Annotated in this window: 58 protein-coding genes and 1 pseudogene; 34 read left to right on the forward strand and 25 right to left on the reverse strand. The window is 54.4% G+C overall.

Annotated features, from left to right (window positions below; all coding sequences use genetic code 11):
• Positions 1–127: 127 nt before the first annotated feature.
• The 24 genes from ACYQ3S_RS12625 to ACYQ3S_RS12740 form a co-directional block, all read right to left on the reverse strand.
• Positions 128–973 (reverse strand): tyrosine-type recombinase/integrase, encoded by an 846-nt coding sequence (locus tag ACYQ3S_RS12625; protein ID WP_459689564.1) that lies wholly within the window; start codon positions 971–973, stop codon positions 128–130.
• Positions 974–1,251: 278 nt separating this feature from the next.
• On the reverse strand, positions 1,252–3,063 hold the full coding sequence (locus ACYQ3S_RS12630) for an S-layer homology domain-containing protein (protein ID WP_459689566.1): 1,812 nt from the start codon (positions 3,061–3,063) through the stop codon (positions 1,252–1,254).
• Between the two features lie 306 nt (positions 3,064–3,369).
• Complete coding sequence (locus tag ACYQ3S_RS12635; protein ID WP_459689568.1) at positions 3,370–4,338, reverse strand: DUF6744 family protein; 969 nt, start codon at positions 4,336–4,338, stop codon at positions 3,370–3,372.
• Between the two features lie 14 nt (positions 4,339–4,352).
• A complete protein-coding gene (locus ACYQ3S_RS12640) occupies positions 4,353–5,378 on the reverse strand; it encodes a DUF3854 domain-containing protein (protein ID WP_459689569.1) in 1,026 nt (341 codons plus the stop codon).
• Between the two features lie 4 nt (positions 5,379–5,382).
• Positions 5,383–7,170, reverse strand: a complete 1,788-nt coding sequence (locus tag ACYQ3S_RS12645) for an AAA family ATPase (RefSeq protein WP_459689571.1) — start codon at positions 7,168–7,170, stop codon at positions 5,383–5,385.
• Complete coding sequence (locus tag ACYQ3S_RS12650; protein ID WP_459689653.1) at positions 7,170–7,394, reverse strand: hypothetical protein; 225 nt, start codon at positions 7,392–7,394, stop codon at positions 7,170–7,172. Before ACYQ3S_RS12650 ends, ACYQ3S_RS12645 begins: the two co-directional genes overlap by 1 nt.
• On the reverse strand, positions 7,363–8,145 hold the full coding sequence (locus ACYQ3S_RS12655; protein WP_459689572.1) for a Rad52/Rad22 family DNA repair protein: 783 nt from the start codon (positions 8,143–8,145) through the stop codon (positions 7,363–7,365). The genes ACYQ3S_RS12650 and ACYQ3S_RS12655 overlap by 32 nt, the downstream gene beginning before the upstream one ends.
• Positions 8,146–8,148: 3 nt before the next feature.
• A complete protein-coding gene (locus ACYQ3S_RS12660; RefSeq protein ID WP_459689573.1) occupies positions 8,149–8,814 on the reverse strand; it encodes a hypothetical protein in 666 nt (221 codons plus the stop codon).
• Positions 8,814–9,395: a hypothetical protein gene (locus ACYQ3S_RS12665; RefSeq protein WP_459689575.1), complete on the reverse strand. Its 582-nt coding sequence runs from the start codon at positions 9,393–9,395 to the stop codon at positions 8,814–8,816. Before ACYQ3S_RS12665 ends, ACYQ3S_RS12660 begins: the two co-directional genes overlap by 1 nt.
• 13 nt (positions 9,396–9,408) lie before the next feature.
• Positions 9,409–9,705, reverse strand: a complete 297-nt coding sequence (locus ACYQ3S_RS12670; protein ID WP_459689576.1) for a hypothetical protein — start codon at positions 9,703–9,705, stop codon at positions 9,409–9,411.
• Positions 9,706–9,723: 18 nt separating this feature from the next.
• Positions 9,724–10,005, reverse strand: a complete 282-nt coding sequence (locus tag ACYQ3S_RS12675; protein ID WP_459689577.1) for a hypothetical protein — start codon at positions 10,003–10,005, stop codon at positions 9,724–9,726.
• A 13-nt stretch (positions 10,006–10,018) separates the two neighbouring features.
• The gene (locus tag ACYQ3S_RS12680; protein WP_459689578.1) at positions 10,019–11,380 is read right to left on the reverse strand and encodes a DUF6094 domain-containing protein; all 1,362 of its coding nucleotides are present in this window, start codon (positions 11,378–11,380) and stop codon (positions 10,019–10,021) included.
• Positions 11,377–12,102: a ThiF family adenylyltransferase gene (locus tag ACYQ3S_RS12685; protein ID WP_459689579.1), complete on the reverse strand. Its 726-nt coding sequence runs from the start codon at positions 12,100–12,102 to the stop codon at positions 11,377–11,379. The genes ACYQ3S_RS12680 and ACYQ3S_RS12685 overlap by 4 nt, the downstream gene beginning before the upstream one ends.
• The gene (locus ACYQ3S_RS12690; protein ID WP_459689581.1) at positions 12,103–13,521 is read right to left on the reverse strand and encodes a Mov34/MPN/PAD-1 family protein; all 1,419 of its coding nucleotides are present in this window, start codon (positions 13,519–13,521) and stop codon (positions 12,103–12,105) included.
• Positions 13,522–13,949: 428 nt separating this feature from the next.
• On the reverse strand, positions 13,950–14,504 hold the full coding sequence (locus ACYQ3S_RS12695; RefSeq protein ID WP_459689583.1) for a hypothetical protein: 555 nt from the start codon (positions 14,502–14,504) through the stop codon (positions 13,950–13,952).
• 25 nt (positions 14,505–14,529) lie between these two features.
• Positions 14,530–14,829, reverse strand: coding sequence for a carbon-nitrogen hydrolase family protein (locus tag ACYQ3S_RS12700; RefSeq protein ID WP_459689584.1), 300 nt, complete (start codon positions 14,827–14,829; stop codon positions 14,530–14,532).
• Positions 14,826–14,969: a hypothetical protein gene (locus ACYQ3S_RS12705; protein WP_459689586.1), complete on the reverse strand. Its 144-nt coding sequence runs from the start codon at positions 14,967–14,969 to the stop codon at positions 14,826–14,828. Before ACYQ3S_RS12705 ends, ACYQ3S_RS12700 begins: the two co-directional genes overlap by 4 nt.
• Positions 14,970–14,982: 13 nt before the next feature.
• Positions 14,983–15,918 carry an MFS transporter gene (locus ACYQ3S_RS12710; RefSeq protein ID WP_459689652.1) on the reverse strand — a complete coding sequence of 312 codons (936 nt, stop codon included), beginning with the start codon at positions 15,916–15,918 and terminating at the stop codon, positions 14,983–14,985.
• A gap of 442 nt (positions 15,919–16,360) precedes the next feature.
• Positions 16,361–17,224, reverse strand: coding sequence for an arginase family protein (locus ACYQ3S_RS12715; protein WP_459689588.1), 864 nt, complete (start codon positions 17,222–17,224; stop codon positions 16,361–16,363).
• An 18-nt stretch (positions 17,225–17,242) separates the two neighbouring features.
• The gene (locus tag ACYQ3S_RS12720) at positions 17,243–19,189 is read right to left on the reverse strand and encodes an oxidoreductase (RefSeq protein WP_459689590.1); all 1,947 of its coding nucleotides are present in this window, start codon (positions 19,187–19,189) and stop codon (positions 17,243–17,245) included.
• Positions 19,190–19,317: 128 nt separating this feature from the next.
• Positions 19,318–20,349: a TRAP transporter substrate-binding protein gene (locus tag ACYQ3S_RS12725; RefSeq protein ID WP_459689591.1), complete on the reverse strand. Its 1,032-nt coding sequence runs from the start codon at positions 20,347–20,349 to the stop codon at positions 19,318–19,320.
• Positions 20,350–20,373: 24 nt separating this feature from the next.
• Positions 20,374–21,669: a TRAP transporter large permease gene (locus ACYQ3S_RS12730; protein ID WP_459689593.1), complete on the reverse strand. Its 1,296-nt coding sequence runs from the start codon at positions 21,667–21,669 to the stop codon at positions 20,374–20,376.
• Positions 21,663–22,160 carry a TRAP transporter small permease gene (locus tag ACYQ3S_RS12735; RefSeq protein ID WP_459689594.1) on the reverse strand — a complete coding sequence of 166 codons (498 nt, stop codon included), beginning with the start codon at positions 22,158–22,160 and terminating at the stop codon, positions 21,663–21,665. The genes ACYQ3S_RS12730 and ACYQ3S_RS12735 overlap by 7 nt, the downstream gene beginning before the upstream one ends.
• Positions 22,161–22,454: 294 nt before the next feature.
• Positions 22,455–23,165: a Crp/Fnr family transcriptional regulator gene (locus ACYQ3S_RS12740; protein ID WP_459689595.1), complete on the reverse strand. Its 711-nt coding sequence runs from the start codon at positions 23,163–23,165 to the stop codon at positions 22,455–22,457.
• A gap of 356 nt (positions 23,166–23,521) precedes the next feature.
• On the opposite strand from ACYQ3S_RS12740, the gene ACYQ3S_RS12745 reads away from it, so the two are divergent.
• The 32 genes from ACYQ3S_RS12745 to ACYQ3S_RS12900 all read left to right on the forward strand — a co-directional run bounded on the left by ACYQ3S_RS12745 (position 23,522) and on the right by ACYQ3S_RS12900 (position 51,706).
• Positions 23,522–24,481, forward strand: coding sequence for an NAD-dependent epimerase/dehydratase family protein (locus ACYQ3S_RS12745; RefSeq protein ID WP_459689597.1), 960 nt, complete (start codon positions 23,522–23,524; stop codon positions 24,479–24,481).
• Positions 24,482–24,521: 40 nt separating this feature from the next.
• Positions 24,522–25,685, forward strand: a complete 1,164-nt coding sequence (locus tag ACYQ3S_RS12750) for an acyl-CoA dehydrogenase family protein (RefSeq protein ID WP_459689598.1) — start codon at positions 24,522–24,524, stop codon at positions 25,683–25,685.
• Positions 25,686–25,694: 9 nt separating this feature from the next.
• On the forward strand, positions 25,695–26,897 hold the full coding sequence (locus ACYQ3S_RS12755; protein WP_459689600.1) for a CaiB/BaiF CoA transferase family protein: 1,203 nt from the start codon (positions 25,695–25,697) through the stop codon (positions 26,895–26,897).
• An 18-nt stretch (positions 26,898–26,915) separates the two neighbouring features.
• Complete coding sequence (locus tag ACYQ3S_RS12760) at positions 26,916–27,464, forward strand: FAS1-like dehydratase domain-containing protein (RefSeq protein WP_459689602.1); 549 nt, start codon at positions 26,916–26,918, stop codon at positions 27,462–27,464.
• Positions 27,461–27,898, forward strand: coding sequence for a MaoC/PaaZ C-terminal domain-containing protein (locus tag ACYQ3S_RS12765; protein WP_459689603.1), 438 nt, complete (start codon positions 27,461–27,463; stop codon positions 27,896–27,898). The genes ACYQ3S_RS12760 and ACYQ3S_RS12765 overlap by 4 nt, the downstream gene beginning before the upstream one ends.
• Positions 27,899–27,950: 52 nt before the next feature.
• Complete coding sequence (locus ACYQ3S_RS12770) at positions 27,951–29,315, forward strand: acyclic terpene utilization AtuA family protein (protein WP_459689604.1); 1,365 nt, start codon at positions 27,951–27,953, stop codon at positions 29,313–29,315.
• A gap of 4 nt (positions 29,316–29,319) precedes the next feature.
• Complete coding sequence (locus tag ACYQ3S_RS12775) at positions 29,320–29,652, forward strand: AtuA-related protein (protein ID WP_459689606.1); 333 nt, start codon at positions 29,320–29,322, stop codon at positions 29,650–29,652.
• A gap of 90 nt (positions 29,653–29,742) precedes the next feature.
• Entirely contained in the window at positions 29,743–30,567 is an 825-nt protein-coding gene (locus ACYQ3S_RS12780) for a sugar phosphate isomerase/epimerase family protein (RefSeq protein ID WP_459689607.1), read from the forward strand.
• A gap of 653 nt (positions 30,568–31,220) precedes the next feature.
• Positions 31,221–31,895: a YczE/YyaS/YitT family protein gene (locus ACYQ3S_RS12785; protein ID WP_459689609.1), complete on the forward strand. Its 675-nt coding sequence runs from the start codon at positions 31,221–31,223 to the stop codon at positions 31,893–31,895.
• A 31-nt stretch (positions 31,896–31,926) separates the two neighbouring features.
• On the forward strand, positions 31,927–32,925 hold the full coding sequence (locus tag ACYQ3S_RS12790) for a carbon-nitrogen hydrolase family protein (RefSeq protein ID WP_459689611.1): 999 nt from the start codon (positions 31,927–31,929) through the stop codon (positions 32,923–32,925).
• 33 nt (positions 32,926–32,958) lie between these two features.
• Positions 32,959–34,017, forward strand: coding sequence for a zinc-dependent alcohol dehydrogenase (locus tag ACYQ3S_RS12795; RefSeq protein ID WP_459689613.1), 1,059 nt, complete (start codon positions 32,959–32,961; stop codon positions 34,015–34,017).
• Between the two features lie 41 nt (positions 34,018–34,058).
• Positions 34,059–35,195: an ethanolamine utilization protein EutH gene (locus ACYQ3S_RS12800; RefSeq protein ID WP_459689614.1), complete on the forward strand. Its 1,137-nt coding sequence runs from the start codon at positions 34,059–34,061 to the stop codon at positions 35,193–35,195.
• 613 nt (positions 35,196–35,808) lie between these two features.
• Positions 35,809–36,480 carry a YczE/YyaS/YitT family protein gene (locus ACYQ3S_RS12805; protein ID WP_459689615.1) on the forward strand — a complete coding sequence of 224 codons (672 nt, stop codon included), beginning with the start codon at positions 35,809–35,811 and terminating at the stop codon, positions 36,478–36,480.
• A 15-nt stretch (positions 36,481–36,495) separates the two neighbouring features.
• A complete protein-coding gene (locus tag ACYQ3S_RS12810; RefSeq protein WP_459689617.1) occupies positions 36,496–37,890 on the forward strand; it encodes a cytosine permease in 1,395 nt (464 codons plus the stop codon).
• A gap of 38 nt (positions 37,891–37,928) precedes the next feature.
• The gene (locus ACYQ3S_RS12815; protein WP_459689618.1) at positions 37,929–38,615 is read left to right on the forward strand and encodes a cyclase family protein; all 687 of its coding nucleotides are present in this window, start codon (positions 37,929–37,931) and stop codon (positions 38,613–38,615) included.
• A gap of 118 nt (positions 38,616–38,733) precedes the next feature.
• The gene (locus ACYQ3S_RS12820; RefSeq protein ID WP_459689620.1) at positions 38,734–39,537 is read left to right on the forward strand and encodes an N-acyl homoserine lactonase family protein; all 804 of its coding nucleotides are present in this window, start codon (positions 38,734–38,736) and stop codon (positions 39,535–39,537) included.
• 486 nt (positions 39,538–40,023) lie between these two features.
• A complete protein-coding gene (locus ACYQ3S_RS12825) occupies positions 40,024–42,633 on the forward strand; it encodes a helicase-related protein (protein ID WP_459689622.1) in 2,610 nt (869 codons plus the stop codon).
• Positions 42,634–42,657: 24 nt separating this feature from the next.
• Positions 42,658–43,797, forward strand: a complete 1,140-nt coding sequence (locus tag ACYQ3S_RS12830; protein ID WP_459689623.1) for a hypothetical protein — start codon at positions 42,658–42,660, stop codon at positions 43,795–43,797.
• Between the two features lie 16 nt (positions 43,798–43,813).
• Positions 43,814–44,224: a hypothetical protein gene (locus ACYQ3S_RS12835; RefSeq protein ID WP_459689624.1), complete on the forward strand. Its 411-nt coding sequence runs from the start codon at positions 43,814–43,816 to the stop codon at positions 44,222–44,224.
• A gap of 1 nt (position 44,225) precedes the next feature.
• On the forward strand, positions 44,226–44,693 hold the full coding sequence (locus tag ACYQ3S_RS12840; RefSeq protein ID WP_459689626.1) for a sigma-70 RNA polymerase sigma factor region 4 domain-containing protein: 468 nt from the start codon (positions 44,226–44,228) through the stop codon (positions 44,691–44,693).
• Positions 44,690–44,983, forward strand: a complete 294-nt coding sequence (locus tag ACYQ3S_RS12845; RefSeq protein ID WP_459689627.1) for a hypothetical protein — start codon at positions 44,690–44,692, stop codon at positions 44,981–44,983. Before ACYQ3S_RS12840 ends, ACYQ3S_RS12845 begins: the two co-directional genes overlap by 4 nt.
• A 2-nt stretch (positions 44,984–44,985) precedes the next feature.
• Positions 44,986–45,621, forward strand: a complete 636-nt coding sequence (locus ACYQ3S_RS12850) for a hypothetical protein (RefSeq protein WP_459689629.1) — start codon at positions 44,986–44,988, stop codon at positions 45,619–45,621.
• Positions 45,614–46,141: a hypothetical protein gene (locus ACYQ3S_RS12855; RefSeq protein WP_459689630.1), complete on the forward strand. Its 528-nt coding sequence runs from the start codon at positions 45,614–45,616 to the stop codon at positions 46,139–46,141. Before ACYQ3S_RS12850 ends, ACYQ3S_RS12855 begins: the two co-directional genes overlap by 8 nt.
• Complete coding sequence (locus ACYQ3S_RS12860) at positions 46,141–46,380, forward strand: hypothetical protein (protein WP_459689632.1); 240 nt, start codon at positions 46,141–46,143, stop codon at positions 46,378–46,380. Before ACYQ3S_RS12855 ends, ACYQ3S_RS12860 begins: the two co-directional genes overlap by 1 nt.
• Positions 46,377–46,511, forward strand: coding sequence for a hypothetical protein (locus ACYQ3S_RS12865; RefSeq protein WP_459689633.1), 135 nt, complete (start codon positions 46,377–46,379; stop codon positions 46,509–46,511). Before ACYQ3S_RS12860 ends, ACYQ3S_RS12865 begins: the two co-directional genes overlap by 4 nt.
• On the forward strand, positions 46,505–47,044 hold the full coding sequence (locus tag ACYQ3S_RS12870; protein ID WP_459689634.1) for an AAA family ATPase: 540 nt from the start codon (positions 46,505–46,507) through the stop codon (positions 47,042–47,044). Before ACYQ3S_RS12865 ends, ACYQ3S_RS12870 begins: the two co-directional genes overlap by 7 nt.
• A 640-nt stretch (positions 47,045–47,684) precedes the next feature.
• Positions 47,685–48,209 (forward strand): reverse transcriptase domain-containing protein, encoded by a 525-nt coding sequence (locus ACYQ3S_RS12875; RefSeq protein WP_459689636.1) that lies wholly within the window; start codon positions 47,685–47,687, stop codon positions 48,207–48,209.
• A gap of 4 nt (positions 48,210–48,213) precedes the next feature.
• Complete coding sequence (locus ACYQ3S_RS12880) at positions 48,214–48,408, forward strand: HNH endonuclease (RefSeq protein ID WP_459689638.1); 195 nt, start codon at positions 48,214–48,216, stop codon at positions 48,406–48,408.
• Between the two features lie 78 nt (positions 48,409–48,486).
• Positions 48,487–49,368 (forward strand): hypothetical protein, encoded by an 882-nt coding sequence (locus ACYQ3S_RS12885; protein ID WP_459689640.1) that lies wholly within the window; start codon positions 48,487–48,489, stop codon positions 49,366–49,368.
• Between the two features lie 19 nt (positions 49,369–49,387).
• Positions 49,388–50,083 carry a single-stranded DNA-binding protein gene (locus ACYQ3S_RS12890; RefSeq protein ID WP_459689642.1) on the forward strand — a complete coding sequence of 232 codons (696 nt, stop codon included), beginning with the start codon at positions 49,388–49,390 and terminating at the stop codon, positions 50,081–50,083.
• Positions 50,084–50,176: 93 nt separating this feature from the next.
• Entirely contained in the window at positions 50,177–51,307 is a 1,131-nt protein-coding gene (locus ACYQ3S_RS12895; RefSeq protein WP_459689644.1) for a hypothetical protein, read from the forward strand.
• Positions 51,308–51,451: 144 nt separating this feature from the next.
• Positions 51,452–51,706, forward strand: a complete 255-nt coding sequence (locus ACYQ3S_RS12900; protein WP_459689646.1) for a hypothetical protein — start codon at positions 51,452–51,454, stop codon at positions 51,704–51,706.
• Between the two features lie 121 nt (positions 51,707–51,827).
• Here ACYQ3S_RS12900 and ACYQ3S_RS12905 read toward each other — a convergent pair whose 3' ends face one another.
• A complete protein-coding gene (locus ACYQ3S_RS12905; RefSeq protein ID WP_459689648.1) occupies positions 51,828–53,006 on the reverse strand; it encodes an IS110 family RNA-guided transposase in 1,179 nt (392 codons plus the stop codon).
• A 555-nt stretch (positions 53,007–53,561) separates the two neighbouring features.
• Between ACYQ3S_RS12905 and ACYQ3S_RS12910 the strand changes: the two genes are divergently transcribed.
• Both ACYQ3S_RS12910 and ACYQ3S_RS12915 read left to right on the forward strand, forming a co-directional pair.
• Entirely contained in the window at positions 53,562–53,930 is a 369-nt protein-coding gene (locus ACYQ3S_RS12910; protein ID WP_459689650.1) for a hypothetical protein, read from the forward strand.
• A 104-nt stretch (positions 53,931–54,034) separates the two neighbouring features.
• Positions 54,035–54,161 (forward strand): annotated as a pseudogene (locus ACYQ3S_RS12915) (iron-sulfur cluster-binding protein); the annotation flags it as partial.

Here is a 54,161-nt window from a genome sequence, read left to right on the forward strand (position 1 = left end):
TTGTTTCGCCATGCCCATAACCAGCTTATCTCTTGCACTCCCAGGATTTTCATGCTAAAATATCTTCGTAAATATGTACTCTGCCGGTTGCTTTTCTGCCGGTCTGGGACAATCTGTGAAGTTTGTCCTATCCTACCAAACCCAGCCGTTCCAACTGCTTTTCATGCTCCGCGCCGGTGGAAATGAGGTAGATGCGGGTGGTTTCGATGGAGCTGTGACCCAGCACGTCGGCCAGCTTGGCCACGTCCCGACAGACCTGATAGAAGGTCCGCGCAAAGAGGTGGCGCAGGTTGTGGGGGAACACCTTGGAGGGAGCCACCCCCGCCGCTTTGCACAGGGCTTTCATCTCCGCCCAAATCTGCTTTCTTGACATCCCTTTTCCGTTTCTGGTGAGAAAGATCTCGCCGGAGGCGGTTTTGTTTTTTCGGGCGAATTTGAGCAGCTTTTTCCGCAGCTTGCCGGGGATGAGGATGGTGCGGATCTTCCCCTTGAGGGCGATCTCCGCCCTGCCCTTCTGCACAGCCTCCACAGTGAGGCAGCGCACCTCGCTCACGCGGATGCCGGTGGCGCAGATGGTTTCCATGAGCAGCGCCAGCCGCTCCCGTCCCTGGGCGCGGGCGGTATTCAGCAGGCGGTCGTACTCCGCGCGGGTCAGCTCCCGACTGTCGTCCCGAAACAGCCGCCGCTGGAGCCGCAGGGCTTTGACCTGGCAGTCCCGCCAGCCTGCAAGGGCGAGGAAGCGGTTCAGACTGCCCAGCATGGCGTTGATGGTGGCAGGGGCGTAGCCCGCGGACACGAGATGCGCTTTCCATGCGGCTGCCGCGGCTTTGGTCACGTCCCTGCCGTCCAGCCAGCGGGAAAAGGCGCGGATGTGGCGAACGTAGTTCTCTATGGTGCCGGAACTGCGCTCAGCTTGCCGCAGATACTTGACAAAAGTCATGATTTGCTCCGTCAAGATTTTTCTTTCCGCCATTTTAAGACCTCCATTCTGATTGATACAGATATTGTACCTGAATGTGAAGTCCTTATGCGGAAAGCCAAAACACGATTATCTTTACTGGAGCGGAATCGGGACTCAATAAAAGATATAGATTGTACTATTTTTCATTTGAATCTTTTGTATTGTCTATTTGCTCCAGAAGGTCTTTCAACTTTGCTGGAACAGGCAACCCTAATTTAAACTGTATTTTGAAGACGCATAATTAAAAGCCAAGCGCTATCTGCTTTACGCAGATAGCGCTTGGCTTTTAATTATTTTAGTGCGACTCCGCTTGTAGAGTAATAGCGGATATCTTTGTCTGGATATGAAATACGAACTATGCCATCTTGAAAACTTATAGATTCTGCGTTAGATACCCGAAATAATTCCTGGCCATTCTCGTCAGCAACGATAGCATATTTAATATAATGGTTTTTGTCAGAAGGGTCAGGTTCGAAGCTTATCCAAGCAATACAGTTTCCTCCATCGCTTATAACCCCCTGCAAATTCTTTCTTAAGATGTTTCCGTCCTTATCACAAAGGCAACTGATATAGCTATTGCCTTCTAATATGTCCATGATATAGCGGCCATACAATACTTCACCTTCACTATCGTCTAAAAATGGCTTGGATACCGCGTTGCCCGAAAAATCAAATAGATGCCGCTCGCCTCTGGTAGTGTTATTTAAACGCCCGCTTATTAGACCTTCCTGCATGAATTCAATGTTAGGGGATTCAAGTTGTCCCCAGTCAAAAACAGCAGTACCATCATAATGGAATATAGATATTTGCCCGAGCGTATTCTGCAATACAAGATAAGGGCCAAATCCATTTAGATAATAAGACTGTTCTAAGCTTTCTATTCCGCTGGTGCGGGATAATAATTTACCGTTTGAATCATACAGGGCAGGAGAGGTGAACATATCAGTAATGGCCACAAAACAATCTTGATACACATTACTAAAATATTTATAAATAGGATCGACTATCATTTCGCCAGCATCATTGATGATACCGCACTTTGAGGACTTATCATCACCGAAGTTGATAGACCACAGTTCATCTGAAAGGGGGGAAACATACAAAACATTTTCATATAGAACTTTCCCTGAGGGCAGTGATATTATTGCACTCGTATCATTGGTATAAAAAATCCATGCACATTTATCCGAAATAAATGTTACATCCTCTAATTCTGTAACAGTATTCACAAATTGGCCGTCTATACTCATAATTTTAACCCCCATATCAGATGAGAGCTTAATATATTTGCCATGTGGAATTGACGGATCCCAAACAAAGTCCGTTGTAGAGGTTTGAGGGATCGGAAGGATTTTTGGCACCAACACTTCCCCACATAATGTAGTATAACCGTATGTTTGAGTGTTCGCATCTGTGTCGATCAGAATGGTTTGTGAAGCCTTGTTGTTTTTGCCATCAGACTCAGCCCATCGGAATAAGCGTAGAAAGGTAATTGCAGATTGCTCAATAGTATAGTAATCGTTTGGACCGAATTTATTGTTTGGCAATCCAACCATGACGCCTGAATTGTAACAAAAAGCTATGCCGTCTAATGCCCAGGAATAAAAATGAGATTTCTCCACTCCATCAGACAAATATTCCGGTGAGCTGTTTCTGTCAGACCAGGTGTGCGAAGCCAGAAGGCTGGCATCGACATCTGGAATAACTGCTGTTTGGGTTAATCGATATAGCATGGTAGCAGCTTCTTGACGTGTGATCAATTTCTTTGGGGCGAATAAAGAAGTTGTTCCGGTGCCACCGACACCTTTTACTATTCCCAAAGCTGTTGCCTGTAGAACATATTTAGAGTTGGTATCAGCATAATGACAATGCGATGTATCTATAGATGAAAGATCTAATCCACATACGTTTAACAGAGAGATTGCCATTTCACAAAATTCTTCGCGTGTGATAGGTTGTTGATATGAATTCTGCAAATGATCAGGAACTAATCCGAGTTTAACGGCTTCATCGCAATCGTTTTCTGCCCATGAAGATGGTGCGGCAAATGTACATGTAAAAGTTAGTAAAAAAGCTAAACTAATTACAATAAATTTTTTCATAGTGTCCCCCTCCGCTTCCTTATAGCAGTTTTGCTTATTTTATCACTTCTACTTGGTTGTTTCAAGTTAGGTATGAAACACAACCGTTATCGTTAAGTACATCCACACTTAGTAATGCATTCATACGAATTATAACGCTGCTTGATTGCTTGGGTTGAAAATAATCGGGCATGCCTATCCAGTTACAAGCAACCTTTTAAAGCCGGTTTAGCTAAATCACCAAAAATACAAATAGCACATATATTTAGGAAAGGCGTGCATAAGCACGCCTTTCCTTTCGGTATATGCGCTATAAATGAGTGTATTTTAAGCAACTTTCAAAGCCCGTATTCCCTCAGCCCGCATCTGCAATTCCTGCTGGTAAAGCTGCAGGGAATCAAATTCTTCGTCGGTTTCCGTCAGCTCCTTCCGGAACAGCGCTTCATAGCGCTGCTTTTTCGCCTTCAGTTCCTCAATGCGGGAGATCCAGCGTTCCATGATGGCCGCGCTCTGGCAGCCGCTGTCTATCAGATAGGCCGCCCGTTCCTGGTACTCCTGCGCTTCTCGCCGCGCGAGCGCGTAGAACTCAGACGCCATCTTTTCGCGCTGCCTGGCGTCGTCCGCCACAAAGAAGCTGTTCACCACCAGCGCTTTGTCGTTCCGGTTGGCGCGGTCCAGCTGTCCTATCAGGTCCTCGAACAGATCCACCTTGTGCATCTTGTCCCGCGGGATGAAATACAGCTTGCCATAGACCGAGATCGGCAGCGCGTCCAATGACTTCAGATAGTGCTGCAGCACCGTGTCTATCTGGCTGCGGCCCAGGCAGTTGCGGAACACGCCGAACTTGCGCTCCATATCCTCGCAGAGCTGATCCACATCCAATAACGGGTCGCCCTGCACGATATCGTGATACATCATGTCGGCGCTGCTGTCATAGCAGACGTTGGCCAGCTTCTCATACCGGTTCGTGCGCAGGCCAACGGTCTCGCGCACGAGCTCGCGCGAATAGACGCCGCCGTCGCGCATGTTGTCGCGGCAGTAGATGCGGAAGATCTCCTGCGCGCCGCCGCTGCCCGCCACGGTGCGCCGCGTCACGCGGCCGGTCGCATTCCGGAACGCGTCCACCTCGGAGATGCGCCGCCCGGCATACGGGAAGTTCAGCGCTGCGCAGACGCGTTCAAAGTCCGCTTTCTCCACCAGCACATCGGCCAGCGAGTAATACAGGAACTTGCCCAGCAGCCGGCTCTCGTCCGTGCTGTTCTGTACTACCATAAAGCTGTTCGGATTGGTTGTCATAATGCAATTCCTCCCTATGCACTTCGCTTCATCGCCAGAAAATCGTCTATGCCCTTGCAGGCCGGGTCCCATGCCATCGTGCGGCAGGGGACGCCGGCTTTTTTCAGTTCCAGCCGCAGGCGGGAGACCGCCGCCTGCACCTGTGGGTTGCAGCGTTTATCCATGTCGAACGCCTCCCAGACGCTGCACACGCCAAGCGTGCGCAGCGTATCCGTCAGGAACGAGACCGCATTCACGCCGGGAACGCAGACGAAAAGCGTCCCTTCCGTCAGGAAGCTGGACACATCGCCCTTTATCGGCCCCTCTGTGATCACCGCTTCTTTCCGGCTGCGGTCGCCTGCGACATGTACCCAGCTCCGCGCGCCTGTCCCGTACGGTTTGCCCGCGCTGGACATCCACGCGTACTTCATGTGTTCCGCATCGTCGCGCCGGATCTGGATACCCTGCACACGGCCGTCCGCCGCGCGCACCGGCACCAGCAGGCCGCTGTACGCGCACGTCCGCCACGCGCCCTGCGCATAGAAAAAGCCGGGGATGCCGTTCAGGTCAAAGCGGGCGGAAAGCTGCGCGGCGATGTGGTCGCGCAGCTCTTTCCCGCTCCCCAGTGTGCGGTAGCCGTTCTGCCGGATGGCGGCGTCGGTCAGGCCGCGGGCGAGCAGGCCGTCCCGGTGCGCCGCGGACAGGGGCAGCAGCCCCAGCATGGCGCGGTACACCGCGTCCCGCCGCTCGAGCGGTGCCGGTCCGCGCTCGGGCGGGCGCTGCGCCGCCGGACGGGGGAAGTGGATCACGCTGTCCTCCAGCAGCTCATGGTAGGCGTCCTTGTAGGACAGCCCGGTGCGCCTTGCGTACAGCGAAACGGCATTGCCGTGCGCCCGGCAGTGGAAGCAGTGGTACTGGTCCGTGTCCGCGTACAGGTACAGCCGCCGCTTGCGGTCCCCGCAGAACGGGCAGTCGATATGCACCTGCCGCTGCCCGCTGTCCTCCACCGGCAGGCCGCTTTTGCGCGCCGTGGGCAGGATGGGAAAGGTCTTGTAGCCCATCCTGTCACCCGGCCTTCCGCTGCGGCTCGTCCAGCGCTTTCACCTGCAGCGTCTGCCGCGGCATGACGCGGGCCAGTATCATCTGCCCGCTATGCTGCGCGGCGCCGAGGTCGCACAGGCTCTCCGTGTTGTCCACGAACAGCGGATAGCTTTTGCCGGACAGACGGGACAGCAGCTCCACGACCTCCAGCCCGCAGCGGACGCGTTCGGAAAGGGAGAGCCGGACATAGTCGCGGCCATCCCAGGTCAGCTTGAACACGTCCCGCAGCTCGCCGCTCTCCTTGCGCGCCTCGCACAGCCTGAGGCCGGCCCTGTGCATCTGCACCGGTGCGAACAGCAGCGCCGCCCGTTCGGACTGGTAGGCTTTCGCCGCCGCTATCTTGTCGTTTACTGCGCGAATTTCATCGTCCAGCTTGTCCAGAGCCTCCTTCTGCCCCTTGGGCAGGCTGTCCAGCAGCTTCTGGATCTGCTCTATTTCGCTCTCCAGTTTGTCCTGCTCATGGGACAGGGTCTGGTATTGCTGCGCATCTTTGCCCGTCAAGCCACCCAATAAAAGGGTTGCGGACAGTTCCTTGATCTTCGCCTTGATGCTGTCCCGCTGCTGCGCGGCGGTGCCTGCGGGCAGTGCCTGGAGCGCTGCGGCAAGACGGGAGGTTTCGGCGGCTTTCTGCGCTTCAAACTGCAGACGGCTTTGCGTTTCCTGCACGGCAAGCGTTTCACTCTGCTGCCGCAGGGCAGTGCCGTCCGTCTGGATCTTCTGCAGGCGGTCTGTAAATGCTGCCTGTATCTCAGGGAAACCGGCCGCGTCGATACGGCGCAGACAGGTCGGACAGACACCTTGCTGCTGCAAATACTGGAACCGTCCGGCTTCGTCGTGATACCTGCCGTACAATGTCTGCAGCTGACTTTGAATCTGGCGCAGCTGTGCCGCATTGGGGAAAGCATACTGCCGCTCCCGTACCGCATTTAGCTCTGCCTGCAGGGCGGCGCGGCGGTCTTCCGCCTGCCCGTCCTGCACCGCGTCATACTGCGCGCGGAGCTGCGCGATCTCTGCATCCACCGCGGAGCAGTCCTGCGCTTCCTGCTTGCTGGCCAAGGGCGCGAGCGCCGCGGCCGTGTGGGCGAGCAGGGCTTTCTTTTCGTCCAGCTCCTTTTGCAGCTTTGCCCGCTGGCTGTCCGTCTGCTGCATCTGGCCATCCAGTACGAGACGGTCTTTTTCCAGCTCCTTCAGCTCGTTTCGGCGGTTTTTGAGATAGACCTCCGGCATTTCCAGACGGTCTTCACCCAAAATGCCGCGCATGTGTTCGCTCAGCTTATCCAGCACCGCCTCATGCGGCACGGCGGGCAGGTACTGCTCGATCAGCTTCCGCCCGTCCCCGCCAAGCACCTCTGCAAAGTACAGGGGGGCCAAAAGGGAGAGGATGAGGTCGCGGCTGCCGAACCGCTCCGCGAAGCGTTCCTGCGTCATCAGGACGCCGTCCACGGATACGTAGGTCTTCCCCTCGTGCCGCCCGCGGCGGATGGTATGCGTCTGGCCGTCCTCCGTGCGGACAAGCATCTCCACGCGCATACCGGGGGACGAACCGTTCTGCAGCCGGTCCAGATCGCGGCCGCCGAAGTACGGCGCGCCGGTGAGCGCATAGGCGATCGCGTCCGCGATCGTGCTTTTGCCCTGGTAGTTGTGGCCCGTGACGGCCGTCCTGCGGCCGAACGTCCAGCTGTGCTCGTCTGCAAAGCAGCCGAAGCCGCAGACCGTGAGCCGCTCTATCTGCAAAGATGAGACCTGCGCCATCAGCACACGCTCCTTTGCGCATGGCTGTCCATCCAGCCCTGCAGGACGGAAACGGCTTCCTTGTGTTCAAGCTCTGGAAATTCGCGTTCCAGATACTTGGCGGCGCCGAACATGTCGATCAGCCCGCTGTCCCGCAGCTCGTCCAGATATTCATAATAGGTATCCTGCTTCATCATCTTTTCCTCCGTTCCCTCACGCCGCAGGCTGGTAGTCCTGCAACTCATAGTACGTCCCGCCGGCGGCGTTGCGCTGCACGATCTTCGCGCCGCGGATGCGCACGCCGTTTGCCAGACCGGGCTTTGTCCCAAGGCTGAACACCTTGAGCGCCCGATTATCCGGCGTCACCAGATCGACCCACGCCGCAGCCGGATAGCCCTGCACGGGTGCGGGCTGCAGGCCGCGCACGGCGTAGATATCCGCCGGCGCGTTGCCCGCATGGGGCAAGGACGCAGAGGCCAGCCCCAGCTTTTGCAGCTGCTCCGTGTAGTACGCATCCAACTCCGCCGGGCGGGCGATCTGCTTGTACTTGTCCAGGGACGCCCACTTGGCCGGGATCTCATACAGGTACCGGCCGATGCTCCACAATACAGCCGCGCGCTTGAAGCTGTCCGAGATACCGCCCTTGATGGCCTCGATATCCGTGTTCTCCGCGCCGTCCACCTTTTCCACCCACTCTTTGCGCTCCGCATCATAGATGGAGAGCCCGCAGAGCTGGGAGGAGACAGGGGCTTTCTGCGCCCCGTTCGGGTCCTCATACTTGCCGGGCTTGGGGATGTACTGGTGCCACGGGATGAACCGCGTGCGCCAGAAAAACGGCCCCACCACATTGTCCAGCCGGTTCTGGATCGCGCGGCTGTCTATGAACGGCACGGCCAGACCCTCGCTGTTCGAGTTTCGCGTTTTGGTCACGCGCCACTCCACGTCCGCGGCCGCGAACGGCTCGCTGAGGCGTTTGTGCAGCTCTTCTCCGGTCATTCTTCAAACACCCCCGATGAAATCCGTAAGCGTTTTCCCGTTCGGGAGCAGCACGTCGCTGTAATAGTAGGCAGGCTCCTTGTCTTGCAGGTGCTCGAACAAGTCGCGGGCAGACAAATTCAGCTTTGTGCAGTCCGGCTTGTAGTAGTCGTCCCCAAAGGGCAGGGAGAGCACGCGGTGCATCAGCCCGCGCAGCTTCCACAGCGTATCATAGCCGGTGAACGGGTTGCTCCCCACGCAGAGCGAAAAACCGTTGACGTTTGGGAACGGGCATTGGTACAGCTTTGTGTCCGGAGAAAGGCTGCCCGCCTCGCAGACCGTCATCTGGAAATCGCTCAGCCTTCCGCCTTTCATCCTGCACCGCAGCAAAAGGCGCGGCAGCGGGAAGTCCGTGTATACGGTCTTATGATAATAGACCGTGCAGCGGTCCGTGGCGTTTTGGAGCGTCACGTCCCAGCCGTCCGGATACGCAGTGAGCGAGACGACGCCCGGCGGGAGCAGGCCGCTCCGCACAGGGGCCATCCGGATATGCGCTTTGAACTCGTCTGCCAGCGCGTCCCCGGGGATATGCCTGACCTCATGCGTGCCGTCTTTCCGGATCAGTTCGGTCTTCACCACGCTTTTCAGCGGGTCCAGATGCAGCACGGCTTCGCGGATGGTTCCGTCCATCATGCCGCCTCCTTTTTCTGTGCGGGATGCGAAAAGCTTATGACCTGTCCCGTCTTATCGTCCGATGCCAACAGCTCCATGCTGGAGCGAAAATACGCCATCACGTCCAGCAGGCCTGCCAGCAGGGGCTCCCAGTCTGTAAACTGCTCTTCATCCACCCATACGGATAAACCATACCCATACTCATGGTGCGTCTGCGTGACCAGACGGAACCAGCAGCTGTATGGGCAGTAATCCAGCATGGTGTGATTGAAATACGAGAGCGCGTCCAGATAGTAGACGTCCTGCTTGAGCGGGATACCGGCTTGTTCCGCGTGCCTTTGCGCAAAGCGGAAATAGTCCCGTATCACGGCGTCCGAAAAGTACATCCGGCAGGTCATCATATCCTCGTCTCCGCGGACATCCACGAAGTCCGCCAGCGCATCGAGCAGCTCATACCAGTGGGTATAGAGGAAGTCCTCGCCGCCAACGAGCAGACTGCCGGTGTTCCGGATAAACTTGTCCAGCTTGCCGGCCTCCTGGTACCGGGCTGCGAGCTCCAGCTGCAGGAATGCGTACTGCAAGTCCTCATAGCTCCACATGAGCGTCACCCCCTCAGACATAAAAGATTTGCGGCTGCGGCGCCGGCTTTGTATAAACTGCGGGCTGGTACAGATGGAGGACCGGACCGCCAAGGCCGTCTGCCTGTTCGCATAGGAAGTACATGCCGCGGGCGTCTTCCGGGTCAAATGCGTCCCAGTCCATGTCCCGCAGGGAGATATCTTCCCCAAACAGGAACGGCAGGGCAACGTGTTCCGTAAGATAGCCTGTGCCGAACAGCAGTGTGCCGGCTTCCTGCTCCGGTAACTGTTCCAACGTGCCTACAAAGGCGGCCATATCTAATTTCAGCATCGTGTTCCCTCTTTCCGTTCAATATTCGTCTGCGAACAGGATGGTGGTCACGGAGCGGTCACACTCGGTGATGATGAACACCTTCTGTCCGGCTGCCTGATACGAGGAGAGCAGGCGTTCGCCGTTCCGCACAGCGGCGTCGTTCATCTTCCAGTCCTCCTCGCACAGTTCGCCCCAGTCACAGTGCAGGTGGCGCGTGAGCAGGCAGCTGATCGTCATACCGTCCAGCTCCTCCGTGATACGCCGCGTTGCGACAAGCTTTCCATATGGGAAGCGGACATGGGTCACTTTTCGTTTCATAATAGCATCTCCTTCATGCCAGCAGCTTCACGCCTTGGGGCGTGAGCACATTGAACACCATCTGATTGCTTGTCGTCTCGATGAGCTCTGTCGTGGTAGAGCCGTCTGTCTCGTCGTACTGCTCGCCGGTGCGCCTGCGGACCGCCTTTACGACGCGGCCCTTGAGGACATGCGGCGCGTCGCACGCGATCAGCCCGTTGATGAGGCCGGAGCCGCCCGCCAGCCCGATCTGGCCGATGGTGAGCGGCAGGGGCGGGCGCTTTTCCTGCCCGTCCAGCGCAGATCGCTGCGGCAGCATACTGCCCATGCGGCGCATCTGTTCCTGAAGCTCGCGGACATTGAACCGCGCGCCTTGGAACAGGGATACCGCCTTTTCCGCCTCCGGCAGCGGATAACTGCCCGGTGGGATTTGATCCAACGTGGGCAGCTTATCCGGTAAAAGCGACGCCAGCTCCAACAGCCGCGCCACCCGCGGGACTTCCGCGCGCGGCTTGCGCACGCCGAGCACCGCGATCTGGCGGAACTTCTGGAACTCCTCCCCGCAGAAGCGGTACGCCATCAGCCGGGCAAAGTGGGCGGCAAGGAAGCGGCACACGTCCTCGGTGAGGCGGTGGTACGGGATGATGTAGACCAGCACCCCGCCCATCATCAGGTGGTCATAGCTCTCGCCGAGGAAGCGTTTCTCGCTCCGCGCGCCGCCGTACACCTGCAGGTATGGCGGGTTGAGGAACAGCAGATGGTACGCGCTGCGCGAGATGCGGGAGAAGTAGTAGCTCCCCATCGCGACGTGATCCAGCTTTTCCTGAGCCGCTTCCGCGCGGCTGTCATCCAGCTCCGCGCCATAGGTCACGGCATTTTCCCCTGTGCCCAGCTGGGAGAGGGCGTTGCCCTCTCCGCAGCAGGGGTCCAGCAGGTTCACGGTTTTCCCTGCTGGGAATATGAGCGCGCGGCGGATATACGCGACATGCGCCGGGTCTGTGGGATAGTACCCAAGACGGACGTGGTTCATCTGCCGGCCGATCGCGGCGGCGGACACGGTCTTTGTCTCCGCATCCGGCAGCAGCGGCTGGATGTAGGCCAGCCAGTCCAGAAAGGCCGATACCAGTTTGGTATAGTCCGGCGTCTGGATATGGAAACCGGATACCGCCGCGCTGAGCTGCGCCGTATAGGCCGAGACCTTGGGTAAGTCCAGCTCTTCGAGCAGCAATACGGACTCGCTGAGGGCGGATACCAGCTTCTGTATCTGCTGCGCGATCTGCCGCAGGTCCGCCGCGCCGTCGGCCTCCCGCAGGGCAGGGAGCTGGCCGGCACGCCAGCGGATATCCTGCGCGAGCTCGCCCAGACGGCCGCAGGCATACGGGATCTGCTCCATCATGCCGCCCTCCGTTTCGGGAGCAGCGGCCGGACGTTCACTGTCTTGCTGGAGAAGGTCGTCATGCGGGTGTCCAGCTCGCCGCCGGCAATGATGTTGTACAGCATACACAGCACGAGCGTTGCCGCCATGAGGTTGGCCGTCATGGCCTGCGGCGAGGAGACGGAAGCCTCTGCGCAGGACAATTCCGACGGGAATTTGTCCGTTGGATCGAGAATGTCCGGATAAAACCCCGCAACAGGTTTGCGCAGCGTGCGCCCGCCTTTGCGGACGCCGCACACGACCTGCCCGTTCACCAGCCCGTTGCCGGAGTCGATGTAGACCAGGTTTTTTGCCTGATAGAACACCTCGTTGCACATCCTCCGGCTGCGGTTGTTGTCCACGCAGCCGAGCAGGATCACGAGCGCGTCTTTCTGTTCCGGTTGGAGTAGCCGCCGAAGCTCGTCTTCGCTTTCGATGTAGCGCGGCATATAGCGGCACGCCATGCCGAACGCGGCCGAATACCGCTCCGCGAGCACTTCGGCCTTGTTGCGGCCGAGGTCGCAGGAGACGAAGTTCTGCCGGACGAGGTTGTTCTTTTCGACGATATCCCCGTCACAGAGGATGACCGTGGAAGGGCGGAACACCGCATACAGCAGGCGGTACAGGTGCGGGGCGATATGCCCGCCCGTGCCGCCGCAGCCGAGCATGACGACATGGATGGGACAGGAGATAGGGAAGCGCATTTATGCCGCCTCCTTCAGCCCGTTTTCCTGAACGGCTTCCAGCCATTCGGGGGAGAAAGGGACGTCTGTCCGCTCGCAGACCTGCTCCGCCGGTATCTCCACATGACGGCCGCCGCACGCAAAGCGGCAGCGGATCTCTGGATAGTACCGGTCCAGACGGCCGACGACCATGTACAGGCGCGTGGCCTGCTCGTCTGCATCGTCTGTATGGGAGAACCGTGCGGCCATGGTGTTATGCGAGTGTACGTCCATGACGTGCAGGTACCGTTCCGGGTCCGGCTGCTGCGAGAGGTCTGTCTCCACGCTGGCCTGATCGATGCGCTGCGGCGGGACGTGCAGGACGTATCTGCGTTCCTGCTGGTCCCACAGCACATTGACCAGCGCCTCCAGATCGCGGCCGTAGTCCACGCACACGCGACGGAAAAAGGCAATGATCTGCGCGAGCAGCGCCGCCGGGAGGCGGGGCAGGCTCATTTGAAAGCCTGCCCGGATATCCTCCAGCTCTGCGATATGTTGGGACGGCGCGACGAACGTACCGATCTCGTTGCGGCGCAGCTCGTACACCTTTCCGTCCCGCGCGGGGACATAGGCGATCGCCTTGCCCGACCGCGCCGCCTGCGCTGTGCTGCAGAACAGCCCCTTGTAGCCGGGGAAGCGCAGCACGCCCTTTTTCTGGGCCGTGACTGTGGGCTTGACGGTGCATACAGGGTCTCTGTCCTTTTCCTTCAGCTTCTTCAGGGCGTCCTTGAATTTCTTGCTTTTCTCAATTTTGGCCTTGGTCTCGAAAATGCCTGTTTCCGCGCTGGATACCCGCTCCGTGATACCGGCGTAGCTCATGGTCCAGGACACATGGGCGCGCGCTTCGAGTTCCGGGCAGTCCGCGGACATTTTGACGCGGAGCTGCTCAAAGGTCATGGCGGGGTCTGTGATATCCTCCCGGATTGAGCCGTACTCGAATACAGGGGCGGTGTTGGCCAGCCGCGAAAGACGCGCCTCCGCGCCGTCCTCTGCGACCGCGCCGAACAGGTCTATGACCTGACCGGCCGCGGGCTGCGGGGCGGGCGCCTGTTGCTGATCTGTCGCTGGTTGCTCGGGCTGTGCCGTGGGCGCTTGCAGTGCCGGCTGCGGCGCTGGTGCGGGCGCAGCCTGCGGGATGGCGGGCTGCTGTACCTGCTCTGCCATTTGCTGTGACGGCTGCACTGCATCTGCCTGTGGTGACTGCTGCGGCTGCATCTGTTGGACTTCCGAGGCTGCGGCAGGCTGGCTTCCGACCGGTGTCGGCTGGGGCTGCATTGTCTGCGCTGATACGGGTATCTGGTCCCCAAGGTCTACCGGCGGAAGCGCTGAACCGAAAAGCTCCTCCAAGCTGCTGCCCATTCCCAGATTCATTTCATTCCCGTTGTTTTGCTGTTCACTCATTGTCTTTTCCCTCCATTCTTTGTTTTGACGCAAAAAAAGACCATACAGCATCCGTAAAGGGATATCTGTATGATCCATGTGCTTGTTCAGGTTCCGAAGTTCTGGTTACGGTCCGGATAGGCAGACAGCCTCCCGGGCGGGTTACTTGGACGACACATGACTTTGACCTGAATACATGTTAATAGTAATACTACTTCTCCACCTTGAACAGTTGAACTTTTTTCAATATGTGGACGGGACGCTCCAATCGGTCGCTGCGGTGGAAGCATGGGTCTGTATGTATATTTTAAAAGATGTGCAGCGAAAATCTTCATTCCTGAATATCATTTCATGCAAGACTATCGGCAACTGCTATTACAGCATGTGCTAACCAGATAATAAATGAAAATACAAACGGTGATAGGCTGAACGATATCATGCTCAACTTATCACCGTTTTGAAGTATCGTGACTTACAGTTACATAAATATGCTTATTATCGTAGATTTTCCAAGCTACATTATTTTGAGGGGGATTCATGCTGCGCCAACGCCTGGTTTTAGCGACCGAATTGAACATTTCAGCGTAGATAGAGGGGAGCAGGTCGGGGGTACCGGTGTTGGGATTGGGTTTGAAGATGGGCAGCACACCGTCATCGGCATAACTTAGGTCGATCGCGGCTGTGTGCATCAGCATGGCCTGTCCTTTCGGCGCAAAGTAGGGATGGCCAGCATAGTAATATACGCCTGTACCCGCAGCAGAAGGACCAAGGATGCTGCTGCCACCAATGAAATAATCGTGATGGTCGGTGCCACATAGGCAGGCGGTCGCGATATAACACCAGTTTTGCAGTACGAGCCCCTCAAGTTCTGTGCAGATCAGCGGGCGGCCTGTTTCGGCATCAAGCGGATTGGCAAGCGCTGAGTTTGCAGTACAGCTGATATGTAAGCGAGCACCCATGGCGCGCACATAACGAATAAGCTCAGGATAATTTAAAGGTGTCATAGCAGATGGAGATACCGAATGGCCCCTACGGAGTGTCTATCAGACCGGGTTTCGTACCGTGAGTAGCCCAGTTGTTTTCGTCACCAAAACAGTGCATTTTGCGATAAGATCGGATTGAGCCGTCCGGCGAGAGAATGGCGGCGGCGTTATAAATTAAGTCGGACTGCACAGGATCGCGCTCGGGCATACCAAAGATGATGAACATGTTGTGCCGCACCGCATACGCGGAAGGCTCCTCGGTCGAAGGGCCGGGAATTGTTTCCGCCTGAGCGACCTGCACCTTTTCCGGTTTTGCAATGTTGGTCAGATCGTCGTATCCGGTCAAAGCAAGTTCGGGAAAACGAGCAGATCAACGCCCTCGCAGGAAGCGATCTCAATGTAGTCCTTGATCTTTTGCAGATTGACCTCTTTGTTGCCGTACGAAGTGTGGAAATTGACGACCGATATTTTGATGATATGTTTCATGTGCTTGCTCCTTTCAGCGATCACGTTTGAACTTGGGCATGATTATGCCAATGATCACACCGGCGACCGCTCCCAGTGCAGTGATGAATATGCCGGCAGTCCAGCCGTAAGCTTCGACTGCGGCGGTCACGATAAGGGGGGCTATGATACCGCCGCTCAGACCGAGCAGGCAGGTCATACCAAACATTTTATCAGCCAGCACAGGGTCGCCCAACAGGTCGAGGGGTAATGCGCCGATCGAGGCGTTGGAAACCGGGGCGCCCAAACCATGCAACAAGGAAATGACCATGACTAAGCTGAAGCTGATCCCGGCAACGAAAGGGAAGATAAACAGCGAAACCGCAGTGAACAGGAAGCCAACAAAAGCCATGCAGTAGGCACGGGCTTTGAGAGGGGAAACACCGCGGCGGATGAAAGTGTCGGACAGTGCGCCGCCGACAGGTGTCATAATAAGGCCGATGAGACCGTTCCATAGCAAAGCAGCTCCGGACTGGTCGGTCGTATAACCGAGTTCGGTCATATAAGACGGAAGTGTGGTCTGGAAGCCACAGGCCATCCAGCATACACAGAACAATGCCATGGTACACAGCCATGCGCCCGGTAGTGTCCACACATTGACGCGCGGCGTTTCATAGAAGACTTGCTCCGCAGCTGTATCTTCCGGATACAGACCGCGCGGAGCATCTTTGGCAAAAACCAGATACAGCACGATAAAAATTAACCATAGGATGCCGCCCCGCACGATACAGTCGCGCCATTGACCATACCAGTCCCACAACAGATTGGCATAATAGCCGCCGAAACCAGTGCCGAGCGTCAGGCCGGCGCCCACTAAGCCGGATGTCAGGCCGCGGTTCTTCTGGGGGAACCACGCGGCAGTCATACCGACATTGATGCCCCAGATGATGCTCCCTCTCTGTAAAAGCGAAGGAATAAAACGACGACGAATGAACCAGCAAACTGCATGCCAAACGTGCCGATTAGAAACAGGATCAGACCAAGCGACCCAGTTTTTTCAGCCCGAAGCGTGGGGAGGCAAAGCCAGCTAACACATAGCTGCCGATTGCATAACCGGCCAGCAGGAAGTAATTTCCGAGTTGAGCCTGCGTTGAGGAAATATTGAAATTTGAGCAGACTGAGGGGATAACCATGGACCAGATGCCCATGTTGGCATAGCCAACGATTAAGGTCAGAAAACAGACGGCAAAAATGACCCAGCGGTAGCTGATGCGGAGTTCATATCAAAAACACTCCCATCTTTGCAAAGAGGATGGGGATTAATGTGTTATTTGTTTTGTGGAAAAAGGCTCGGCCGGAGAACATCACCAGATTGCTGACTTCGCGAGGGTGTTTTCCGGCAGAGCGAGAGAGGATTGTGCTACTGCATACAATCAATCTCGAAAAATACTTAGTTCGCGGAGGCCTTGTTGCAAGCGCATCATATCCCACGGAAGGAACTCTGTAATGCCAAGTGCAACGACATCTACTACTTGAGAGATATCTTTAATAATGCGGATAATCTGCTCCAGGCGCATCCTACCGACAGCATAGGTCGGAGGCGGCAGATATGGCTCAGCACAGAGAAGGGAGCGAAAATCATCCGGGGAGAGTACATCCAGATCCCAGTGGATCAGCACTTGCTGATAGTCGCCAGCGCGCAGCCAGTCGATCAGTGCAGAACTGTTGTCGCACAGTTGCTCTGGGGTGAGAAAGTTCATTTGGTAGGATTTTTGATACGCTTTCTCCCAAGGCTCCAGATGATCGGCTATGATGCCAGCATATATGATATCCTTTTTGTCGAATGGATGCGCAACCATTGCAGCGAAATCAGGCGCACCGTCACCGATCAGATTGCCCAGCACCATTGCGTGTTCGTGTGAAAAATCTTTGGGTCGGGAAAAATCCGGGTGTGCATCGATCCAGACGATAGCCGTGTGTTCTGGGTACTTACCGTGTAGATAATCGAAAGGGGCTTGCTCGACCGAGCAGTCGCCGCCTAGCACGATGATTCGATCTGGATCGTGCTGCGCGCAGATTTCGTATGCGCGCTTTTGCTGCTCCATTAATTCATTTTTCCAGCTCACCCCCTCGGTGACCGGTATATCTTTTGAGAAAGTTGTGCTGACCGGCACCTGTGCGCAAATCATGCGGTCGGTTTTGGGAGCCAGCCAATCCAATATTTTACACCCGGCATAGTAGGACGGTTCAATCCCGCCTTGCCATTCAGGGAATGTCAAGCGTAAGGTCCTTTTCATTGTGTGTCCTCCCTAAAATTACTCTAATGTATAGGCACGTTCAAAGCCGGTATGCACCGCATTGGCAATGCGACCGACCTGCAAAGTATCTCCGATTGCATATACTTTCTTACAAACCTGCTTGAGTTTGTCATACAGAGTGCGGTCGGAGCGGTTGCCAAGTGACAGGATGACTACATCGGCCGGAAGATCCTTGTTTTGCTCATGGGCAATGTCGCAAACCGTGACCATGTTAGGTTGCAGCCGAATCAACTTGTGCGACAGCAAGATCTGTGCATTTCTCTCCTGCAGGTGCTGAAGCACGGTCACCAGATTGTCCGGGCTGACTTCGGGGGCAAGCTTGTGCTGCATTTCGACCAAAGTTACCTGATTGCCCATCATAGCGAAGTGTTCCGCTGTTTCGCAACCGGTCATGCCGCCGCCAATGACGACTACGCGCTGGCCGCTAATTCGGTAATCGGGGGAAAGTGCTTGTGGTATGGTCAGGTAAGGGGTGTCTTTGATACCTTCAACCGCGGGGATGATGGGGGTGGCGCCTACGCCGACAAAAATCGCGTATGGGTCGTATGACTGGATCAATTCGGGCGTGGCTTCTGTGCCGAAACGGATGTCCAGCTCGGCTTTTTTGGCCTGTACTTCGTAGTATTCGATCAGTGCATGCAGGGCCTCTTTATCCGGCGTGCGCGTACCAAGAAGAGCAGCACCGCCAATGCAGTTGGACTTCTCAAACACGATTATATTTGCGCCACGCTGCTTGCAGACCAGTGCAGCCTCCATCCCAGAGGGGCCTGCGCCCACGATGACGACTGTTTTACCTGCCAGATCGGTATGCAGAGGCGGGAACTCGCGCTCACGCGCCGAGGTACCGTTGACTGCGCAGGTGCTGCTGCGGAAAAATGCCGTCTGATCGAGACAGTACAAACAACCAATACAAGGTTTGATGTCTTCTGCGCGGCCTTCGTAAGCCTTGCGCGCCCAGTCACCATCCGCAAACATGCCGCGGCCGACAGCAGCAAAGTCCATGATGCCATCTGCAAGAAACTGTTCGGCCTGCTCAGGCTTTTTGATAACATTAGTCGAGATGACAGGGATACTTACAGCCTCTTTGATTGCTTTTGTAATATAGGATTTCCAGCCGGTCTTGAATGTAGTTGGTTCGATAATGGTGTAGCGGCATTCCTGATTGCCGTTGTTGACATTCAGGCAGTCTACGCCTGCCGCTTCACAGGCCATAGCGATACGCACACCCTCGTCGAGACCATAGCCGCCCTCTGTGAATTCGTCCGCGCTAAAGCGAACACTGATCGGGAAGTGCGGGCCGCAGACCCGGCGCACCTCGGCAATCACTTCAAGCAGGAAACGCATCCGATTTTCAAACGAACCGCCATAATCATCCGTTCGCTGGTTGGAATAAGGGCTGAGGAACTGGTTGATCATGTAGCCGCCGGCAGCGAGGATCTCTACGCCGTCGATCATAGCGTCCTGCAAGATCTTAGCCGCTTTACCGAATTTTTGCACTGCTTTTTTGATCTCATCGCGGGTCATTTCCTCGGGGATCTGGTCGTGCAGCGAGTAACCGATGGGGCTGGGTGCGATCATGCGTTTGCCAGTGATCGAGGAGGGTACTGCCTGGCGACCAGCCATGTAGATCTGCACCATGATTTTCGTTTCGTATTTATGGATCGTACGGGCAAGACGCGACATGGCGGAGGTATGCTTGGGGTGTGTCAACTTAAGCTGTGCGCCCTCAAAGGATTGGCAGTATTCGTCGTCGACGCTGGCATAAGCAGTGATGATCAGGCCAACACCTGCCTTGGCGCGCTTTTCATAAAAAGCAATCAGATCGTCGGAAATTTCGCCATTGAATCCGCCGGCCAGCACTTCCAGCGCAGGCATGACCAGACGGTTTTTCAACGTAAGTCTACCGATTTTTCCCTCTTGAAACAGATTCGGATAACAGTTCATAAGTGGCTCCTTTCAATCGATGTTACGAGAACGAGAATAATAATGAGTGTGGTGGACATAAAAGTAGGAATAAAGCCGAGGTCTGCGGAAAAGAGCAGACCTCAACTTGACAAATAATATTACAATGATCACTGGAGTTTAGGAATGTTTGCAAAAATGGTTTCGCCGAGCGGGCCTTGCTCGCTAGCGTATTTTTTTGCGGTATCTTTGACAGCCTCTCGCCATACATCCCGATCCTCAATTTGTATGAATTCGATACCAGCTTCCTTGAGAAATTCGATGGATTCATTTAGGTTCTTTTCTGAAAGCTCGTTCTGGTAGGAAACACTCTGCTCAACGGCATCGGCAATCAGTACCTGCGTATTTTCGGACAGATTGTTCCAGGCATCCAAATTGTAGGTGACATACAGAGCGGGGAAAACATGCTCGGTTTCAATGTAATACTTAGCTTGTTCGAAAAATTTTTGGTTGCGTACGATGTCGATCGTGCCTTCCATGGCAGCAATGGCGTTAGTTTGAAGTGACGTGTAGACATCGCCGAGAGGCATGGTCACAGATTGCATACCTAAGGCGGTTATGCATTCTATGTAAATTGGGGAGCTAGGGGTGCGCATCTTGAGGCCGGAAGCATCTTCGAAAGAATTGATCGGCGTGGAAGACAGGATTTGACGGGTCGATGCGTCGTTAAAAACGCCGAGCAGCTTGAAGCCTTCATCCTGCATCGCCTGGTCAATATCCGTCCAGACAGAATCGAGCGTTGCGTTAAGTTCATCGTTGGAGTCGAAGGCAAAGAAGGATTCCAGTACGGCGAGTTCGGGAACATATAAGCCGATGCCGGCAGTGCCAGAAAACAACATTTCGATCGAACCGTCTTTCTGGGCCTGAATATGGTTCTGCTCGCTGCCGAGTGTGCCGCCGTGGAAGATGTCAACGGTGATATTACCACCGCTGCCTTCCTCTACCAGCTCCTTGAAATAGTTGAGCGCCTGACCCTGTGAGGTTTCTTCGTTGTAGGGGTTGCCATAGCGGATGGTGATCTTTTCAAAGCCATTGTCGCCAACTTCGGCAGAGGGACTATTTCCACCGTCACATGCCGTGAAAACTGAAATAATGAGCGATAAGCAGAGCAGAACAGAAACCTTTTTTAGCATTCTTTTCATAGTAATTCTCCTTCATTTTCATATTTAGGCTGCGCCAAGCAACAGATTTGGCAGCGAAGTCACAAGGGGCGGGAAAAGGATGACTAATATTGTCACGATCAGCAGTGTGATAAGGAAGGGGATCAACTGCGGGATGATCTTTGTCATAGATATCTTGCCGATTGTCGTCGTGACAAATAGGATGCCGCCAACCGGAGGGGTGACTGCACCGATCATACAGATGATAACGAAAATCAGACCGAAGTGAACAGGATCGATTCCGACATTCGCAGCTACTGCAGTAAATGTGGCAGAGAACATAATAACCATCGGGGTGACATCAACGAACATGCCCAGAATAAAGATGAAAGCGATGATGATCAACATGGTGGCAAGCTGCGTTGAGGCAATGCTTGCCATGATGTCGACGACCAGTTCCTGAAAGTGTGCGCGTACAAGCACATTAGAGAAGATGCCGGAGATGGCAAGAAGAGTGAAGATCGTGCAGGTGGAGTGCGCAGCATTGCGGGCAACCTCCAGAATATCGCCGACCGAACGGATTGTGCGATAGGCAAAGCCGAGGATGAGCGAAAGCAGGCAGAGCAGCGCACCAGCCTCCGAAGCAGTACTCCAGCCAAGCACGATAGCAATAAAGGTAAATGCGGGCAGCAGTAGAGCGGTCCAACCGTGCTTCAACGCTGACAGTAGTTTATTCCAAGAAAATGGTTCAGTTTCCTGACGGAACCCTTTCTTGATACAGATGAAACGGCCGACAACCATCAGCGCCAGACCAATGATGATGCCGGGTACGACACCGCCGATGAATAGGCGGGATACCGAGGTGTTGGTGTAATAGCCAAACAGGATCAGCAGCGTGCTGGGAGGAATGATCGGTCCAACCACATTAGCGCAGGAAGTCAGCGAAATCGCGTACTCCTTGCTGTAGCCGCGTTTTTCCATATCGGGAATCAGACTGACACCCAGTGCAGCGGCACAGGCTGTGCCGGAGCCCGAGATACTTGCCATCATCATCGCGGCAAGCACGTTGACATAGGTCAGACCGCCTTTAAGCGAACCCACGATCGCTTCAGCAAGATCGAGAATACGCTTGGTGATGCCGGCTTTGTTCATCAGTTCACCGGCAAAGATAAAGAACGGGATCGCCATCAGCGGGAACGAGTCTACGCCGGAAAAGGTCTGGGATGGCAGCAACGTAAGCGGCACGCCGAGATCGAAAATAAAAATACAGGATAAACTGGCCAGACCGATACTGACCGCAACAGGAACGCCAATAATAATCAGCAGAAGCAGGATCGCAAAAATCGAAAGGCAAATCACCATGCCGATTCACCTCCGTTGCCGCTTTTGTTTAGCAATAATTCAAATATCACGCTGACACATTCCAGAATGACAAAAAAAGATCCGACAGGAATTGCCATATAAGGGTAGAATACGCTGATCTGCAGTACGCCGGTGACCTGACTGCGATTAATAATTGCAGAACGAAGACCATACCAGAATAAAAGAGCAAAAAACAGGGTGATGAGAACAAGAATCAAAATGGAAAGTGCCTTGCGGCCATTTCCCGGCAGCTTATCGGAAAGCAGAGTCAAACGGGTCTGCAATCCTTTACGCATGCCAATACCGATTAGCAGCATGGTGGCCCAAATCATGGTATACCGTGTGACTTCCTCAGCCCAGACTACCTGCAAGTTCAGACTGAAGGTGCGGTCAATGACACTGATACAGGTTGATAATGTGGACACAATGAATAGGATAGCTGCGATTGTGGATAGCACAAAGTCAGTGTGTTTTCGTATGGTTTTGAGCATAGACAGTCCTCCATTTTTGTTATGGCGAAATGATGGATACCTATAATTGGTATTCTTGAACAGAAAGAATAAAAACACTCGGTATACCATAAAATGCACAAATATCCGAAAACTCCATGACATTAATCTTAATATCACATGATCGGGGTAACTGTCAATAAAAAGCATAGAAAAAATCTTTGCTTTGTGAAGATTGTAAAAATACACTTAAAAAATACTGTGAAAAAAGACAAGTAAAAGCTGTACAGATAAAAAACAAGCGCCGCAGCACTGCCGCGGCGCTTGTTTTGGCTATCAGTCGTGGCCATCGCTGGTCAGCGAGGCGGGAACAGATAGGATGCATGAGCAGGATTGAAAAAGCCTATCCTTATCCAGAATGCGAATGGAATGGCGGGTAGTGGAAATGATTTTTTCGGATCGCAGTTCGCTGAGGATACGCGAGACATTGGCGCGTGTTACACCGACCGCTCGACCAATCTCCTCATGCGTCAGCGTGATAGGCAAGCCTGCTGAATGCTGGTCAGAAAAAGCAGTTGTCCACAAAAAACTGCAAATTTTAACCTTGACAGAGTCAAAAACTTGACTTGCAATGTCGTAATTCAGCAGTGCAGTATATCTGGCATAAGCGTCGATCATGGCAAATGGAATAGCCGGATATTCTTCCATCAGAGCACGGAACGCAACCTTGGGGATTTGCAGCAGTTCGATGTCAGTCACAGCGGTTACTTCAAGGAAATAATCCATATTGGTGGACTCAAACGAGAAGTACAAAGGGAAAATTGTACCCTTGCCACGAAAGGTAGAGAGCTTTTCATCGCCGTTAGAATGCCGCAAAGTATAAGCAGCGGAACCTTGCAAGATATAGTAGCAATATTTGCTGCGATCGTTGAACAAATCAAGGATTAGATCCTTGGCAGCATATCGTATGTGAGTATGAAATCGCTCGAGCAAAAGCGGCTCAAAACGCAAAAAATCCCCTGACAGAAGAAACTTGGGCGTAAACATATCGGCTACCTCCTTTTTTGTTATTTTACGGTTCCATAATTTTGTTGTCAAGCTGAGAAGATATGAAGATATACAATAAAATACCAAATATTATAATAAACGATTCTGCTTGATTAAAAATTATTGTGAAATCAGCACAAAAAGTGGAAGGGAAAATTTACTGTTTAATGTGTTCTGGAGTACAGAGGTTTGAAAGCGCGGTGTCTATAATGAGAGGCAAGAACAGAACAGATTAAAAACACTGCACAAATATTCGGAACGGTTCACTGCCATAAAAATTTGGTATCAGCAGCATTGAGTAACTCCATGGATGTACTAAACAAAATCATGGATGGAAAGAAAGGAAGTTGACAAGAATGAACTATTTGATCACAGGCGGACGCGGATTTATTGGCTGCCATATTATGCGGCAGCTTAAACAGCAGGGACATAACGTGATCTGCATTGCGCACAATCTCGAGAAGACCTCGATGCACGAGGTGCTGACACCGGAAGAGATCGCGCAGATTACGATTATTGAAGGCCAGTTGAATGATCTCGACTTCTTGATCAAGACCATTCAGGATCATAAGATCGAAAAGATCATCCACGAAGGTGCAATGCTTGGGGACGCCTGTGAAAAAGATCCGATCGCAGGCGCGCAGATCAATATTGTCGGCACAATGAAGGTGTTTGAAGCGGCGCGGCTGACCGGCGTCAAACGTGTGGTCTGGGCGAGTTCGCAGTCGATTTTCGGCACACCGGATTACTACAAGGAACTGTATGGTGTCGATTTGATTCCGAATGACGTTGCGCTCAACCCTAAACTGGTCTACGGCGGCACGAAGACGTTCTGCGAATTCATCGCAAAGTGGTATTACGAAAATTACGGTCTGGAAACAATCGGCCTGCGGTACTGCATGGTGTTTGGCGTAGGTCGTCAGCGTGGCGCAGGACAGTTCGCAACCGAACTGATCAACAAGCCGGCTATGGGGCTGCCGGGCGTGGTAGAAAACGGTGATACAGCACCCTGCTGGATCTATGCAGATGACGCGGCGCGCGCAACCATCATTGCCAGCCAGTGTCCCAATCCGAAAACGCGTAATTTCACGATTGGCGGTGATATTACATCGTTGGCAGATATCAGGGATTACATTTTGACGCTGCTTCCGGATGCACAAATTGAACTGAAACCAGGTGTGTTCCCCTCTGCATATAATTTGGATGTATCTCAGGCGGAGAAGGAACTGGGCTTTAAGTGTGAATATTCGGTATTCGAGGGTGTGCGGAAGACAATCAACATCATCCGTGAAAAGCGCGGTCTGGAGCCGGTTTGATCCCCGTCCGCGGGTACAGTGCAGAAAGGATAATGGCGACATGAATAAATACTTTTTAACCGAGGAACAGGAAAATTTCCGCAACAAGGTACGCGACTTTGCGCTGACCGAATTGGCGCCCCATGTGTCCGAGCTTGACCAGAACGATCGCCCGTTCCCAGCCGAACTGATGCGTAAGGCGGCTGAAATCGGTTTGCTCGGCATCACAATGCCTAAGGAGTATGGCGGTCTTGGCGCGGACACGATCTCCCAGATGATCGCTATTGAGGAGCTGCACCGTGTCAGCCCGGGTTTTGCACAGTGTATTCAGGGACATGCAGGCCTGGCCTCCATCCTGCTGCATCTGGCAGGTACGGACGAGCAGAAGAAAAAGTGGTTAATTCCGGCGGTCAAGGGCGAAAATTTCTGTTCGTTCGCCTTGACGGAAAAGGACGCGGGTTCGGATTCGGCGGCCATCCAGACAACGGCAGTGCTCGATGGCGATGAGTGGGTCCTTAACGGCTCCAAACGATGGATTGCAAACTTTAATGCGGGCGGCTTCTTTGTAGTCGCTGCGAAAACCGATATGCAGGCCAAGGCCAGCCGCAGCATCAGCATGTTCTGCGTGGACGCTTCAGCCCCTGGACTGAAGCTCAGCGAGGCATACCGGAAGCTGGGCTGTCGGGCCTCGCCCTGCGGAACGCTGGAGTTCGAAAACTGCCGCATCCCGCGCGATTGCCTGATCGGTGAACAGAACAGGGGTTTCCCGATGATGATGCAGGGTATTGACATCGGCCGGCTGGGGATTGCGGCGGCGGCTATCGGCATCGCGCAGGAGGCTTATACACGCTCGGTTGCATATGCCAAGCAGCGCGTGCAGTTCGGAAAGCCCATTTGCGAGCAGCAGGTCATCGCATTCTATCTGGCTGAAATGGCTATGGAGATTGATATTGCGCGCACCATGCTGTACCGTGCCAGCCGTCTGCGTGATATGGGTATGGATTATTCGTCCGAGGCGGCGGCGGTCAAGGTGTTTGCCACTGAAATGGGGGTGCGCACCGCCGAGAAAGCCATCCAGATTCACGGCGGCAACGGATACAGCGAGGAATATGTGGTGGAAATGCTGTGGCGCGATGCCAAGCTGATGACGCTTGGTGAAGGCACGACGGAAATCTGTAAGCTGGTTCTTTCCCGCCAGTGCCTAAAAGGGAATTACGGAGAATAAGAGGTGAAGATGATGCATGCATTGGAAGGAATGACGGTCCTCGACCTGACACGGTTTATCGCGGGGCCGTTTGCAACCATGACGCTGGCCGACTTTGGCGCCCGTGTCATTAAAATTGAAAATCCCAACGAGCCGGATGGCAACCGCGCCCAGGGGCCGTATGTCGATGTAGAGGGCGAAGCGTTCAGCGCGTGGTTTGCCCAGATGAATCGCAACAAGGAGGGCATGACGCTCAATTTGAAGGATCCGGAAGCAAAAAAGCTGTTTCTCAAGATGGTGGAAAAGGCCGATGTGGTCATTGAAAACTTCCGCGCCGGCACAATGGATAAGCTGGGACTGGGGTATGACGTGCTGCGGCAGGCCAATCCCAAGATTATCTATGCGGCGATGTCCGGTTACGGACAGGACGGCCCGTATAAGACCTGGCCGTCGTTTGACGGATCGGGTCAGGCGATGAGCGGTCTGTGGTCGCTCAACGGCTATGTCGATCAGCCACCCGTGCGTATGGGTACGGCCATCGCAGACTATGTGACCGGTTTTTACGGTGCAATCGCGGTGCTGACCGCCTATGTACATAGGATGAAGACCGGCGAGGGGCAGATGATTGATTTGGCGCAGCTCGACTCCACGCTGACCGTCACCGAAGCCGCAGTGGTCGGTTACACGGCGGGCGGTGAGGTCGAAGGTACCAAGGGCAACGAAGCGCCCCGCGTCCGTCCCTACAGCATGTATCCCTGCAAGGACGGCTATGTGTTCTTCGGCGCGTATACTGACAACCTGTGGAAAAAGGCGGCTCGTTTCTTTGGCGATACCGAGGCCGAGACCGATCCTGATTTCTGTACGACCGAGCGGCGGTATGATAATGCGATTTTCCGCAGCAAGGTGGAGCCGCGCATCATCGAGTGGTTCTCCCAATATACCAAGCAGGAACTGCTTGAAGGCCTGTCCGCGCAGGTGCCGCTCAATCCGATCAAGACCATTAAGGAAGCGGTTGAGGATCCGCAGATCAACCATCGGGGCATGATCGTGGATATCCCGCATCATGACGCTTCCATCCGGATGTATGGCCAGCCCATCAAAATGAGCAAAACGCCGGCCGAGATGCGGCGCGGCGCGCCCAAGGTAGGGGAGGATAACCAAGCGCTGTTTGCAGAGTTCTTTGGCTGTACGCCGGCGCAGGTTGCACAGCTCAAGGAAAACCATACGATTTAAATGGACAGGGGTGAAAACATGTCTGAAAAGAACCAGGCGGTCACATGGGAAACCGCGGCCGAGTGGATTGGGAAAGAATTGCCGCCCAACCGAAGCGTAGACGAGATGAATAAAACCTGGATCCGCTGGTGGCTGGAGGTCATTGAATTTGACTGCCCGCTGCATTACGACGAGGAGGTCGCCCGGCAGTACGGCCACAAGGGAATCATTGCGCCGGTCGCGATGACCATTTCAGCGGCGCTGCCGCCTTACTGGGACTACGGCGACGCGCACACAACCATGCAGGATCCGCCGAAACTGGCGCCGTTTGAGGGTGCGCGCATCCCGTCGCCCGGCAAGCGCAATTTTGCCACCGATTATGAATTTGAGTTTTACGAAGATCTGGAGCCGGGCGATACGGTGTACAGCGTGGCCAAGCTGACTGAAATCAAGCCGAAGAAGCTGCGTGTCGGCGACGGCGCGTTCCTGACGATGGAAAAGACCTACCGCTCGACCGAGCAGAAGCTGCTGGCGATCGGCCGCAATACCATCTTCAAATTTGACGTGGCGGAGGAGGCGGAAGCATGAGCAAAACGTATACGGACGTTCGTTATGAGGATGTCAGCGTCGGCATGGAGATCCCCGAAGTGCATTTTCCGCTGACCAGCCAGAAGATGGTGATGTTTGCCGGCGTCAACCGTGATTTTTCGCCCATCCACACCGACAGCGCGTACGCCCGTCAGGACGGCGCCAAGGATATGTACGCCAACAGTATGCTGATTATCGCGCTGTTCGAGCGCATGCTGCGCGAGTGGGCGGGCCTTGCGGCTAAGATCAAAAAAATCGGGCCGTTCCGCATGAAGAAATTCACCTGCGTGGGCAATGTGATGGTCTTCAAGGGTACGGTATGCAGCAAGTACATCGACGAGCAGGGGAATAAGACAGTAGAACTGGATGTTTTCGTGGAAACCGAGGAGGACGGTACCACGGTAGTAGGCAAGTCAATGGTCGTTTTGCAGTAATGCAGGGCGCTGTTAATAAAAAATGAAATGCTATAAGGAGGAACAAAAACAAATGAAAAAGTATGTCAGAATCGGCGGCGGCAGCGCTGGTGCGGAAGACCGTATCGACGCGGCGTTGGATTTGATCGAGAAAGGGAATATCGACTACATCTGCTTTGATTCGCTGTCCGAGTCCGAGCTTTCCCTGATTGCCGCGCACCAGGAGGCCAACCCGGGCGCAAAGGGCTACGACGTGTTCCTGGAAATGAAAATGATGCAGATTCTCAAACCATGCGCGGACAACGGCGTCAAGATCGTCGGCAATATGGGCGGCACCGATCCGGTTGCGGGCGCGGAGCTGATTGTCGAGTGCGCCAAGAAGCTGGGTATCAAGAAGCTCAAGGTCGCCGCGTGCGTGGGCGACAACGTTGTGGAGTTGTGCAAGGATCTGGACCTCTACACTGTCGAGGGCAACAAGCGCATCCGCGACTTTGGCGACAAGCTGGTTACGGCGAATGCCTATGTATCGGCCGACCACATCACCGAGGCGCTCGATAACGGCGCGGACGTGGTCATTACCGGCCGCGTAGGCGACGCCGCGATGTTCCTGGGGCCGCTGCGCCATGAGTTCGGCTGGAAAAACGACGAGTGGGATAAGCTGTCGGCCGGTATCTGTGTCGGCCACCTGCTCGAGTGCGGCGCACAGTCCACGGGCGGCTTCTACGCCGATCCGCCGTACCGCGTAGTACCCGACCTGGATACCATGGGCTATCCGATTGCGGAGGTCTATCCGGATGGCAGCTTCAAGATCACCAAGCCGGAAGGCACAGGCGGCATGGTCACCCCGCAGACCTGCACCGCGCAGATGCTTTACGAAACCCATGACCCGCGCCACTACATCGAGGCCGACGTCATCACCGATTTCGCCGATATGCATTTTGAGCAGGAGTCCAAGGACGTGGTCAAGCAGACCGGCGTGATCAAGGGCATGCCCAAGCCGGAACTGCTCAAGGTTTCCATGGGCGTGCGCGAGGGCTGGCTCGGCTCGACCATCGTCTTTTATGCCGGTCCCGGCGCGGCTGAGCGCGGCAAGCTGGCGCAGGATATCCTCAACAAGCGCCTGGCGCGCGTGCTGAAGAGTCCGGAAGCCGAGTATCAGGTTGTGGTGACCGGTCTGGACGGTATTTATCTGGACGCGCCCGGCGTGCCGAAGAACCTCGAGCCGTGGGAAGTCGGCGTGCGCACGGCGGTTCGCTCCCCGCTGTACGAGGACGCGATGACCGGCGCCCGCGAAGGCTCGACCACGCTCATCACCAGCGGCCCTGCGTCTCCGGCCGGCAAGCAGCGCCAGTATGAGATGAAGGAAATCGTGGGCTATTATCATACGTTCATCCCGCGTGAAAAGGTATCCATTTCGATTGAGTACAGAGAGGTGTAAGACAATGAAAGTAATGCTTCGTGAAGTTTGCGGTTCCCGCGCAGGGGATAAGGGAGATATCAGCAATGTCGGCATCTTCTGCTATGACCACAAGTTCTACGACGTGGTCAAGAAGGAAATCACGGCCGAGCGTGTCAAGGAGTTCTTTAAGGGCATTGTCAAAGGCGAGGTTGCGCGCTATGAACTGCCCGGCCTGGACGCGTTCCAGTTCGTGATGCAGGAGGCCCTGGACGGCGGCACCACGCGCTCGCTGCGTTTGGATGCTTACGGCAAGGCGCTCAGCGGCTACATCCTGGCTATGGAGCTGGAGGTTCCGGACGAGCTGCTGGCCAAGTGAGGCAGTGATCTAAAATATCTAATGATGGGCGGATGCTGCTATCGGGAAAGGGTAGAAGCATTCGCCCATTTGTTTGGAAGGAGCGATAATATGCGGAGATTTCAGTTCGGCTTTTGTTCGTGGTACACGCCTGTGCCAGGCCCGTATTCGATGGACTTGATTGGTGATATGGGCTATGACGGTGTGCAGATCAGTGATCTGGGGGGCGAAAGCCAGGCTTATCCGCTTAACAACGCACATATTCAACATGGATTTCTGGAGGCCGCCAAACGCAACAATATGACTATCCAGATGGTGAACCTGCTCGCACTTGGTACGGGCGGAAACATGAAGTGCGCGCAGCAGAGTGAAAAGGGCGCTCTGGCGATCGAATCGATTAAAAAAGGCGTGGATGCCTGTGCAGAAATGGGTATCGAAACAGCATTTGTGCCATGCGTGTTCGGCGGCAGTATCAACAATGAGTTCGATATGGATATGGTAGCGCAGTATCTTAAAATAGGCTGTGCTTATGCGGAAGAACGTGGCGTAACGCTGCTGCTCGAGAGCTTCCTCGGCTATGACAGGACTATGCGGTTACACGAAAAAGCAGATGGCTGTTTCCGTTTGTGCTATGATTCGCTCAACCCGTACAAATACGGCTTCGGCGACACGGTGCAGGAATTGCGGCAGTACGGCACGGATATGATCCATACTATCCACATTAAGGATTGCATGGAAAACTATCAGGAGGCCGAGGCGATCGGCAAGGGTTGTGGTCGTTTCCAAGAGATAGCTGAATGTATTCTGAAGATTGGCTATAAGGGATGGATCGTCAACGAGAACAATTATTTTGTCGGTCCGCAGGCAAAGAGCCGTGACCCAATGGAGATCATCCGGCAGGACCGGATCACATTGGCAGAGGCGTTTGCGGTGTAAGGTGCAGCATAAAAAGCTCCTTTCACGGGTTTGCTCCCGCGAAAGGAGCTTTTCTGTTGGATTCCATTGAACAGGGAATTGCGGTTCTGATGGTATGCCTTACAGAGTTAATGTGTTCCTCCATTGTTTTAACAGCTCCATCTTTATCGCTTTATTCGATTGCATTTAAGATAGCCTTATGTTCTGAGATGGCGTTTTTTGTTTTTTGCCATATTGTCACCAGTTTGGTGAGAAGACGGCGAGAAATAATGGTTACCGCAAGACGCTTGCCGGCAAGGAGGATCAGGAAATCTTCAGCGGCCTGCTTTTTTGCGATTCCCTTACAGCGGGCTGCCCCAAACTTCTGTTTTGCCGCCGTACTTATTATGAAGATTCCGGATGGCGAACAAATAACCACCGCTCACATATACACAAAGTTCATCAAATCCAGTGTACTGAATGAGGATACTGACACTTCACTTTCTATATGTAGGCATCGCAGCGTCCCCCATAGAAAGAGTCAGTGTGTAGGTAGAAATTTTGCAATTTATTTTGTGATATATTCACAATATAAATTCATATATAGTGTGTTTTATAGCACATAAAAACAAAAATCTTGATGCTATAATGAACCCATCAAGCGAGGGAGAGAGGCGTTAGACTTGTTAAGGAGAATGCCGCAACGCGTGGCGCTTTACATAGCGGGTTTGCTCTCGATGGCAGTCGGCGTAGTGTTATCGATTAAAGCAGGGCTGGGGATTTCACCGTTCGACAGCATGTGTTATGCATTCAGCACAGTATGCGGTGTAGAACTGAGCAATATGCTGAATATCGTGTTTATGGCTTGCATCGGTATACAGGCATTTATCCTGCGGCACGAGTTTCAACTGATGAATCTAACGCAAATTATTTGGTCTTTGGTGTTCAGCTATTTTATAGAGCTAACCGAATGGATAATGGAGGAGGTGATATTCACCAGCTATCCGATACGGCTGGTTGTTCTGGCGATCAGCATTTCCTTGATCGCGCTGGGCATCGAACTATATACGAACGTTGGGCTAATCCCGATGCCGAGCGATGGGCTGGTGCTCTGTCTCTGTCACAGTTTGGGTGGAGTGCCTTATCACAAGGTGAAGATCGTGTTTGACTGCACTGCAGTGTGCATTGGCGTGGTGGTCGCGGTGCTTACGACTGGTCAGGTGGTCGGCGTGCGCGAGGGTACCGTGCTCACTGCGATTATGCTGGGGCCAACGACCAGAATACTGCGGCGGCCAGCCCTGCAGTTTATACATGCGATTTGCCGTGGTTCGGAGACAAGTGCAATGATATCGAGGAACTGCGGTGAATGATTTTTAACCACAGAAAGGAAGCGAAAACGCAATGAAAGAAAAAGTAAAAGTAGCAGCAGTGCAAGCGTCCCCCATTTTTCTAAATCTGGATGCGACGGTCGAAAAGGCGGCCGGTATCATTGAGGAAGCGGCCAAGAATGGTGCAGAACTAATTGCATTTCCGGAAGCGTTTTTCCCGGGTTACCCGTATTGGATCTGGGTAGGCGATGTTGGTTCACAGCTTGAGGAATTCTGGGTGCGTTTTTACAAAAACGCTGTAGAGATACCGGGTCCGGCCGTTTCTAAGTTAAGCGAGGCAGCGCGTAAGAATAATATCATGGTTTGCGCTTCGGTGACTGAACGTGACGGCGGTTCTCTGTATCTGACCCAGCTGTGGTTTGATAAAGAAGGCAATTTGATGGGTAAGCATCGTAAGCTGCGTCCAACCAATGCCGAGCGTATTATTTGGGGTGACGGGGACGGCAGCATGATGCCGGTATTCGATACCGAAATCGGCCGGCTGGGAGGCTTGCAGTGCTGGGAGCATCTGATGCCAGCTAATGCGGTAGTGATGGACTCGATGAATGAACAAATTCACGTCGCGGCATATCCGGGATTTGCGTGGGACGAGAACTCGATTTTCGCCGCAGGCTGCTGCCACACCACAACCAAGTATTACGCGATGGCGACAGGCACTTATGTTTTGCTGACATCGGAGTGCCTGTCCGAGGAAACGGTTGAGGCTATTGTTGGCGGCGATGAGCGTAAGCGCAATATGTACAAGCCTGGCTATGGCGCAGGTGCGCGGATCATTGATCCGCACGGTTTTGTCATCAGTGAGTACGCCGATCCGCATACCGAGGGCATCGCTTACGCGGACATTAATCTGGATGAAACGATTAAGTGTAAGTACAAGATTGACACAGCGGGACATTACTCCAAGGGCAATGTTGTCAGCATTCGGTTTAACCGGAATCCGCAGAAAGCAGTCATGGAGGTAGGCGAAGAAACCGATTATTCCATCCCTTATGAGAAGCTGAATGAAAAGTAAGTAATTAATTTTTATACGAAAGAGGAAGAAACTATGAAAGCAAACATCGCATTTATGCACGGACCGAAGGACCTGCGCATTGAGAACGTAGAGGTGCCGGAACTGAAGCCGAACCAGATTCTGGTCAAAACCAAGGCTTGCGGCATCTGTGGCTCGGATGTACACTGCTACCTTGGTGAGTCGGCAGAGGGGCGCTATGATATCGCACCTTATACCCCGGGCCACGAGGTTGGCGGCCAGGTCGTCGCCATCGGTTCGGGCGTCACCACATTCAAGGAGGGCGACAAGGTAACGGCGGAGTGCGTGCTGGCTTGCGGCCACTGCGCCAACTGCAAGGAGGGCCTGATGCCGTCCGCGTGCCTGAACTTCCGTGAGCTGGGCTTCCGTCCGGATTCCCCCGGCGGCATGGGCGAATACTTCGTCATCGAAGAGGAATACGCATATAAGATTCCGGATGACTGGTCCTATGACTGGGGCGCGTGGGTCGAGACGTTCTCGATCGGCTATTTCGGCATCTGGGGCAACGGCGGCTATATTGACGCATCGGATTATGCGCTGATCATGGGCGCGGGACCGGTCGGCCTGTCGGCGGCGATGGTTGCCAAGACCTCGGGCGCGAAGGTGGTTGTCTCCGATGTTAATGCGGTACGCCGCGAGCGTGCGCTCAAGTTCGGCGCGGACGTCGTACTCAACCCGCTGGACGAGGACTACTACGAGCAGATCAAGGCGGCAACCGATGGCCACGGTCCGTCTGTAATCGCGGAGGCGTCGGGCAGCAATGCGGCGCTGGCAGCGATCTTTGACGTAGCAGGCCATAGCTGCCGCGTGAATCTGATCGGCCACTCGATCGGCCGCAAGGTGCCGGTGGAGATCGGCAAGACGATCTGGAGCACCCTGAAGATCAAGGGCTCGGGCGGCACCAAGAACTGGATGCAGCGCACGATCCGCTTCATGAATGCGATCAAGGATCGGTATAACTTCGACGAGCTGACCACCCACCACATCCCGTTTATGGAGCTGGACAAGGGCATGGATCTCGCGATCAATCATCCGGAGGAAGCCTTTAAGGTTATGCTCACCTTTGAGGACTGATTCTGTCCGGTCAGGATTCTGCATGAACAGGAGGGTGTGTATTGAGCTTTAATGAAATTATCATGCTGATCGTCGCGATATTCTTTGTGTTGGGCTGTCTGGACCGGTGTCTGGGCAACAAGTTCGGCCTTGGACAATCGCTGGAGAGCGGCTTTGGGTTCATGGGGCCTATCGCTCTTTCCATGGTAGGTATGATCTGCTTTTCGCCTGTAATCGCATCTGTGTTGCAGCCTGTGATTGTGCCGGCCTATCAGGCCTTCGGGATTGACCCAGCGATGTTCGCGCCGACCTTTCTGACGGCCGACGGCGGCGGTTATGCAATCGCTAGCCAGATCTCGACCGATGCGGAAATGATTCGCTTCGCTGGTTTGATTGTCGGCACGATGGTCGGTTCGACGATTTCATTCACCATTCCGATCGGCGTAGGCATGATTCCCAAGGAGGATGCGAAATATTTTGCCACTGGCATTATGAGCGCCATGATTGCAGCACCGTTTGGTTGCCTGTTTGCAGGTATCGCATGCGGCGTGCCGGTCGGCAAAGTTGTATGGAATCTGATTCCAATTTTTATTCTTTCATTTGTAATCGCGGCAGCTATTTTTTTGGTTGCATCAGTGGTCATCAAAGTATTCTCTGTGTTTGCACGATTTATGACCATTATCATCACGATTGGCCTTGCAATGGCGGCGTTTACCAACCTGACTGGGATTGAATTGCTGGAAGGCATGACTGACATTAGTCAGGGTTTTATCACGGTTGGCGTGGTCACATTGATCATCGCAGGTTCATGGCCGCTGGCAGTTGTGCTGGAAAAAGTGCTGAAAGTTCCGCTGAACGCGCTTGCCCGTTTGCTAAAGATTGATGCAACTGCAACGTCCGGCTTACTGATTTCGCTGGTTACTGCACTTCCTGCGTTTGCGGAATATGGGAAGATGAATGCGCGCGGAAAGGTTATCGTTGCAACATTCGCGGGGACCATGGCATATATGATTGGTCCGCATTTGGGGTTTATCTCTGCAACGGATAAGACAATGATTCTTCCAATGTTCATTTCAAAAATTTCTGCTGGTATTATTGGCATTGCGCTGGCAGTAATAGTTGAGAGTCGCATTTTCAAGAATAAGCAGGAAAATCAGACGAATATGCAAAATGAACCGGTAGAAGTGATTACAGAGTAAAACGAAATTCCTGAATCGGTATACAGCGCAGATTGATGGTATCCAATTGGCACCTATTTTTCTGTGCTGTATGCTTAAAATTACTGGAATAAAAATGAAAGCGATAAGAAATGCAGAGTGAAAACGTGCAAGAAAGAAATCAAGGGTGCAATCTATTGGCTGACCGATAGCGTATTTATCTCGAAAACACAAGCAACGGTCTGCTGAAAAAACGCTTCTGGGAGACATCTGAGAAGGAGATCGGTAAGATACTCGAGGCTTACAGTCTATCAGCGTTGGGGCAAAGCACTGCCACATCCAGAATACGCCGCGATATATCTCAATGAAAAAGCACCGCAAGAATGACGTTATGCTCATTCAGGCTGTTTGTACGGAGAACCTTTACATTTAGAACTCTGGATACTTAATAAAGATATCATGTGGATTCAGTAAGAACCCGTGCAAAAGATTAGGAGGTGGTGTGCTTACGGTCAGAATGATGCTGCTGTTTATTTGTGTGCTGGGCTTTAGCAATATTCTGGCTACAGGCAGCCACAGGGATAGCTGTCTATCTGCTTCTGTGCTGGTAGCAGGATGGGAACGTGTATCTTACCGGGGGAAGTGCTAAGCGCCTATGCAAGATGATAAAAACAGATGGTTCATCCGTTATGTTTGGTTTTTTGTTGGCGTGACAATCAATGCAATTGGCGTGGCGCTGATTACAAAAGCGGAGCTGGGAACCTCCCCGATCTCGAGCGTGGCGCTTGTGCTCAGTCTGAAGTTTGCGCCGTCGCTTGGACAGTTTTCTTTTGCGACCAATATGTTGTTTATTATAGTGCAGCGTATATTGCTGAAAAAAGCGTTCCGTCCACTCCAGTGGTTACAGATTGGTGTCAACCTGCTGTTCAGCACGGTACTGGATATCACGATGCACTGCCTGTCATGGCTGAATCCAGCACATCTGGTTACGCAGTCCACCGTGTTAATGCTAGGATGCGCGGTTTTGGGTGTCGGTATCAGCATAGAGGTTGCGCCGGATGTACTGATTGTGCCGGGCGAGGGCATCGTCAAGGCAATTGCGCTTGTTTCCAAACGGCCCTTCGAAAAAATTAAGATCATCTTTGATGTATCCTCGGTCTGTCTGGCGATGGTGTTATCATATCTCTTTTTCTCGCGCTTGAACGGATTGGGCGTTGGTACGATTTTTTCAGCTTTTTCCATTGGTAAGTTTGTTGGCCTGTTCAACAAGCGACTTGGATTAATACGCAAAATTTCCATTCTACACGAATCGTTTTCCGGGACATAACAGCGATTAGGAGCAGTGTTAGACAGCCAAATGATTGCCTGGCAATACGCGGGGCCGCTTTTCGTACAGGCTGATTGGCATAGATGTTGCAACAACTATAAAGCGCAGTTTACACGAACAAATTTCAAAACTACAATCAATGAAGAAGGTGCATTCAAAGTGAACTCGAACAATGAACAAAACACAAGTCGTTCAGTAGGCATGTGGGGATTGATCTCTATCTTTATCGCTTACGGTGTTACACTGAACACTTTTTCTGTCGGCTCAGCGCAGGCCGGTCATCTGCCTTTTTGGAATGGTGTTCTGATGATTGCCCTTGGATGGGCGGGTCTTGCCATCGTCGGCACGATTACTGGTAATATTGGTTATGAAGTGGGGTGTGGAGCGCCCTTTGCCTTTCGTGCAACTTTTGGCCTTTGGGGATATAAGATCCCATCTATTCTCGCATCCATCGCATTGATAGGTTTCGCAGCTTTTGATTATTGGTATGTGGGCCAAGCACTAATTAACCTTTTCCCCGGGATTGGTTCTGCTGCATTTTACATTGGTATTCTCATTATCGTCTTGGCCGCTATTTTAGGTGCTATTAAGGATATTACCAGTTTGAAATGGCTTACCTCTTCCACCATCCCCATTGCGCTCGTCTTGTTCTTCATTATAATGTTTGTTACAATTAACAGGGGCGGCGGAATGGAAACACTAATGAACTATCAGCCGCCTCTGCAAGATACCAGTTTATTGCTTGGCGCGAACATTATGTTCTCTTGCTGGCTTTCCACGGTACCCGGTTATATGGATTTCACCCGTCATGCCAAAACTCGAAAGTGTGTATTCTGGGCCATTCCACTTGGCATGCTGGTCATCGGTTTCCAGTATTTTGTAGGGCAACTTGGGACTTATGCCTTTGGCATCGTAGATTTTACCTCGCTTTCTGCCGCGCTTGGCGGCACTATGGGTCTTGTTTGCAACCTGTTCACACTTTTTGCACAGGCTAACACAGTCCCCGCTAGTACATTGATGATTACATCGCATCTTACTGCCAGTCTGAAAGTCCCGCGCCTCGCTGTTATTATTGGCCAGCCGCTAATCGCTGGCGCGCTTGCCATTGCTATGTTCCTGGGTGCAGATATCAGCATCATTTCTTCTTTTGGCACGATCGTCGGTTATATCTTTGCACCGCTGCTGGCTGCAATCTTTGCAGAGTATTACGTTATCGGAAAGAGAAGCTTTATTGAGCCTGAAGCGCTTCCCAGGTTTTCATCTTCTGGCATTATCACTATCCTGGTCGGCTTTATTCTTGGTTTTGTTATTGCTGGTTTCTCGGCTATCCAGATTCCTACCGCGATGCTTCTCCTGATCCTCTGTTTCGTCCTGCATATCTTCCTGCGAAAGGTAGTCCATCTGAAGTGATTCTAAGCACCACCAGGTAAATAAAAGGAGGAAGATGCATGCACTTTGTTGAACTGAGCCATATTATACGCAACGGGCTGGTTTCATACCCTGGCATGCCGCCGGTTAAAATTTCTGCATATCTAACACGTGATCAATGCGGTGGCCGCTTTGGTGGAGCCTCTGCCGCGCTGCTCGATCAGATCAGCATGGTCAATATCAGTGGGACATACATCGACGCGCCGTATCATCGCTATGAAACAGGGTACAAAGTTTGCGACATACCGCTTGAAAAATGCTTTGATTTGCCAACCTTTGTGGTTGATTTGGGCGATAGCACGGACGAGTTGAGAAATCCCGTTTTTACCCAAGCTGATATTGCTCAGGCGCTGGCGCAGTACGACCTGCATGGCGCAGCGGTACTTCTCCGCAGCGGGCATGACAAAAAGTTTATGACACCGTCATATGAACAGCGAGTGCCGTACTGCTCACTTTCGGCTGCGGAATGGCTGATTGTGCGCGGTGTTTATGTTCTTGGGATCGACACACAACTGATCGACGATTTCAATCAAAAAAGCCGTGGCGACATGGTACATGATTTGGTTCTGCAGGCGGGATCGGTCATCTGCGAAGATATGAAAGACTTGGACCTGCTCCCACTGTGCGGTGCGCGCCTGTATGTTATCGCCCCACGTGTGGAGATGGCAAGCTTCCCAGCCAGAGTTTTTGCAGTGATTCCAGACTAAGTTCACAAGCGCAGTAGACACTTTTGCACTGATCCATTCCATATATCGGAACTTTCTCATGCCGCCCCCAAAAAGGGCGGCATGAGAAAGTTCCCAACCGTAGATAAGGAGGACCTGTATGAAACAAATGCGCGCTTATATTCTTGATCTCGGTAGCATGCAGTCCGATTCCAATCTTGCATATTGGGGTTCGACGCTGGCGACTCGAGCGCAGCCAAATATGCCACATCATATGAACACTACCCCGAGTTATGCTGTATTAATTGATCATCCACAAGCCGGTTGGATATTATATGATACCGGTATGGGAGATCCAAACGAATGGCCCCGACACATTTTAGAGACTGTTCTTGCGGAACAAGCTCCCACGATGACAATGGAATACCAGTTGCACCTGCTTGGCTTGAAACCTGCTGATATCAACTATGTTATTATTTCCCATATGCACATGGACCACATTGGAAACGACCGCCTTTTTGGAGATACCGCAGAATTTTTTGTTGCTAAAGATGAACTTGCATTTGCCAGTCAAATGGTTATGTCCTCAAAAAACCTCGTGGATCACGGTTTCTTTATTCGCGAGGATGTTCTGTGGCCACGCAAGCGTCTGCACTACCTCGACCGCGACGAAGAATTGTTCCCCGGCATTGAAGTTATTCTGCTGCCCGGTCACACGCCTGGTCTGGTTGGCCTGGTCGTACACTTGGATAGCGGTACTCTGATTTTTCCATCTGATGCTATTGCTGACCGTAAGAACTATGAAGGCTTTCCACCTGCCAATCTGCATGACAGCCTGCGCTACAGGCAGAGCATCCGCAAGGTTAAGGACCTGCAGAAAAAATATCGTGCGCAAGTTTTTTTCAGCCATGATCCTGTGATGATTCAGCAGGAAATGAAAAAAGCGCCTGACTATTACGCCTGATTGCCAGAACCATGTTACAGGACGTGCATGCTCCCAGTTTGTGCAGACCATACAAAAAGCGCCCAGCTGGGAATACTGGGGTAGGGTGGGAGAGGTATCGCGTCAGCAGGCTCTTCTCTAACTGTATACACCTGATTAGACCATTCTGAAAACACTATCAAGTGCAGACAGGCGGGGTGAAAAAATTTACACGAACCAAGATTCAATTGCTAATAGAAAAGGCACTTAAGATATGTCCCCACCAGCTAACAATGCTGTTGAAAATAGTTCAACTGTTCAAGGTGGCGAAGCAGTATTACCATTAACATGTATTCAGGTCAAAGTCATGTGTCGTCCAAGTAACCCGCCCGGGAGGCTGTCTGCCTATCCGGGCCGTGACCAGAACTTCGGAACCTGAAAAAGCAAACGGATCATACAGATATCCTTCTATGGATGCTGTATGGTCTTTTTTTGTACAAAAAACAGGAAAGGAAGACCAAAGATGCAATGGAAAACACGCTGATGAAAGTACGCTATCAGGACGAAGCGCAGAAGATCCTGCTCACCGGCTACGCAGACACCGTTATCGTGGACAGCCAGTTCGGCCGTCTGGCCGGCATACGGGTGGGCGGCTATCCGGAGGTGGTATCCGGGCTGTCGGCTGCGATCTGTGGCGGAGGCACGGTCACGATATCCATGGAAGTAGGCAGCATTTTGTGTACGGCGGAGCGCGGGAAGTACCGCAAAACGGTATCCCGCGAAGGCGCCTACGCGGTAGCTGCGATCCGTTGGGAGCAGGACAGGACACAGCAGCGGAAGGAGGAACAGGAAAATGATAAAACAAAGGAAGAAAAGAAAGACGGGCCGCAGGCGGAGCATTACCTGCTCTGCCGGACGGGAGACAAAGAGGCGCTGTACCACGAGATAGACCGTGTCAGCACGATCCCCATGCTCCCGCAGTTCGCAGACTACCTCATAGACGGCCTGCGGAAGCGCGGCATATTGACGCCGTGCATGGTGCGCACGACGGCGGAGCCGTTCGAAGCATGGCGGCTCACCTGCACGCCGGACGATCAGAATATCGCGGACGTGCTTGCGGCCGGCCTGAAAGCAGGGGCTATCCGTATCCCCGGCACACAGCCCGGCCAGCCGGACGCGTTTGCAGGCATAGACGGCGTGGCCGGATACCTGCGGGCGTTTGGCCCTGTGATCGCGTCCCGCATCCGTGGGCAGTTCCAGCCCCTGTATGATCCGGCGGCGGAGCCGCTGTCAGAGGAAGTGCTGAAACTTAACCGCTTTGTGGAACAGACTGCTGGCTACTCGCTGTACGACGCTCAGCTCGCCGCAGCGGAAGCGCTGCGGCGCAGGCTGCAAACGGCCAAGTTCGGCCTGCTCATTGCGGAATGCGGTTCGGGCAAGAGTAAGGTTGGAAGTCTGGCCTTGCAGGCATACTTCCTGCAAAAGCGCCGGAAGTGCCTGCATATCGTCCTTTGCCCCTCCCACATGACGGGCAAATGGGTGCGCGAGCTGGAGGAGGCCATCCCAAACGCGCGTGCTGCCATCGTGCAGACGCCGTCGGACATGGACGCCCTCTATGCGGAGTATGCCTGCGGAAGCCGAACGGTCTTTGCCGTACTCTCCAAGGAAAGCGCACGGGACGGCTATATGCGCCGCCCAGCGGTGCATTGGAACGAACGGCGGCGGGGCTTTATCTGCCCGGACTGCGGCAGCATCGTACAGATGCCGGTCTTTGCGTATGGCAAACAGATATTGGAGGACGCCACGCCGGAATTTTTCCGCACCGAGACCCGTGCCAACCGCAAGTGCGCAGACTGCGGCGCCGTCCTCTGGACGGCCACCACCGCGGAAGCGCAGAGCGAATGGGTGCGCATCAGCCATCTGGGCTATGTCCACCGCCGTTTCGCGCACTTCGCGCAGTTCGCCCGGGAATATGGCGTGACAGAGGACACTTACGAGGTGACGGAAGGCGGGTACAACAGCAACCGGCGCACCGCCAAGCGGAAAAAACGTTCCCGGCAGAAGCCGGGCGTTTCGCCGCTGGTGTACAGCCGCTTCCTGCTGGAGAACGGCGTGTTCCTCTCGCTCATGGATATGGGCAAGGACCTGCCGGAGTACGAGGAGATCCCCGTGCCGCTCCGGCTGCCGGAACAGCAGGCGGCCGCATACCGTGAACTGGAGAACGCATTCCGCAGGCTCCTCCGAGACCGCAGCCGCGAAGGCCGCAAGCTGGCGCAGGCACTGCTGTCTGTTTTCCTCAACCTCATGATGGCCTATCCGGATCAGCCGTATGGGCATAAGCCGGTCGTGCATCCGGTCACAAGAAATCCGCTGGTTGTCCCGCAAAGCAGCGGCGCGCCAGACGAGGAGACGGAAAAGGACCGACGCACGCTGGATATCATCCGCCGCAAGGTAAGCGCCGGGGAGCGCGTGCTGCTCTACGTCAACTGGGTGCGGCTGGACAGCCGGACACGCCTAAAGCGCTTTCTCACGGATGCCGGTATCCGCGCCGAGATCCTATCGGATACCGTCCCGCCTCGTAAACGGGAAGAATGGGTGGAAGACCACCTCCGGCAGGGGATGCAGGTGATGATCACGAACCCCGGTCTTGTAGAGACCGGGCTCGATCTCAATGATTTCACCACGCTCATCTTCTATGACATGGCGTTCAAGCTGTTCACGTTCCGTCAGGCGAGCCGCAGGTCGTGGCGCATCAACCAGACCGCGCCCCGTGTGGAGGTGTACATCCTGTACTACCGGCACACCATGCAGGAGCGCGCGATCCGGCTGATGGCCTCCAAGCTGGCGGTGGCCGGCGTGATCGAGGGCGGCGTGCTCACGGACGAAGGGCTGGCCGCGATGAGCGAGAGCGAGGATATGATGTCCGCGCTCGCCCGCGAGCTGGCCGAAGGCATCCGGCATGAGGACGCGGTGGAGGATATCGCGGCGTCGTTCCGCAAGATGGCGGTGCTGCATCCGGCACAGAGCAGACCCAAAGCTGAGGAAAGAAAGACAAGAACGATGCCGCTACCCATCAAAACCGCGATACCTGCCGTCCAGCCTTTGGAGCAGTTATCGCTGTGGGAGCCGGCAGGATGACGGAAACAAGGAGTTGATGGAACGATGCGATTTTTGGCGAACCGGTCCGAACTGCTGCCCATCGCCCGGCGCTGCAGCCAGACGATCGGGACATATTTCGTATCCAAAGAGCATGCCTGCGTCCTGATGGAAGCAGACGCCGCTTCCAACACGGTGATGTTCACCGCGCGCAGCCGGACCTGCACCTTACAGGTGCGGCATGCGTGCCGCGTGGAGGAGGACGGCAAGGCGCTGCTGTTCGCGCCGGTGTTCCAGCGGATGCTGGACGCCTTTGCGGACGAAGCAACGTCTGTCGCCACAGATAACAGGCAGATCGAGGTGCGCAACGCGAAGGCCGCCTTTGTCTTCCCTTTGATGGATGCGGACAAGTACCCCGCCGTGGGTACGCCCGCGCCCGCACAGCTGCTGGACTGCTCCGGCTTCGCGGAGGTCAGCGCAAGGGTGCTGTTCTCCGCCGCGCAGGGCAAAGCAGAGGGGAAAGAGCAGCTGAAGTGCGTGCATCTCACCGTCCATGACGGGCGTTTCAGCGCATCCAGCTGCGACGGCTTCCGCATGACCGTAGCGAGCGAGGACGCGGCGCAGGATGAGCCGATAGACCTGCTGATACCGGCGGACGCGATGAAGGCGCTGCTCGCGGTGTTCCGCGGCGTGCCGCACTGCAAGATCGGTGTGGACGGCGATACCGCGCTGTTCCTCGGGCCGGGCATGGTCTTTTCCGTCCAGCGCAGCCCTTATCAGGCGATGGACCTGAAGCCGGTATTGGAGCGCTTCCAGACGGCATATGAGGCTCATGTGGACGGCGCGCTGTTCTGTGCGGAGCTGCACCGCGCAGGTGTTGGCGGCACAGCCGGCGCGCGCGTGATCCTGCGCACGGGCAAAGGGATGCTGCAGATCGGCTATATCAGCGGGGACAGACAGGCTGTGCGGAGCGGGACAGAGCTTCCCGCAGATATCCGCACGCCGCTCCCCAGGGAAGGCTTCTGCTATACCTACAACTATCTGCTGCAGGCGGCGAAGCTGGTGAGCGGAAAGGAGACGGCCCTGCTGTTCGACAGCAAAGGCACCCTGATGCTGCGCACGGGAAACGAGCTGCATGCATTGATGCCAACGCGTATGCCGCAGGAAGAAGTGGAAAAACCGAAACGGAAGAAGAATGCTGCATGAGAAAAAGGAGTCGTACATGAAAAACAAAAAGCTGATCCTGATCCCTGCCGCCGTAGCGGAGGAGATCTGCCCGCTGCGGCCGGAAGATCGCCTGCTCAGCGCGGTAGGCCAGTTCGAGCCGCGGCGGATGAACCTGTGGTATCCGGTGCGGAGCTGTTTCCTCACCGCCCAGAGCATAGACGAGGCTAACGCGGTGTTCAAGCGACTGCGGAAGACCGTGCTGCACAGCGCGCAGGCCATGCGGCGCTTTTGCGCCGCCAATCCGGAGGCGCAGCGGCATGACTTCTGGTGTCCCACATACGAGTTCGCGTATGCGGGCGTGGTGAACGACTACCGCCTGCGCTGCATGGTGAACCACGGGGACTTCAACTACTTTTTTGTGGTGTATCAGAAAGAGAGGACAAATTTAGAAACGGAGGCTGCCTGAAATGACCGGAAAGACCATGACGAGACCCTTAACGGACGCCGAACGCGCGCTAGCAGAGCGATATCACAACCTGATCTACCGTGTGATGCATGACCTGCACCTCGGCACGGAAGCGGACACGGACCTGTACGGCGAAGCCGCGCTGGGGCTGATGCTCGCGGCGCAGCGGTACATGACGGACGAGAGCCTGCAGAAGTACCGCTTCACGACGATCGCATACAGCCGCATCCGCAACGCGCTGCTGCGCCAGCGGCACAAAGAGCGCAAAGCGCCTGTGGCGCTCAGTCTGGATGCATGGAGGGAGGACGGCGGCACGTTGTATGACGTGCTGCCGGACGGCCGCTGCGCAGACCCGGCGGATGTTATCATCCGGCAGGAACGCGCAGCGCTGCAAAAAGCCCATGCTGTCCGCAGCTGCAGGGTGTACCGTTTCCCCGTCTGCGCCGCCCCCGGAAGGGAGGCGGCATGATGGGTGTACATACCGGCGTTTATGTGGTGTACTACCTGTACCGCTCACGGTACTCCTTTGTGGCGGACCACTTCCTGAACGATGGCCGGCACATGGTGGACCTGAGCAGCCTGGACAAGGCGCTCACCTTTCCCTCCGAACGACAGGCGCGCCGCTTTATCGCGGACGATCTGGACCGGCCGGAAAGCGGTCCGTATTTCGTGTCCGAGCTCTCGCTTGGCGAACTGCTGGAGTATTGTCCGGAGCTGTATGAGGTGCGGCGTGCGGCCCTGAACGGAGGTGCGGCGTGAGCATGGAAAACAGGCTGTTTGCCGTAAAGACGCCGCATGAAATGCTGGACTGTTGTTTCCTCTTCGCAAGCCGTCTGCTCGTGTCCGGACAATGGTATATCGGCGTCGGGCATATCGTGGACGGCGGGGCGTACCATCTTTACGACGTCCTGCTAACGGATGGGGACGTTACGGTGCTGCCCCACCCGCACAGCGCGCCGGCATGGGAGATCCCGTATGAAAGGATCGCAGAACTGCCAAAGCCGTATCGTGGTTCAGAAGCGGAGATTCCACTCCTGCCGCGCCTCCTGTCCCAGATGGACAAGTACCTGCTGCCGGTGCATGACGAGTCCGTGCTCTATCCGTACCGAGTGCTGTCCTGCCTGTCTGCAGACTCTGCTGTAGCGGAATATTTCCTGCAGAAAGAAGAGCTGGCCACGGCCAGCGCGGGCAGGCGGACGGTCATCCGGCTGCGGCTGGATGAGCTGCAGGAGGACATGGAGGATGCCTGCGCGCGGCTGCGGCTCAGCCTGACGCGGCTGAAGCTGTTGTACCGCGCGCTCTGCCGGTGGAGCCGCCGGCATGGCGGCGCAAGGTTCCCGCTGGAAGCGCATAAGGATAAGATCTGTGACTATTTGAGGGAGGAAAAGGATGTTTAAGCAGAAAAGTTTCGCAGAACCCGGCTGTATCGGGTGTGAAGCGCATCTGGACTACGGCCTGAGCCGCTACTGCGCAGGTTTCGAGAACAAAAAGCGCCGCAAGCCGTTCCGCAAGAGCGATCCGGCGTATAAGGCGCCGGAGTGGTGTCCCAGACGGAAAGCGCCGCACGAGTACCGCATCTACAGCTATGCGGATGAGCAGGCGGCTGTGATGGCGCGGCTGCTGGAAGCGGACGAAGCGGGAGACAGGGAGCTTGTGTTCCCCCTTGCACACCGCTACCGGCTGCGCGCAGAAGGGAAAACCGGCTTATCCCCGAAAGCTTTCTATGAGCAGGCGAATGCTGGGGATGTATCCTCGCCGCTTCCAGATGAAAGCATCCATACCAGAGACGTGGTGGAGATCGATACCGGGCTGGCACAGTTCTTCTTTTACTGTGCCGCCCCGCACGACTTCCGCACGGCGTTCTTTGATGTGAAGCGCATCCAGCCCGGCAAAACAGAGGATACGGAGGTATCGTGATGGCAAATCTCATGCTCTATGCGAAAGGGAAAGACGATACGCGCTTCGGCGCGGTGGATATAGCAAACGGCACGTTTCCCGTGCCGCTGATGTGCGCGACCCTTGTCCCAGAGGCGAAGCTGGATATCCTCAAGCAGCGGGCCGGCCTGCTGCACCGGATGCATCCGGATATTGTTTTCCAGATCCGCTATGCCGGCACTGCAAAGGTGCTGTTCCAGGCGGGAGGCGAGGAACTTTGAAGGCACTGAATACTGATGCGGTATCGCACGATATCGGTCTGCTGCGTGATCTGGAACGCGAGGATTCGTTTGTAAAGGGCTTCCGCTGCGCGTCAGAGTTGCTCGGGAAAGGAGAACAAAAGGAATGCTGAGAGATAAGATGCTGGCCGTGATGGAGGAGGTAAACAGCGAGGCCGCGGAGCGGCACGAGCTGGTGCAGACGATTGCGCTGGCGCTGTTAAGCAGGTGCAACCTGTTCATTTTAGGTGCGCCCGGGCAGGCCAAGAGCTTCGTGGTGAACGAGTTCCGAAAGCGCATCACGGGCGCAAAGCAGTTCGAACGCCTGCTGTCCAAACAGACGGACGAAGAAGCCCTGTTCGGGCGGCTCGATCTGGCGAGCCTGATTCCGGGCGCTGTCCCGGCGCAGGTGTTGGCAGACGATGCTGCGTATCAAAAGCTCAAGCAGCAGCTGGAACAGGCGACAGACGATTTTCGCGCTGACCCGGCGGACAGCAGTGCAGCTTCGCGGATGCAAAGCCTTACGGCAGCTCTGGAACAGTACCAGAAAGGGCTGTCCCTGCTGCACAGCGGCACGCCCATGACCATCACGGCAGGCAAGATACCGGACGCGCATATCTGCTTTCTGGACGAGGTGTTCAGTGCGCCCGTAAAGGCATTACAATAAAGCTGCTGTAGCAAAGCAGTAGGCAAGGAGCCTGTGCCTATCATCATTCGACTTACCCTGAGGGGAAACCCATAGGGGGACCAGAGCATGTCGGAAAGGCCATAAGTTGACCAGTCATCAGGTCACGACTGAATGGTTGGATGAAAAGATGGATATGAGGATAAAGCCCTGATTGGTTGAACGACAGTCTGAACGGCCTCACTCGTGTCTACAGCGGAAGATGACTATAGCCGCTGTATCGCAGATGATGCTTTCCACTTGAATAGGAGGGCATCCAAGGCTTACTTATCTGCGACGTACCGCTGTCAGCGGAAAAGGACGGAAATCGTATCCGACAATCCATCGTGCTGAGTTATTGTATTGCTAAACGGGGATTGCCTAAACCGGAACGCCTGATACGGCTATATGCTTTGGCATTGAATATCTGGCATGGCAACGGAGCCTTCATAGTAGTCCGAGGGCGGGAAAGCCGTCCACATGGCGAAGGAAGGCAGCTTGCGAATCAGTACAAATACTGTGAAAGTGTGTGAGACACTATGAGAAATCCTGTAAATGTACTAAACAGTCTATCAAGGCACAGCAGGGATATTAATTACCAATATGAGCGCATTTATAGATTGTTGTACAATCCTGAAATGTATTGCATCGCTTATCAGCGGATATATACCAAACAGGGCAACATGACGAAAGGATCGGATATGAGCGTTATGCCGATGATTTTTTGATTGGTGTCATTGGAAGTAAAGAGGATTGCAGGAAAATCAAGCAAGACATCAAAAATTTTCTATCAGACCAATTACGGTTGAAGCTTTCGGATGAAAAGACCTTGATTACCCACGCAACCTCCTCTGCACATTTCCTCGGGTATGAAATCTCAGTCAGATACTCGCAGTTGCCCATGCCTGGAAAGAAAAAAGCACCGACGCGATATAACAATGGCAAAATTGTCCTTAAAATCCCAGCAGGGAAAATCAGAGACAAACTGCTGGAATATAATGCGATGAAAATTGTCGTTCATAACGGTAAAGAGGTATGGAAACCGCAGGCAAGAGTATATCTGAGAAACAATGACGATTTGGAAATCCTGTTACGTTACAATGCGGAAATCAGAGGCTTTTATAATTATTACGCACTGGCTCTTAATTGTCTACAGTGGACAGAATAGTCTCATGGAACGAATAAAAGCAGAAAAATGTGAATTTTGTGGAAAAGAAAACGTGCCTCTCCAAATGCATCATGTAAGAAAACTCAAAAATCTGAAGGGCAAAGAGCCTTGGAAACAGTTCATGATTTCCCGCAAACGTAAAACCCTTGCTGTATGCGTGGAATGCCACCGGAAAATACACAGTAACAAGATGGACTAATTGCAAGTGGGGAGCCGGATACATTGAGAGGTGTAAGTCCGGTTCCGAGGCGAGCGCCCGGAAACCTGCCATAGCAATATGGTAAGGCGCTGGACGCTTAGCCTACAGGCGGGAGATGGTCTGCTCAACTCGCTGCTCACCGCGCTCAACGAGCGCCGGTACACCAACGAGGGCGTGACCGTGGATATCCCCGCGATCTCGTTCTTCGCGGCGTCCAATGAGCTGCCGAACTTCCGCAACAAAGAGGAGCAGATCCTCGCCCCGCTCTATGACCGCTTCCAGCTGCGCGTGGTGACCCGTGATGTGCAGGAACGCAGCGCGCGGCTCGCCGTGCTGCAAAACAAGCAGGGCGGGCATTTTGGCGAGGTGAGGGCGACTTTCTCGCTGGACGAGCTGTACGCCATGCAGGCGCAGGTGGCGCTGGTCTCCATTCCGGAGGCGGTCAATGAGCTGATGGACGATGTGCTGTGCGAGCTGCGGCGGGAGGGTATCACGGTATCCGACCGCACGTTCTTCGGCTATGGGCCGGTGGCGCAGGCGGCGGCCTGGCTCGCCGGCCATGCCGCAGTGCAGCCGGAGGACCTGCTGCAGCTGAAGAACTACCTCTGGAACGAACCGGCGGAGATAGAAAAGGTGCAGACCGTGCTCATGCGCCTGTGCGACGACCCGCTCCGCACGCGGCTGGAAGAACTGCTGGCGAAGGCGAAGGACGCGTTCGGCGCATTCAACGACGCGCCGGACGGCCAGAAGGCCAAGGCGCTCGTACAGCTCCGCGCCGGTTTCGCAGCGCTGTACCGCGAGTGGCAGGCGCTGGACGCCGCCGCGCAGTCCGACGACCAGCACCGGCAGGCGGGGGACGCGCTCGCGTCGCTCGAGGAGCTGAACCGCAGGGCGCATGAGGCGTGCTCGTTCACCCCGTCCCCGCTGGCGCAGCTGGCCGTACTACAATCCGCAGCATGACAAGAAGGAGGAGAACAGAATGCTGAATAAGATCATCCTGATAGGCCGTATGACCAAGGACCCCGACCAGCGCGGGAAAGACCCGGAAAAGCCGATCGCGAGCTTCCGCATCGCGGTGGACCGCGACTACAAGCGTGACGGCGAGCCGGAAGCGGACTTTTTCGACTGCTCGGTGTTCGGCCAGCAGGCGAAGTTCGTGCTGCAGTACGGCCGCAAAGGCCGCCTGCTCTGCGTCGTTGGCGCGATCCAACGCTGCGAATGGCAGGACCAGCAAACGGGCGAAAAGCGCTCCGCGTTTGAGGTGGTACGGGGCGACGTGCATTTCCTGGATAAAAAGCCGGAGGACGCCCAGCCGGACGGTGCGGCGCAGCCCGCGGCTGCACCTGCTCCGGTCTCTGCACCAGCACCCGCAGCCGGATATGCACCGCAGCAAGTCGTACCCGCGGCGCAGGGGTATGCTGCCCCGCCCGCGGTACAGCCGGCAGCGGCACAGGCGCCCCAGCCGGCGGCGGTGGCACAGCCAAGCACACAGCCCGCGGCTGCGCCTGCCCCGCAGGCCGTGCCTGCGGTGACGGTACAGGCGGCGTCGGCGCTGGGCTATCCGCAGCCGGTACCCGGCGCTGCGGCACAGTACCCGACACCGAGCTTCTCCGGCGTACCGGAAAGCTACGCATGGGGGCCGGGCGGTGTGCCTGACCCCAACCCGCCGTTCTGAGCGGCAAGCATGATATGGAGAAACAGGAGTAGAACGACATGGAAAAGCAGGGCGTCTGCCCTGCTTTTCCACCTGATAACTTGGAGGTGCTGGATGAGATACCGCTTTTCTTCGCTGGATCAGATCGTAAACTCACCGTTATTCAATCTTACTGCACCATACCAAAGGCCGGAACGGACGGAGCATTGTACCCGGCCGACACGGCTGGAGCGCATGGTGTTCCATGACAGCTGCACAGCCAATGGGCTGGATGCTGCCGCACCGCTGCTGGCCGACCTGTTCCATCTGCTCTATGCGCATACATACCGCTGGTGCAGCGAAAAAGAGCTGTCCCCCAAAGCGCGCCTTGTCTGGGCATATCTGCTGGAGGGGATGCAGGATAACGGACAGTTTGCCGCCCTGCACCATCTGTGCAAGGGGGAGGACAGCGCAGCGATGGAAGCTGCGCGCACGGTGCGGCAGGCGCTTTCTGATGCAGTACACGGTATCGACCGGGCGGCGGGCAGGCTGCTGCCCGTGCTGGAACGGCTGGTGCGCCGCCATGACGCGGCGGCGGAAAAGCTGTATCATCTGGTGCGGGAAGCACAGGCCGATCCGCTCAAAACACCGGAGGCGCTCCGCGCTGCCGCAGAGACGGCAAGCACGGCGGAGCAGATACAGGCCGTGTCCGGGATGATACGGGATAAGCTGCGCAAACGGCAGACAGAAACACAAGCGGCGATGCATACCGCGCTGCAGCAAGGCATGGATGCCGCGCTTCTGGCCCGCTATGTACGGCGATGCTGGGGAGATGGGACGTCTGAAAATACAGCGCAGCAGACGGCCCATGACCGCGAGCTAATGGACAGGGTAAAGAGCAATGAGATGCTGCTGGGCGTCACCCGTCAGCTGGGGCGCATGAAGGAGATGCTGTCCGACCTGCGGAAGAACGACTACGCGCACGGCCGCGGGGAGAAATACGCTATTACGCGCGGGCGCGACCTGAAAAACCTGCTTTCCGGCGAGCTGGCGCTGCTGGCGTCCCCAGCGACGACGCCGCTGTTCCTGCGTAAGTACAATGCGAAAGGACTACTGCAATATACAAAGCGGGAGCGCATCCACAAAGGGCATGGCGATATCATCATCTGTCTGGATGAGTCCAGATCCACGGAGGGCGAGAACGCCGCGTGGGGTAAAGCGCTGGCGCTGGCCGTGCAGGATATCTGCGCGCATGAAGGGCGCTAATTTGCGCTGATCCATTTCTCCGGCAAAGGCCAGATACGGACAGACCGTTTCCTGCCGGGGCAGTACACGACCAACGACCTGCTTTCCGCTGCCGAACATTTCTTTGACGGCGGCACGGATTTTGAGACGCCGGTCCGCGAGGCCATGCGGCTGATAAACGAGGAAGCGTTTGAGGACGCGGATATCCTGTTCATCACGGACGGTAAGCGCGCAATATCTGAGGATCTGGCGGAACAGCTGCAGGACGCGGTACATGATGCGCGGTGTTCTGTGGTAGGCCTGCTGCTGGACGCCGATGACCCAGGGATGGAGTTCAGCCTGGAAAAATTCTGCGAGAAGATATACCGGATAAGCCGGATGGCAGAGAGCAGGATAGAAGCGGTGGTGCTGGATATTTGAAAGATTAACTATTAGAAGTCAACCCCAAAATGAATGGTGGTGGTGAAAAAAGATGGCTCAAAAAGGGTATAGCAAAGCTAAGGTCTTGTCAGACCTCTGCTGGCTATTTAAGCAGTTGCGCTCAAGCCTCTGAGCAATACGGTTGCCTGGATTTCTCCATGGCAAATATTAGACGAACCAACTTTTTGGTTGCATGGGAAATAGCAACATTGTAGTGTTTGCCCTCAGCCCGTTTCTTAGCGAGATAAGTGGCGAATGTCGGCTCCCAGTGACAAACATACTTGGTTGCGTTGTAAAGGGCATAGCGCAGATATCGAGAGCCTCGCTTTTCCATGTGTGGGTAGCAATTTTTGAGCTGCCCGGACTGGTAAGTTGAGGGAGACATCCCAGCATAGGCCAATAAGTTGTCTGGGGAATCAAAACGGGTGAAGTCACCAACTTCAGCAAGAATCATGGCGGCCATACGGAAACCCAATCCGGGGATAGTGGTAAGGGACGAATTAAGTTCATCCATAATGAATTGAATTTGCTCTTCAATTTCAGCAATTTCATTATCCAGTTCGCGGATGAGCCGGATGGTATGCTGCAATTCAAGAGACTTGGCGGGCATCCAGGAGCCAATAGAGTTTCTGGCGGCATCCCGGATTTCAAGAGTCATGTCCCGTTTGTAGCGGCCTTTAGAAGCGGTTTCAAGAAGTGTTTTCAGCCTTGTCAAATGGGCGGCGGCGATCTGTTTGGCACAGGGGAACTCCTCCAGTAGGGCGTAGACAGAAGTAATATGCAGAGAAGGAACGAGCTTTTCCAGTTCTGGAAACAGGATGCAGACCAGTCGAGCGATAGAGCTTTTCAGCTTGGCATGCTCTTTCACTTTGTCAAAACGGTATCTGGTCAGTGACTTTAGCTCCTCATTGTGGTATGCTGTATCCGTGTAGGGTTTGAGGCCCACATCGGATAACAGCATAGAAGCAATCGTTCGTGCATCCACCCGGTCGGTTTTAGTCTTTCGCAGACTGAGACTCTTTCGGTAAAGGTTTGTGCGCAAGGGGTTCAAGACATAGGTGGCCAGACCGTTGTCAAGAAGAAACCCGAGCAGGTTGTAGCTGTAATGCCCGGTTGCCTCAAGCCCTACTTTCATTTTGTCCTGAGGTGTGGTGCAGTCCTGGATTCTCTGCAATAGGCAGTTGAACCCATCCATTGTATTTGGGATTGTGAACGCATCCGCCAGGACTTCACCCTCCGAACTGAGAATGAAGCAATCATGCTTATCCTTTGAGACATCAATACCAACAGAAATTACCATAACTAATCCCTTCAACGCTAAATATGTGATGCTGCATCCACAGTACGCCTTACTTTTGTAGCCTTGTTCCCCATAAACCGTCTGGCGGTATTTAACTGATTAACAAAATTGTAAGGGGTTGTGGTTGGAACCTTTCAAGAACCATCTTGTGGTAGGAGAATCAAACCAATCCACAGCATCCCTTACAGTGTAGCACAGCCCTTGGAGAGGGACTTTAATAACTACTACTATGTACTGTAAATGACTGTATATTTTCAAATAAAAAAGAGATTGCAATGTAGAAATGAAGACAGAGTCTACCGTTTACATTTGTCTGAAGGCCGGAAAATAAAAGGTTGAGTGAGTAGGGGGATATTGAGAAAACCATATGTGAAAATGACTAAAGAAAATACCAATTATTTTTATAAAAGGATAGGTAATTATCCTGTATGTGAGCATGTTTGGCACGCTGGCTTTTTTGGTTGTTCAGCTGCCGAATTACAATTTCGATTCGATTCGTGAATATTACGTCAGCAATCCGGACTTCGGTCAGCAGTTCGTATCGTTTACCGGCAGATGGGATCATTTCATCAATATCGCGCTTCCGATCTGCTCTGCATCGCGCCGTTCTTTGCGCATCTGACCGGCCAGCAAACCATTCAGACGGCGGCATCCTGCAAAAATGAAAAATTTCTCAAGCGTATTGCGTGGTTTGTCGGCCCGATGAATGTCATCGTCGGCGTGATCTCCATTGTCCTTTCTCTGACGGCGCGTTCTATGCCTGCTTTTGAGGGCATCAGCAACAAGCTGGTCTGTTCACAGATGCTGATCGCGATTATGCCGAAGTGGTTCATGGCGATCCTGTTGGCAGCATTTGCCGTAGCGATCCTATCCTCTTACAGCGGCTTCCTGATGGGTACTGTTAGCTCTACAAGCCAAAAATGACTGGCAGGGAGGAGACGCGCTATATCCGGATCGGCCTGCTGATCGGCGCGATCTATTGCGGCGTGATGGTGCAGACCCTGCCGACGGTTGTTTTGATGTTCACTATGAAGTTCGTAGCGGAAACCACCCGCCCCTATGGCATCAAGACCATTGTTTCCATGAACACGATCATGGTGGACGGCACGGGCATGTGCGGCGGCTGCCGCCTGACGGTTGGCGGAGAGACCAAGT

It is taken from the genome of Agathobaculum sp. TL06 (genome assembly GCF_054658635.1).

Excerpts from the sequence above, each read along its gene's own strand:
- ACYQ3S_RS12650 (WP_459689653.1), bottom strand. The coding sequence starts at position 7,394 with ATGAGTTGCAGGACTACCAGCCTGCGGCGTGAGGGAACGGAGGAAAAG.
- ACYQ3S_RS12725 (WP_459689591.1), bottom strand. The coding sequence starts at position 20,349 with ATGAAAAGAATGCTAAAAAAGGTTTCTGTTCTGCTCTGCTTATCGCTC.
- ACYQ3S_RS12670 (WP_459689576.1), bottom strand. The coding sequence starts at position 9,705 with ATGCTGAAATTAGATATGGCCGCCTTTGTAGGCACGTTGGAACAGTTA.
- ACYQ3S_RS12805 (WP_459689615.1), top strand. The coding sequence starts at position 35,809 with ATGCAAGATGATAAAAACAGATGGTTCATCCGTTATGTTTGGTTTTTT.
- ACYQ3S_RS12910 (WP_459689650.1), top strand. The coding sequence starts at position 53,562 with ATGGGATCATTTCATCAATATCGCGCTTCCGATCTGCTCTGCATCGCG.
- ACYQ3S_RS12745 (WP_459689597.1), top strand. The coding sequence starts at position 23,522 with ATGAACTATTTGATCACAGGCGGACGCGGATTTATTGGCTGCCATATT.
- ACYQ3S_RS12905 (WP_459689648.1), bottom strand. The coding sequence starts at position 53,006 with ATGGTAATTTCTGTTGGTATTGATGTCTCAAAGGATAAGCATGATTGC.
- ACYQ3S_RS12705 (WP_459689586.1), bottom strand. The coding sequence starts at position 14,969 with ATGAAACATATCATCAAAATATCGGTCGTCAATTTCCACACTTCGTAC.
- ACYQ3S_RS12645 (WP_459689571.1), bottom strand. The coding sequence starts at position 7,170 with ATGGCGCAGGTCTCATCTTTGCAGATAGAGCGGCTCACGGTCTGCGGC.
- ACYQ3S_RS12760 (WP_459689602.1), top strand. The coding sequence starts at position 26,916 with ATGTCTGAAAAGAACCAGGCGGTCACATGGGAAACCGCGGCCGAGTGG.
- ACYQ3S_RS12765 (WP_459689603.1), top strand. The coding sequence starts at position 27,461 with ATGAGCAAAACGTATACGGACGTTCGTTATGAGGATGTCAGCGTCGGC.
- ACYQ3S_RS12820 (WP_459689620.1), top strand. The coding sequence starts at position 38,734 with ATGAAACAAATGCGCGCTTATATTCTTGATCTCGGTAGCATGCAGTCC.
- ACYQ3S_RS12695 (WP_459689583.1), bottom strand. The coding sequence starts at position 14,504 with ATGACACCTTTAAATTATCCTGAGCTTATTCGTTATGTGCGCGCCATG.
- ACYQ3S_RS12750 (WP_459689598.1), top strand. The coding sequence starts at position 24,522 with ATGAATAAATACTTTTTAACCGAGGAACAGGAAAATTTCCGCAACAAG.
- ACYQ3S_RS12835 (WP_459689624.1), top strand. The coding sequence starts at position 43,814 with ATGAAAAACAAAAAGCTGATCCTGATCCCTGCCGCCGTAGCGGAGGAG.
- ACYQ3S_RS12850 (WP_459689629.1), top strand. The coding sequence starts at position 44,986 with ATGGAAAACAGGCTGTTTGCCGTAAAGACGCCGCATGAAATGCTGGAC.
- ACYQ3S_RS12855 (WP_459689630.1), top strand. The coding sequence starts at position 45,614 with ATGTTTAAGCAGAAAAGTTTCGCAGAACCCGGCTGTATCGGGTGTGAA.
- ACYQ3S_RS12690 (WP_459689581.1), bottom strand. The coding sequence starts at position 13,521 with ATGAGTGAACAGCAAAACAACGGGAATGAAATGAATCTGGGAATGGGC.
- ACYQ3S_RS12840 (WP_459689626.1), top strand. The coding sequence starts at position 44,226 with ATGACCGGAAAGACCATGACGAGACCCTTAACGGACGCCGAACGCGCG.
- ACYQ3S_RS12660 (WP_459689573.1), bottom strand. The coding sequence starts at position 8,814 with ATGGACGGAACCATCCGCGAAGCCGTGCTGCATCTGGACCCGCTGAAA.
- ACYQ3S_RS12625 (WP_459689564.1), bottom strand. The coding sequence starts at position 973 with ATGGCGGAAAGAAAAATCTTGACGGAGCAAATCATGACTTTTGTCAAG.
- ACYQ3S_RS12675 (WP_459689577.1), bottom strand. The coding sequence starts at position 10,005 with ATGAAACGAAAAGTGACCCATGTCCGCTTCCCATATGGAAAGCTTGTC.
- ACYQ3S_RS12755 (WP_459689600.1), top strand. The coding sequence starts at position 25,695 with ATGATGCATGCATTGGAAGGAATGACGGTCCTCGACCTGACACGGTTT.
- ACYQ3S_RS12640 (WP_459689569.1), bottom strand. The coding sequence starts at position 5,378 with ATGGGCTACAAGACCTTTCCCATCCTGCCCACGGCGCGCAAAAGCGGC.
- ACYQ3S_RS12830 (WP_459689623.1), top strand. The coding sequence starts at position 42,658 with ATGCGATTTTTGGCGAACCGGTCCGAACTGCTGCCCATCGCCCGGCGC.
- ACYQ3S_RS12880 (WP_459689638.1), top strand. The coding sequence starts at position 48,214 with ATGGAACGAATAAAAGCAGAAAAATGTGAATTTTGTGGAAAAGAAAAC.
- ACYQ3S_RS12735 (WP_459689594.1), bottom strand. The coding sequence starts at position 22,160 with ATGCTCAAAACCATACGAAAACACACTGACTTTGTGCTATCCACAATC.
- ACYQ3S_RS12655 (WP_459689572.1), bottom strand. The coding sequence starts at position 8,145 with ATGACCGGAGAAGAGCTGCACAAACGCCTCAGCGAGCCGTTCGCGGCC.
- ACYQ3S_RS12825 (WP_459689622.1), top strand. The coding sequence starts at position 40,024 with ATGGAAAACACGCTGATGAAAGTACGCTATCAGGACGAAGCGCAGAAG.
- ACYQ3S_RS12770 (WP_459689604.1), top strand. The coding sequence starts at position 27,951 with ATGAAAAAGTATGTCAGAATCGGCGGCGGCAGCGCTGGTGCGGAAGAC.
- ACYQ3S_RS12900 (WP_459689646.1), top strand. The coding sequence starts at position 51,452 with ATGCGGCTGATAAACGAGGAAGCGTTTGAGGACGCGGATATCCTGTTC.
- ACYQ3S_RS12790 (WP_459689611.1), top strand. The coding sequence starts at position 31,927 with ATGAAAGAAAAAGTAAAAGTAGCAGCAGTGCAAGCGTCCCCCATTTTT.
- ACYQ3S_RS12635 (WP_459689568.1), bottom strand. The coding sequence starts at position 4,338 with ATGACAACCAATCCGAACAGCTTTATGGTAGTACAGAACAGCACGGAC.
- ACYQ3S_RS12860 (WP_459689632.1), top strand. The coding sequence starts at position 46,141 with ATGGCAAATCTCATGCTCTATGCGAAAGGGAAAGACGATACGCGCTTC.
- ACYQ3S_RS12870 (WP_459689634.1), top strand. The coding sequence starts at position 46,505 with ATGCTGAGAGATAAGATGCTGGCCGTGATGGAGGAGGTAAACAGCGAG.
- ACYQ3S_RS12740 (WP_459689595.1), bottom strand. The coding sequence starts at position 23,165 with ATGTTTACGCCCAAGTTTCTTCTGTCAGGGGATTTTTTGCGTTTTGAG.
- ACYQ3S_RS12785 (WP_459689609.1), top strand. The coding sequence starts at position 31,221 with ATGCCGCAACGCGTGGCGCTTTACATAGCGGGTTTGCTCTCGATGGCA.
- ACYQ3S_RS12885 (WP_459689640.1), top strand. The coding sequence starts at position 48,487 with ATGGTAAGGCGCTGGACGCTTAGCCTACAGGCGGGAGATGGTCTGCTC.
- ACYQ3S_RS12720 (WP_459689590.1), bottom strand. The coding sequence starts at position 19,189 with ATGAACTGTTATCCGAATCTGTTTCAAGAGGGAAAAATCGGTAGACTT.
- ACYQ3S_RS12775 (WP_459689606.1), top strand. The coding sequence starts at position 29,320 with ATGAAAGTAATGCTTCGTGAAGTTTGCGGTTCCCGCGCAGGGGATAAG.
- ACYQ3S_RS12730 (WP_459689593.1), bottom strand. The coding sequence starts at position 21,669 with ATGGTGATTTGCCTTTCGATTTTTGCGATCCTGCTTCTGCTGATTATT.
- ACYQ3S_RS12665 (WP_459689575.1), bottom strand. The coding sequence starts at position 9,395 with ATGTGGAGCTATGAGGACTTGCAGTACGCATTCCTGCAGCTGGAGCTC.
- ACYQ3S_RS12890 (WP_459689642.1), top strand. The coding sequence starts at position 49,388 with ATGCTGAATAAGATCATCCTGATAGGCCGTATGACCAAGGACCCCGAC.
- ACYQ3S_RS12795 (WP_459689613.1), top strand. The coding sequence starts at position 32,959 with ATGAAAGCAAACATCGCATTTATGCACGGACCGAAGGACCTGCGCATT.
- ACYQ3S_RS12845 (WP_459689627.1), top strand. The coding sequence starts at position 44,690 with ATGATGGGTGTACATACCGGCGTTTATGTGGTGTACTACCTGTACCGC.
- ACYQ3S_RS12680 (WP_459689578.1), bottom strand. The coding sequence starts at position 11,380 with ATGATGGAGCAGATCCCGTATGCCTGCGGCCGTCTGGGCGAGCTCGCG.
- ACYQ3S_RS12895 (WP_459689644.1), top strand. The coding sequence starts at position 50,177 with ATGAGATACCGCTTTTCTTCGCTGGATCAGATCGTAAACTCACCGTTA.
- ACYQ3S_RS12715 (WP_459689588.1), bottom strand. The coding sequence starts at position 17,224 with ATGAAAAGGACCTTACGCTTGACATTCCCTGAATGGCAAGGCGGGATT.
- ACYQ3S_RS12630 (WP_459689566.1), bottom strand. The coding sequence starts at position 3,063 with ATGAAAAAATTTATTGTAATTAGTTTAGCTTTTTTACTAACTTTTACA.
- ACYQ3S_RS12780 (WP_459689607.1), top strand. The coding sequence starts at position 29,743 with ATGCGGAGATTTCAGTTCGGCTTTTGTTCGTGGTACACGCCTGTGCCA.
- ACYQ3S_RS12815 (WP_459689618.1), top strand. The coding sequence starts at position 37,929 with ATGCACTTTGTTGAACTGAGCCATATTATACGCAACGGGCTGGTTTCA.
- ACYQ3S_RS12685 (WP_459689579.1), bottom strand. The coding sequence starts at position 12,102 with ATGCGCTTCCCTATCTCCTGTCCCATCCATGTCGTCATGCTCGGCTGC.